This window comes from Streptomyces sp. NPDC012794 (assembly GCF_042901085.1).
Classification (GTDB): Bacteria; Actinomycetota; Actinomycetes; order Streptomycetales; family Streptomycetaceae; genus Streptomyces.
Genome location: NZ_JBIBCI010000009.1, coordinates 1 through 57,671, shown reverse-complemented (window position 1 = coordinate 57,671; position 57,671 = coordinate 1). Strand labels below are relative to the sequence as shown.

Genomic DNA, 57,671 nt, shown 5'->3' with positions numbered 1-57,671 from the left:
GGCGTGGACGAGACCGGCCGGCTGGCCCCGGAGGCGCTGGAGCGCACCTTCGCGGCCTGCCGCGAGTACGCCGCCGTGATCAAGGAGTTCGGCGCCGAGCGGGTCCGCTTCGTCGCCACCTCCGCGTCGCGCGACGCGGAGAACCGGGACGAGTTCGTCCAGGGGGTCATGGACATCCTCGGGGTCGAGCCCGAGGTGATCTCCGGCGACCAGGAGGCGGAGCTCTCCTTTACCGGCGCCACCGGGGAACTCGTCGCCCACGAGCACCTGGAGCGGCCGTTCCTGGTGGTGGACATCGGCGGCGGCTCGACCGAGTTCGTCGTCGGCGAGGAGCACGTGCGCGCCGCCCGGTCGGTGGACGTGGGCTGCGTACGGATGACCGAGCGCCACCTGGTGGTGGACGGCCGGGTCACCGACCCGCCGACGCGGGAGCAGATCACCGCGATGCGGGCCGACATCGAGGCGGCCCTGGACCTGGCCGCCGAGAAGGTCCCGCTGGCCGAGGCCCGCACCCTGGTGGGCCTGGCGGGTTCGGTGACCACGGTCGCCGCGATCGCCCTGGGCCTGGCCGAGTACGACTCGTCGGCCATCCACCACGCCCGGATCTCCTACGAGCAGGTCCGCGAGATCAGCGGGCGCATGCTGACCGCCACCCACGCGGAGCGCGCCGCCATCCCCGTGATGCACCCGGGCCGGGTCGACGTGATCGGTGCGGGTGCCCTGGTCCTGCTCGCGATCATGGAGCGGATCGGAGCCGCCGAGGTCGTGGTCTCCGAGCACGACATCCTCGACGGCATCGCCCTCAAGGCCGCCGAAGGGGCCGGGAACGACGAGCGGAGGGTCTGACCCGCCGGATCGCCGGATCGCCGGACGGCGGTTCCCCCGGTTGGCCGGGGAACCGCCGTCCGGCGCCGGACAGCGGTCTCGACGCGCACCGGGCGGGCCGCTGCTCCCGGCTGAACATCGTGTTCCGCCCGATGGGTGGCTGGTGGGCAGGGGGAGGGGGCCCGGTGCGGCGGCAGTGCGAGGGCGGTGAGGGGCCCCTGGGGCGGCCGAAAGTGCCCCTGTGGGAACGAGGTTCGTGAAGTTCTTCACAAGGAAAAAGGCTCTGCCGGGTCAACAACAGGGCCCTTCGGGACCTTCTTGGGGGTCGCGGGGTCGTTTCAGCACCTGTTTGTGCGATGCGCGGCCGCAACGGGTTTCGTATCAGAGGTAAGGACGAAACCCAGTGGTCCAGTCCGGTTGAGGCCTTGGAGGCCAGTTCAGGACGGGTGAACAACGACTCCCGTTACCTGTTGGTTCCCGTTGCGCGCCATGACCTGGGTCACGCGGGCCGCGCAGTGTAACAGAGGCCTCGGGACACCTTGTGAAGGGGCTCACGAGCGTCACTCCTTGGGGTGCTGGATACTCGTTCCATGAGCACCACGGAGCGTCCCAGGATCCTCGTAGTAGGAGGTGGGTACGTAGGCCTGTACGCGGCCAAGCGCATCATGAAGAAGATGCGCTACGGCGAGGCGACCGTCACGGTCGTCGACCCGCGGTCGTACATGACCTACCAGCCCTTCCTCCCCGAAGTGGCCGCAGGCAACATCTCGCCTCGGCACGTTGTCGTCCCGCTGCGACGCGTGCTGCCCAAGGCTGAGGTTCTCACCGGCCGGGTCACCACCATCGACCAGGACCGCAAGGTCGCCGTCGTCACGCCGCTGGTCGGCGAGGCGTACGAGCTGCCCTTCGACTACCTGGTGATCGCGCTCGGCGCCGTCTCCCGCACCTTCCCGATCCCCGGCCTGGCCGAACAGGGCATCGGCATGAAGGGCGTCGAGGAGGGCATCGGCCTGCGCAACCACGTCCTCGAGCAGCTCGACAAGGCCGAGTCCACGACGGACGAGAACGTCCGCCGCAAGGCCCTCACCTTCGTCTTCGTCGGCGGCGGGTTCGCCGGCGCCGAGACGATCGGCGAGGTCGAGGACATGGCCCGCGACGCCGTGAAGTACTACTCCACGATCAAGCGCGAGGACATGCGCTTCATCCTGGTCGACGCGGCCGACAAGATCCTTCCCGAGGTCGGGCCGAAGCTCGGCACCTGGGGCAAGGAGCACCTCGAGTCCCGCGGCATCGAGATCTACCTCAACACCTCCATGGACTCCTGCGTGGACGGCCACGTGGTGCTGAAGAACGGCCTCGAGGTCGACTCCAGCACCATCGTGTGGACCGCCGGCGTCAAGCCGAACCCGGCGCTGGCCCGCTACGGCCTGCCGCTGGGCCCGCGCGGCCACGTGGACACCGCCCCGACCCTCCAGGTCCAGGGCACGGACTACATCTGGGCCGCCGGCGACAACGCCCAGGTCCCGGACGTCGCCGCCCGCAAGGCCGGCGTCGAGAACGCCTGGTGCCCGCCGAACGCCCAGCACGCGCTGCGCCAGGCCAAGGTCCTCGGCGACAACGTGGTCTCCGGCATGCGGGGCTTCCCGCAGAAGGAGTACGCGCACTCCAACAAGGGTGCGGTGGCGGGCCTCGGCCTCCACAAGGGCGTCGCGATGATCGTCATGGGCAAGATGAAGATCAAGCTCAAGGGCCGGCTCGCCTGGTACATGCACCGTGGCTACCACGGCATGGCCATGCCGACCTGGAACCGCAAGATCCGCGTCTTCGCCGACTGGACCCTCGGCATGTTCCTCAAGCGCGAGGTCGTCTCCCTCGGAGCGCTGGAGACCCCGCGCGAGGAGTTCTACGAGGCCGCCAAGCCGGCGCCGGCCCCGGCCGCCGCCGCTGCCCCGGCCGAGAAGGCCAAGGCCTCCTGACCCCGGCCGCTCCGGCAGGTCACTGAGCACGACCCGAAGGGGCCGTCCGCCATCCGTGGTGCGGGCGGCCCCTTCGGCGTGCCCGCGGACCGGCCGGAGCGGCCGCTGCCGGGCCGGACGGGCCCTTGGCCCGGGTCCGGCACGGACGGCTGGAGGCCCGCTCGAAGGCCGCTCCAGCGGGCGGCCGGCCGTGATTGCCCCGGAAGGGAAGTGGGAAGTCGTTCCACGACCTTCTGGAGGTGCCTGAGATGAGCGACGCCGCGCCGCGGCTGGCAGCGATTGCCGAAACCCTGCTGGGCGCCCCCGTGCCCGTGCGGATACGGGCCTGGGACGGCAGTGAGGCCGGCCCCGCCGCCGGCCCCGTGCTGGTGATCAACCACCGCCGCGCCCTGCGCCGGATCCTGTGGAAGCCGGGCGAGCTCGGACTCGCCCGCGCCTGGGTCACCGGGGAGCTGACCGTCGAGGGCGACCTGTTCGAGCTGCTCGACCGGGTGGCCGGCCTGCTCTGGGAGCGCGCGCCCGCCGCGCCCGCCACCGTCCCCGCCCGTATCGGACCGGCGAGGCTCGCCGCCCTGCGACCGCACCTGCCCGGGCACGGCTCCGGCGCCGCCGCGCTCCTTCGCGACCCGGCCGCGCGGAGCGCCGTACGCGACCTCCTGGCCCTGGCGCGCCCCTGGACGGCGCCCGCGCCGCCGCCGGAGGAGGCCGTCCGCCGCGGCGGGCCGCGCCACTCCAAGAAGCGCGACAGCGAGGCGATCAGCCACCACTACGACGTGGGCAACGACTTCTACGAGCGCGTCCTCGGCCCCTCGATGGTCTACTCCTGCGCCTACTGGACCCCGGACGGCACCCTCGAGGACGCCCAGCGGGACAAGCTCGACCTGGTCTGCCGCAAGCTCGGCCTGAAGCCGGGGGAGCGGCTCCTGGACGTCGGCTGCGGCTGGGGCTCCATGGCCCTGCACGCGGCCCGCGAGTACGGGGTGCGGGTCACCGGCATCACGCTCTCGCGCGAGCAGGCCGCGTACGCCCGCAAGCGGATCGCGGAGGAGGGTCTGACCGACCGGATCGAGATCCGGGTGCAGGACTACCGGGACGTCAAGGACGGCCCGTACGACGCGATTTCCTCCATCGGCATGGCCGAGCACGTGGGCTCCGAGCGCTACCGCGAGTACGCGGGGATCCTGCACGCCCTGCTGGCCCCCGGCGGCCGGCTGCTGAACCACCAGATCGCCCGTCCCCCGGAGCCCGACGAGGAGGCGTACCGGGTGGACGAGTTCATCGACGCGTACGTCTTCCCGGACGGGGAGCTCTCCCCGATCGGCACCACCGTCGGCGAGCTGGAGAAGGCCGGCTTCGAGGTCCGCGACGTGGAGGCGCTGCGCGAGCACTACGCGCTGACCCTGCGTGCCTGGGTGGCGCGCCTGGAGCGGCACTGGGACGAGGCCGTACGGCTCACCTCGCCCGGGCGGGCCCGGGTGTGGCTGCTGTACATGGCGGCCTCCGCGCTCGGCTTCGAGCGGGGCCGCCTCGGGGTCAACCAGGTGCTGGCGGTACGGCCCGTGGACGGAGGGGCCTCGGGGATGCCGCTGCGGGCGCGCGTCTGGGGCGGGTAGCCGGGTCCGGTGGCGCACGCCAAGGGCCCCGGGGCGTGTGCCCCGGGGCCCTTGGCGTGCGCCGCGTACCGCCGTGGCGGCCGCGCGCGCTACTCGGTCTTGATGGCGGTCAGCATGTTCAGCCGGGCGGCGCTGCGGGCGGGCCACATGGCGGCCAGGACGCCGACGACGGCGGCCAGCAGGAGGAAGACGCCGATCCGGTCGTAGGGGAGGACCAGTTCGTAGCCCGGCACCGCCTTCTTGAGGGTCGAGCCGACGGCCCAGGCGAGGAAGACGCCGATGCCGATGCCGAGGACGGCGCCGAAGAGCGAGATGACCACGGACTCCAGGCGGATCATGTTCTTGACGCGGGCCCGGTCGAGGCCGATGGCGCGCAGCATGCCGATCTCCTGCGTCCGTTCGAAGACCGACATCGCCAGGGTGTTGACCACGCCCAGCACCGAGATGATCAGGGCCATGCCGAGCAGGCCGTACATGATGTTCAGCATCGTGTTGATCATGCCGCCCATCTCGTTGCGCATGTCCTGCCGGGTGGCGACGGTCATCGCCGGGTTCTTGCCGAGGGCGTCGATGACGGCCTGCTGGCTGGCCTTGGACTGGCCGCCGGTGGTGTTGACGTAGACCTCGCGGATGTACTGCTCGTCCGTGTGCTCGCCGAGGATCTTGTTGTCCAGGACGTACGGGGAGAGCAGGCCCTCCATGTCCTTGTAGACGGCGCCGACCTTGAGGGTGGCCTTCTGGCCGTCCTCGAACTGGGCGGGGAGGACGGAGCCGACGGTGAGCCGCTGCTTCTTCGCGGTGCTCTCGGCGACGGCGACCTCGCCCTTGCGGAGGCTGTCCAGCGAGCCGCTGACGACCTGGATGTTCAGCAGTTCGCCGATGGCGGCCGGGTTGACGCCGGAGGCCGCGCGGAAGTCGTCGCCCATCTTGAAGTGGCCCTCGGCCTGCGGGGAGACCGCCGTGATGCCGGGGGCCTTGGCCAGGGTCTCGGCCACCGACTTGTCCAGGCTGCCGTTGCCGCCGGACATGGTGACCTTGTAGTCGGCCTTGAGCTTGTCGGTGCTCATCCGGTCCACGGCCTTGCCCATGGTGACGCCGAGCACGGACATGGTGGTGACGAGGGTGAGGCCGATCGCCAGCGAGGCGGCGGTGACGGCGGTGCGGCGCGGGTTGCGCACGGCGTTCTGCGCGGCCAGCTTGCCGGGGACGCCGAAGACCTTCTGGAGCGCCGGGCGGACGGCCGCGATGGCCGGCCGGGAGAGCAGCGGGAGCAGCACGATCATGCCGATGAGCAGGAGGGCCGCGCCGCCGCCGATGACCTCGCGGCCGTCGCCGCCCATCGAGACGCCGAGGAGGACGACGCCGATGCCGAGGAGGCTGGTGACGGAGCCGATGACGTTGCGCAGCACGAGGGACTTGGCGGAGGCCGGCAGGTGGGCGCTGCCCATGGCGGCGACCGGGGCGATCCGGCCGGTGCGCCAGGCGGGCAGCAGGGCGGCGAGGGTGGTGACGAGGACGCCGATGACCAGCGCGGCGATGACCGTGCCCGGGGCGACGACCAGGTCCCCGGCGGGGATCTTGGCGCCGAGGGAGTCCATCAGGGAGCGCATGCCGACCGCCAGGCCGATGCCGCCGGCCAGCCCGATGGCGGCCGAGAGGACGCCGACGACCAGGGCTTCGGAGAGCACCGAGCGCATGACCTGGCCGCGGTTGGCGCCGACGGCGCGCAGCAGGGCCAGTTCCTTGGTGCGCTGGGCGACCAGCATCGTGAACGTGTTGTAGATCAGGAAGACGCCGACGAAGAGGGAGATGCCGGCGAAGGCGAGCAGCATGGTGCTCATGCTGCTCATCCCCTTCTCGATGTCCTTGGCCTGCTCGGCGGCGAGCGCGGCGCCGGTCTGGGCCTTGGTGGTCTTGCCGTCGACGAGCGGCTTGATGTCGGCGAGCAGCCGGTCGGCGGAGGCGCCGGGGGCGGCGGCGACGGAGAGCTCGTCGTAGAAGCCGGGCTGGAGGTAGAGCTCCTGGGCGACCTTGGTGTCGAAGAGGACGAGGCTGCCGCCGGCGTTGACGGCGCCGTCCTCGGTGGTGAAGACGCCGGAGAGGGTGAACTCGCGGACCGGGCCGTTGGTGGCGACGCGGACCTTGTCGCCGGTCTCGTACCCGCCCTTGGCGGCGGTTTCCCTGTCGAGGGCGACCTGGTCGTCCCGGACCGGGCCGGTGCCCTGGACGAAGGTGTAGCGGGGGTCCCGGCCGTCCTCGACGGGCGCGTGGTTGGAGCCCTTGTTGGCCCAGCCGGAGCCGATCAGCTTGCCGTTCTCGTCGCCGACGCCGGCGAAGCCCGAGACGCGGCCGGCGACCGAGCCGACGCCCTTGACGGCCTTGACCTTCTCCAGGGTCTGCTGGCTGATGCCGGGGTCGCCCTCCTTCCGGCCGTCCTCGGCGCGGGCCTGGCCGTAGGAGGTGACGGAGACGGCGACGCCGCTGTAGCTCTTGGCGGACTGGCCGGACAGGGACTTGCTGAGGGTGTCGGTGAAGACGAGGGTGCCGGAGACGAAGGCGACGCCGAGGGTGACGGCGAGGACCGTCATCAGCAGCCTCGCCTTGTGCGCGAGGACGTTGCGCAGGGCGGTACGGAACATGGGGATCTCGGTCCTGGGGCTGGAGGTCTGTGAGGAGGGCGCGTGAGCCCCGCGGGGCGGGGCGGTCCGGCTCCGGGTCAGCTGGTGCGGCCCTTGGCGTCGAAGGCCTTCATCCGGTCGAGCACGCCGTCGGCGGTGGGTGCGTACATCTCGTCGACGATGCGGCCGTCCGCGAGGAAGATGACGCGGTCCGCGTAGGAGGCGGCGACGGCGTCGTGGGTGACCATCACGACGGTCTGGCCGAGCTCGCGCACCGAGTTGCGCAGGAAGCCGAGCACCTCGGCGCCGGAGCGCGAGTCCAGGTTCCCGGTCGGCTCGTCGCCGAAGATGATCTCGGGGCGGGCGGCCAGGGCGCGGGCCACGGCGACGCGCTGCTGCTGGCCTCCGGAGAGCTGGGTGGGGCGGTGGGAGAGGCGGCCGGAGAGCCCGACCATGTCCACCACGGTGTCCAGCCACTGCTTGTCCGGCTTGCGGCCTGCGATGTCCATGGGGAGGGTGATGTTCTCCAGGGCGGTCAGGGTCGGGAGCAGGTTGAACGCCTGGAAGATAAAGCCGATCTTGTCCCGGCGCAGCTGGGTGAGCTGCTTGTCCTTGAGGGACCCCAGCTCGGTGTCGCCGATGCGGACCGAGCCGGCGGAGAAGGTGTCCAGGCCGGCCACGCAGTGCATCAGCGTGGACTTGCCGGAGCCGGAGGGGCCCATGATCGCGGTGAACTGGCCCTGGCCGAAGTCGACGGAGACGTTGTCCAGCGCGACCACCTGGGTCTCGCCCTGGCCGTACACCTTGGAGAGCTGCGTGGCGCGGGCGGCCACGGTCTGTGCCTGTGCGGTGTGCCGGGCGTAGTTCATGGCGGTCACGGGGGGACTCCTGTCGAACGGTTCTGCGATGTGCCGGGTCCCTTCCATCCTCACCGGGGGACCCCCCGTCGGGGATCAGCCGAGGTGCCCGTTCGACGGCCCACTGGAGTCTGACCGCGAGGGGCGGTGCCTCCTCCTCTGGTATGACAAGGAGGGCTGCTCGCCGGGGGCGGGGCAGGGGGTGGCCCGGGGTGGCGGACGGGGTGGCGGAGGGCAGCGGAATCAGGTCAATCCCGGGGCGGTGCACAGCGTCGTCCGGAAGGGTGCCGACCGCGACTTATCGGGCCTGACGCCCACTCAATCGCCAATAAAATCAGACAACATCGGATAGAGGGCCCTCGGCCGGGCATGGTCTTCCGGATAGGCTCATCACTGCGTACAAGGCATTTTCCACGGGGCCCCGCCGCGCCTTGCCCGGATGGTGGAAAGGCAGACACGGCGAGCTTAAACCTCGCTGGCCCTCGGGCCGTGCCGGTTCAAGTCCGGCTCCGGGCACTTCCGCGGCTCCACCGTTTATCTCCGGCGCTTCGCCGTGCCTTCTCCTAAGATCCTCCTCCAGCAGTAGGGTGCTTTCTTTGCGAGCGCATTACTCTTGAAGCAAGGCCACACACGGAGGCCATGGAGGAGTGAGATGAGGAGCAGTAACCCGGTCTTCTCGCGACGGGGGTTCAGCCGCGACAACGGCGGCTACGCGGGCTTCGAGGCGCAGCACGCGCAGGCCGGGACCGCGCCCAACCCGTACGCGACGAATCCTTACGCCACCGACCCGGCCACCGGCATGCCGACGGCCCCGGTCCGCGCCAACGCGATGACCATCGACGACGTCGTGACCCGTACGGCCATGACGCTCGGCACCCTGATCGTCACCGCGACCCTCGCGTGGATCGCCCTGCCCGTCGACCCGGCCAACGTGGGCAAGTCCTACGGCATCGCCGTGGGCTCGGCGCTCATCGCGTTCGTCCTCGCCATGGTCCAGAGCTTCAAGCGCAAGCCGACGCCGGCGCTGATCCTGGGCTACGCGGCGTTCGAGGGCGTCTTCCTCGGCGTCATCTCGATGGCGACCAGCACCTACATCAGCCCCGGCGTGGTCGTCCAGGCCGTGCTCGGCACGATGTGCGTCTTCGCCGCGGTGCTCGTGGCGTACAAGATGCGCTGGATCCGCGTCACCCGCCGGTTCACCGGCTTCGTGATGGCCGCGGCCCTCGGCTTCGTCCTGCTGATGGTGGCGAACTCGCTGTTCATGCTGTTCGGCGGCGGTGACGGCCTCGGCTTCCGCAGCGGCCCGCTCGGCATCGTCTTCGGCATCGTCGGCGTCATCCTGGGCGCCTGCTTCCTGGCCCTGGACTTCAAGCAGGTCGAGGACGGCGTCACGTACGGCGCTCCGCGCGAGGAGGCCTGGCTGGCGGCCTTCGGCCTGACGCTGACCCTGGTGTGGATCTACCTGGAGCTGCTGCGCCTGTTCCAGATCCTCTCGGGCGACGACTAGCCGTACCGGCGGCACAAGCCGGCAGGACCAGGGGAAGGCCCCGCGAGCGGACCGCTCGCGGGGCCTTCCCGCGTTCCGGGCTCGTGAGGGGGACGGGGGCCGCCGGGCGGCTCAGCCGAACCTTCGGGCCGCTCTGCGCAGGCCGTGCTCGTGGATGATCGCCTTGGCCTGGCCGTACGACAGGTCGTGCGCGCCGAGCAGCCAGCTGACCTTCTCCTCGAACCGGACGAGCGAGGGGCCCTCGTCGACGGTGCGGAGCCAGTCGGAGATCTCACGACCGGTGGTCTGGGGGATTCTGTCGATCATGTTGCGGTGGGTCCGCTCGGAGAACTCTACGGACATGGGCGCCTCCGGGGGTGTCGCCGTGCTGTTCCCTTCACGTCACCGTGCCGCAGAGTTCGCCCGTTGGCAATGGTGCCGGGACGGCGCGTAAGGTCGGCCGGGTGCTCGATACCTCACCCCTGGACGCCGCCGTGGAACGCTTCGCCGACCGGCTGCGGGCCGCGCCGCAGAGCCGCCTCCTGAGGGGCGCCGCCGCCGAGGCCCTGGAGCTGGCCCGGGAGCTCGCGCTGCGGGCCCAGCGGCTGGAAGAGCCGGAGGGGGCGGCTCCGGCGCGTGTGGTGCCGGACGCGGGCCTCTTCGTCGTGGGGGACCAGGTGGCCGTGGCCGGGCTCGACCTCGCCGAGGCGCTGCGCGCGGCGGAGGCCGGCGGCGGGGCGGACGGCGCGAAGGCCCCGTCCGAGATGCTGGACGAGGCCGTGGCGCTGGTGGAGCGGGCGGAGATCAGAGCGATGCGATGACCCGGTCCGCCAGGATGTAGACGTTGCTGTCGGGGTCCTCGGCGTCACCGCAGGAGAAGGTCAGCGCGTAGGCGCCGGAGATGCCCGAGCCGCCGAGCAGCACCGGGGCGGTGCCCGAGCGCAGGGCCTCGGCGAGCCGCTCCGCGGTCTCCCGGTGGCCCGGGGTCATGCACAGCGTGGTGCCGTCGGTGAAGACGTACACGTCGAGGGTGCCCAGCGGGCCCGGGCGGACGTCCGCGAGGGCCGTACGGGCCTCCGCGAGCTCCTCCAGGCGGCTGACGGTGCGCTCGTGGTCGGCGCCGGGATGCGGCTGGACCGGAACGAAGTCCGGGTGCGAGGGGTGGCGGCGGCGGGCCGCGGCCAGCTCGGCCGAATCCTCGGGGTACTCGTCGGCGAGGTCGTCGCCCAGGACCGGCTCCAGGCCGACCAGGTCCGCCTGCCGGGGCAGGAAGACCGGGCCGTCCTCACCGAGGCCGGAGAGGCCGCCCAGCAGGGACGGCGCGTCCGCGGCGTCGCGGGCCTCCTGCGCGGCCCAGAAGGCCCGCGCCTCGGCCAGCTCGCGCTCGCGCTCCTCGGCCAGGGCCTCGGCCACGGCGGCTCGTATCTCGGCGGCGGGGGACTGCACCGCGCCGCGGGCGTGCGGAACGGTCGCGGCGCGCGGGTGGGCCGACACCGCAAGCTCACCGCGCAGGGCGGTGACCTGCTTGCGCAGTCCGTGGACGGCGTGCAGCGCAGCAGCGCCCACGGCCGTGGCAGCGGCCGTGGTCAGCAACAGGGCAAGAGACATGGCGCTCACTGACTAACTCCTGGTTCATTCGATCCCCCGACTTCCTACATCAGCTTGTCCCGTGCTGTGAATGGCGTGCAGTGCATTACGTCATGAATTGGACAGGTCTTTCGTCCTCGCCGGCCCCGGGGGATGGCGTCTGACCTGGGCAAATGCCACTCCCCCAGGACAAAGGTCACATCCTGGGGGAGATTCGGTCACAGGTCGGCCGCGACGGGATTGGATCCGCCGTCAGTAGAGCGCACGGAGCTGGAGGATTCCTTGCGGGGCCTGGGGGTTCCGGTCGAGCGGGGACCCCGCGGGACTACGACAGGCGCTCGATCACCATGGCCATGCCCTGGCCGCCGCCGACGCACATCGTCTCCAGGCCGAACTGCTTGTCGTGGAACTGGAGGCTGTTGATCAGCGTGCCGGTGATACGGGCACCGGTCATCCCGAACGGGTGACCGACGGCGATGGCCCCGCCGTTGACGTTCAGCTTCTCCAGCGGGATCTCCAGATCGCGGTAGGACGGGATGACCTGGGCCGCGAAGGCCTCGTTGATCTCGAACAGGTCGATGTCGCCGACGGTCAGCCCGGCCCGCTTCAGGGCCTGCTTGGACGCCTCGACCGGGCCCAGGCCCATGATCTCGGGAGACAGGGCGGTGACGCCGGTGGAGACGATCCGCGCCAGCGGGGTCAGGCCCAGCTCCCGCGCCTTGGTGTCGCTCATGATGACGAGCGCGGCCGCGCCGTCGTTGAGCGGGCAGCAGTTGCCGGCCGTGACCAGGCCGTCGGGGCGGAAGACGGGCTTGAGGCCCTCCACGCCCTCCAGGGTGACGCCGGCGCGCGGGCCGTCGTCCTTGCTGACCACGGTGCCGTCCGGGGTGGTGACGGGGGTGATCTCGCGCGCCCAGAAGCCGTTCTTGACGGCTTCCTCGGCGAGGTTCTGCGAGCGCACGCCGAACTCGTCCATGTCCCGGCGGGTCACGCCCTTGAGGCGGGCCAGGTTCTCGGCGGTCTGACCCATGGAGATGTACGCGTCGGGGATCAGGCCGTCCTCGCGCGGGTCGTGCCAGTCACTGCCCTCGCTCTGCGCGACGGCGGCAGTGCGGGCCTCGGCGTCGGCGAAGAGCGGGTTGTGGGTGTCCGGGAGGCCGTCGGAGGAGCCCTTGGCGAACCGGGACACGGTCTCGACGCCGGCGGAGATGAAGACGTCGCCCTCGCCCGCCTTGATGGCGTGCAGCGCCATCCGGGAGGTCTGGAGGGAGGAGGAGCAGTAACGGGTGATCGTGGTGCCGGGCAGGTAGTCCATGCCCATCTGCACGGCGACGATACGGGCGAGGTTGTGGCCCTGCTCGCCGCCGGGGAGGCCGCAGCCGAGCATCAGGTCGTCGATCTGGCGCGGGTCCAGCTCGGGGACCTTGGCGAGGGCCGCCTGGATGATCGTGGCGGTCAGGTCGTCCGGGCGGACGTCCTTGAGCGAGCCCTTGCCGGCGCGCCCGATCGGGGAGCGGGCGGTGGAAACGATGACGGCTTCGGGCATCGGGACTCCAAGGGGGTGCGTCGTTGCGGGACCGCATGCGAAGTTACCGCCCCGTACCGTCGAGGTCACCGGGGTCGGGATGTGATGCCGGTCGCTCTCGCCATTGTGCCGCCGCCCGCGTCGGGACCGCGTGAACGGCCGGGGCCGCCCGCCGGGGCGCGCGGGCCCCGTCGAGGGCGGCCGCACCCCGGTACCGGCCGCGGCCGGCGTCGAGGCCGGGCGGGGGCGCTCCGGAGGCCCGGCGGAGGCAGCGCCCGCGGAGCAGCGGCTACGCGTGGTCCCCGGCCGGGCTCGGCTCCGGGTTCTGGGTCTCCGGGAGGCGCCGGCGGCGGCGGTGCTTGAGCAGGGCCCACGGGCCGCGGGCCGGCGTGACCTCCGTGCCCGCCTCGCCCGCCGCGGCGGAAGCCGCCTTCGCCACCGGCAGCATGTCCTCGTCCCGCGAGACGTCCAGCCGGTCGGAGCCCGGCCACAGCCCCAGCGCCGCGCACAGCGTCGGCAGCACCGCCATCGCCGCGGTGGCGTACCCCTCCGCCGAGGGGTGGTAGGAGTCCGGGCCGAACATCTCGCGCGGGTTCGCCGCGAACTCAGGGCCCAGCAGGTCCCCCATCGAGATCGTCCGCGCCCCCAGCGCCACCACGCCGATCGTCTGGGCCGCCGCCAGCTGCCGCGAGACCCGGCGGGCCATCCACCGCAGCGGCTGGTACACCGGCTCGATCGTGCCGAGGTCGGGGCAGGTCCCGACCACCACCTCGGAGCCCGCGATCCGCAGTCTGCGTACCGCCGCCGTCAGCAGCCGCACCGACTGGGTGAGCGGCATCCGCCTGGTCACGTCGTTCGCGCCGATGATGATCACGCAGACGTCCGGCGCGGGGCCGTTCCCGTCCAGCAGCAGGCTCACCTGCCGGTCCAGGTCGTCCGACATGGCCCCGGACAGGGCCACGTTGCGCAGCTCCACCGGCCGTTCGGCCACCGCCGCCAGCCCGGACGCCAGCAGCGCCGCCGGGGTCTGGCGGGCCCGGTGCACGCCCAGCCCGGCCGCGGTGGAGTCGCCCAGCATGCCCATCCGCAGCGGCCCCGGGCTCAGCTCCGGCCCGCTGAACTCGCTCCCGTACAGGCCGTCGGCGCGCGGCGGATCGCCGAGCCCGTTGCCCACCGTCCGCTTCGCGAACTGCACCTCCGCCAGGACCAGCCCGACCGCGGCGACCCCGACCAGCCCGAGTCCGCCTCCGCCGTACGCCGCCCCCGCCGCGATCCGGCGGGCCGTCCTCGCCCTGGACATCCTCCGAGCCACCTCCTCCGTCGTGTTGACCTTCCTGCCCCGTACTGCCGGTCGGCCAATCCCTTTCCGCTTACTCTGGCCGGACCTCCCGGAGAACCCGTGGAGTCCCCTTCTTGGAGAACATGGTGCAATTCCACGACTCGATGATCAGCCTCGTCGGCAACACCCCGCTGGTGAAGCTCAACCGCGTGACCGAAGGCCTGCAGGCCACCGTGCTTGCCAAGGTCGAGTACTTCAACCCCGGCGGTTCCGTGAAGGACCGGATCGCCGTACGGATGATCGAGGCCGCCGAGCAGAGCGGTGCCCTCAAGCCCGGTGGCACCATCGTGGAGCCCACCAGCGGCAATACGGGTGTCGGACTCGCCATCGTCGCCCAGCAGAAGGGCTACAAGTGCATCTTCGTCTGCCCTGACAAGGTCTCCCTCGACAAGATCAACGTGCTGCGCGCGTACGGCGCCGAGGTCGTGGTCTGCCCCACCGCGGTCGACCCGGAGCACCCGGACTCGTACTACAACGTCTCCGACCGCCTCGTGCGCGAGACCCCGGGCGCCTGGAAGCCGGACCAGTACAGCAACCCGAACAACCCCCGTTCGCACTACGAGACCACCGGTCCGGAGCTGTGGGAGCAGACGGACGGGAAGATCACGCACTTCGTGGCGGGCGTCGGCACCGGCGGCACCATCTCGGGCACCGGCAACTACCTCAAGGAGGTCAGCGGCGGGAAGGTCAAGGTCATCGGCGCGGACCCGGAGGGCTCCGTCTACTCCGGCGGCAGCGGCCGCCCGTACCTCGTCGAGGGTGTCGGCGAGGACTTCTGGCCGACCGCCTACGACCCGAACGTCACCGACGAGATCATCGCGGTGTCCGACAAGGACTCCTTCCAGATGACCCGCCGTCTGGCGAAGGAGGAGGGCCTCCTGGTCGGCGGCTCCTGCGGCATGGCGGTCGTCGCCGCGCTGCGCGCCGCCGAGGGCCTGGGCCCGGACGACGTGGTCGTCGTCCTGCTGCCGGACAGCGGCCGCGGCTACCTCAGCAAGATCTTCTCGGACGAGTGGATGGCCGGGCACGGCTTCCTGGAGGAGGCGGGCCCCGCCGCGCGCATCGGCGACGTCCTCGCCGACAAGGACGGCGGCATTCCGTCGCTCGTCCACATGCACCCGGAGGAGACCGTCGGCCAGGCCATCGAGGTGCTGCGCGAGTACGGCGTCTCGCAGATGCCGATCGTCAAGCCGGGCGCCGGCCACCCCGACGTGATGGCCGCCGAGGTCATCGGCTCGGTCGTGGAGAAGGAGCTGCTCGCGGCGCTGTTCGCGCAGCGGGCCTCGCTCGGCGACCCGCTGGAGAAGCACATGAGCGCGCCGCTGCCGCAGGTCGGCTCCGGTGAGCCGGTGTCCGAGCTGATGGCGGTGCTCGGCGAGGCCGACGCGGCGATCGTGCTGGTCGAGGGCAAGCCCACCGGTGTGGTGAGCCGGCAGGACCTGCTGGCGTTCCTGGCCAAGACGGCCTAGCGGAGCGCCGCGGCGCGGTGGGAGGCGGCGGGCCACGGGGCCGCCGCCTCGCCGCGTTGGCGCCTCGCGCGTCGGCGCGGTGTGCGGCACGCGGTGCGCCGGGGCGGTCGTGGGCGTGCTCGTCGCGCGGGCGCAAGGGGGCGTGGGCGGCGTGACGCGTTCGTCGCGCGGGTGGTTCCTGGGCGCGAAGTGAGGCGGGGACCGCCGCACCCCCGGCTGGCCGGGGGCGGGACGACGGCGGTCCCCGCCCGGGACACGGGCCGGGTCAGGGCCGTCCGCGTCCGTGGCGCCGGCGTGCTCCGGGAGCCGCTCCGGGGATGCGCAGGCGCCGTGCGAGGTGTCGGGGGGCCGTTCCGGCTTCCCGGGCTTCCCCGCCGACGACACCACTGTCGCGCAGCCGTGTTAAGCCGGTGCTGCCGTCACGTGTCGCCCCCGTACCGATTGCGCGACGGGCGCCCGCCGGCCGGGAGCGGCCGTCGGGCCGTCGGGCCGGAGCGCCGTCGGGCCGTCAGGCCAGCGGGTCGCGGGCGGGCCGGCGTGCGCGCCCGGCGTGGGCCAGGTTCACGCCCAGGATGCCCGCCCAGGCGACCACCAGCCCGCCGGTGCCCTGGGTGATGGCGATGGCCGACAGCGGGACGGCCAGCACGAGCGTGACGATCGCGAAGCCGAAGCGCTCCCCGAAGGCGCTCACCGGGGTCCCGCCGGAGCCCGGTCCGCCGCGCTCCCGGCGCAGCCGCTCCTCCGCGAGCCGGCGCCGGACCTGGGTGTCGACCTTGTCCACGAAGGATTCCACGAGCGCGGCCTCGTACTCGGGCCCGAGCTCCCGCCGGGCCTCCAGCGTGGCGGCGAGTTCCTTCTTGAGCTCTGTCATGGGGCCACGCTAGGAACCGCCGCCGGGCCCCGCACTGGGGATAGCCCCCGTATCCGGATCGCGGTCACGGCTTGCTCCGCTGCATAGATACATGCAGAGTGCAGGGTGACTGAATATCTCCCCGGGGACGGGACGGAGGGGGCGGCGATGAACGACAGCCCGGCCGCACGGCTGCAACGGCTGTTCGAGGGACACCGGCTGACGCCCACCCAGCGGCGGATCGCGCACTGCATGGTGCGCGGTGCGGCGGAGGTGCCCTTCCTGTCGAGCGTGGAACTCGCCGAGCTGGCCGGGGTGAGCCAGCCCTCGGTGACCCGGTTCGCCGTGGCCCTCGGTTTCGACGGGTACCCGGCGCTGCGCCGGCACCTGCGCGAGGTGGCTCCGGCCGGGCGTCCGGAGCCCGCGCGCGAGGACGCGCACAACGAGTACCAGCAGGCCGTCCAGGGCGAGATCGAGAACCTCCAGCGGCTCTCGGCGATGCTGGCGGACCCGTCGCCGGTCGAGGAGGCGGGCCGGCTGCTCGCGGCCTCGGCGCCGCTGCCGGTGCTGGGGCTGCGGGCGGCGTCCTCGCAGGCACGCGGGTTCGCGTACTTCGCCGCCAAGGTGCATCCGGACGTACGCCTCCTCGACGAGGGCGGCTCCATGCTCGCCGACCGGATCGACGCGGCGGCCGCCGCCGGGGCCTCGGCGCTGCTGTGCTTCGCGCTGCCCCGCCACCCCCGCGAGGTGGTGGAGGCCCTGGAGCACGCGCGGGCGGCCGGGCTGACGGCGGTGACGGTCGCAGACTCGGCCTTCGCACCCGTCGCCCGGCACTCGGACCTGCTGATCCCGGCGCCGGTCGGCACCGGGCTGGCCTTCGACACGGCGTGCGCCCCGATGCTGCTGGGCCGGGTGCTGCTGGAGGCGATGGCGGACGCCCTGCCGGACGCCCAGGCCCGCCTGGAGGCCTTCGACGCGCGGGCGGCGGCCCGCGGCCTCTTCGTGGAGTAGCCCCCAGCCGCGCGACTCCCGGCCGCCCCGCCGACTGCGACCCCCGCGGCCCGGCCCCGGCCCCTCCGGCCCGGCGGGGCAGCGGCCCCGGCCTCCGGCCGCCTGCCCCAGCCGGGCGCCCGCCCCTGCGCCTCCGCCCCGAGCCCGCGGTTCCGCCCAGGCGCCCGCCCCCGCGGCCCGGCCCCCGCCCGGCTCCGGGCCCCAGCCCCAGCCCCGGCCCTGCGGGCCGCTTCCGGCCCCGGCGCCGGCTCCTGCCCCTGAGGCCCTGCCTCGGCGCCTGCCCCCGGCCGCGCCGCCTGGCTCTGGCTCCGCCGCCTGGCCCCGCGGCCGCCCTGGGGCCCGCTCCTTCGGCGACGCGCCGGCGCCCGCCCTTGCCGGCCCGGCCCCGGCTTCGCCGCCTGCCCCTGCGTCTCCGGCGCCTGCCACTGCCCCCGGCCGCGCCGCCTGGCCCTGCCCCAGCGCCTGCCACCCCGCTCCTACAGCAGCGCGTCCCGGTAGGCGCCGCCCGCCTCGGCGACGATCTCCGCCACGGACTGCGCCGGGCGCGCGAGGGTGAAGCGGACGGGGTCCTGCGGGGCGGGGCCGGCCGTGAAGCCGTGGACCGCCGGGCGGGGGAGGCTGTTGTAGCCGTAGTGGGCGGTGAAGAAGTACGCGCCGGTGTCCGGGACGGCGATCACGTCGCCCGGGGAGAGTTCCGGCAGCTCCCGGGCGGTGGCCAGCAGGTCCCCCGCGAAGCAGGCCGGGCCCGCGATGTCCTGGGCCACCGGAGTGCCGTTCCTGGGGGCGCCCCCGGCGTCGTACGCCAGGATCCGCAGCGGCCAGGCCGCCGGCGCGTACACGGTGCGGGTGGCCAGCTGGACGCCCGCGTGGGTCAGGGCGATGCGGCGGCCGCCCGCCTCCTTCGTGTACTCGACCCGGGCCAGCACCAGCCCGTGCTTGGCCAGCAGCGACCGCCCGAACTCGGTGACCAGCCCGTACGAGCCGTCGAAGAGCCCCGGCACGCCCTCGCGCAGGGCCTCCGCGTACGCCTCCCAGCCCGGGGCGTGCTCGTCCGAGGCGAAGTTCACCGGCAGCCCGCCGCCGATGTCGAGGGTGTCGACCCGCCGCTCCCCGGCCGCCGCGTTGATCTCCTCGGCCAGCGCGTGCAGCTCCCGCACCCCCTGCGCGATCAGCGGCAGCGGCACGCCCTGCGAGCCCGAGTGGGTGTGCAGCCGGGTCAGCCACGGCCGTTCCGCGAAGGCCCGTACGAGCGCCTCGCGCGCCCCCGGATCGCGCAGCGGGAAGCCGAACTTGGAGGTGGCGGTGGCCGTGGACAGGGCGTCGATGGCCCCGGCGCCGGTCTGGGGGTTGATCCGCAGCCCGACGGGGGAGCGGGTGGGGGCCGCCGCCACGAGGGCGTCGAGGCGCTCCAGCTCCTGCCGGTTGTCGGCGTTGACGGCGACCCCCAGGGCCAGCGCCGCGCGCAGCTCCTCCACCGTCTTCGCGGGGGAGTCGAGCACCGTCCGCTCCGCCGGGACCCCGGCGGCCCGGGCCAGGGCGAGCTCGCCGGGGCTGGCCGCCTCGCAGCCGATCCCGGCCTCCGCGAGCAGCCGCAGGACGGGGACCAGCGGGGCGGCCTTCACCGCGAAGGTGTGCAGGACGGGCGTGCCCGGTGGCAGGGCGGCCCCGAACGCGCCGGCCAGGGCGGCGGCGGAGGCGCGGATACCGGCCACGTCCAGCAGGCAGACCACGGGCTCGCGCTCCAGCAGTCCCTGCTGCACGGCGGCCCGTACGGCCCGGTCGCGGCGCTCGGCGGTGCCCTGCGTGTGCGTCTCGGCGGCCATGTCCGCCATCCCATCATCAGGCCGACCCGCCCGCAGCTGTTGACTGGAACTATTCATGCCGCGAGGATGTGAATGGATTGACCAACACCGGAGGAGGCACCCAGCCATGTCAGGACCCCGCCCCGTACGGGCCGCGCGAGGCACCGAGCTCAGCACCCTGGGATGGCAGCAGGAGGCCGCCCTCCGGATGCTGCAGAACAACCTCGACCCCGAGGTCGCGGAGCACCCCGACAAGCTCGTCGTCTACGGCGGCACCGGCAAGGCCGCCCGCGACTGGCGCTCCTTCGACGCGATGGTCCGCACCCTGCGCACCCTCAAGCAGGACGAGACCATGCTGGTCCAGTCCGGCCGCCCGGTCGGCGTGATGCAGACCCACGAGTGGGCGCCGCGCGTCCTGCTCGCCAACTCCAACCTGGTCGGCGACTGGGCCAACTGGGAGGAGTTCCGCCGGCTGGAGCACCTGGGCCTGACCATGTACGGCCAGATGACGGCCGGCTCCTGGATCTACATCGGCACCCAGGGCATCCTCCAGGGCACGTACGAGACCTTCGCGGCCGTCGCCGCGAAGAAGTTCGGCGGCACCCTCGCCGGCACCATCACCCTCACCGCCGGCCTCGGCGGCATGGGCGGCGCCCAGCCGCTGGCCGTGACGATGAACGACGGCGTCGCCATCTGCGTCGACGTCGACCCGCGCGCCATCGAGCGCCGCATCGAGCACCGCTACCTCGACGTGAAGGCCGACGGCCTCGCCCACGCCCTCCAGCTCGCCACCGAGGCCCGCGACGCCCGCAGGCCGCTCTCCATCGGCCTCCTCGGCAACGCCGCCGAACTGCTCCCGCAGATGCTGGCCGAGGGCGCGCCGATCGACATCGTCACCGACCAGACGAGCGCCCACGACCCGCTCTCCTACCTGCCCGTCGGCGTCGACTTCGACGACATGGCCGACTACGCGGCCAAGGACCCGGCGGGCTTCACCACCCGCGCCCGCGAGTCCATGGCCAGGCACGTCGAGGCCATGGTCGGCTTCATGGACGCCGGCGCCGAGGTCTTCGACTACGGCAACTCGATCCGCGGCGAGGCCCAGCTGGCCGGCTACGACCGCGCCTTCGCCTTCCCCGGCTTCGTCCCCGCCTACATCCGCCCGCTGTTCTGCGAGGGCAAGGGCCCCTTCCGCTGGGCCGCCCTGTCCGGCGAGGCCTCGGACATCGCCAAGACCGACAAGGCGATGCTGGAGCTCTTCCCCGAGAACGAGTCCCTGCACCGCTGGATCAAGATGGCCGGCGAGCGCGTGCACTTCCAGGGCCTGCCGGCCCGCATCTGCTGGCTCGGCTACGGCGAGCGCGACCGGGCCGGCGAGCGCTTCAACGACATGGTCGCGAGCGGCGAGCTGGCCGCCCCGCTGGCCATCGGCCGCGACCACCTCGACTGCGGCTCCGTGGCCTCCCCCTACCGCGAGACCGAGGCCATGCTCGACGGCTCCGACGCGATCGCCGACTGGCCGCTGCTCAACGCCATGGTCAACGTGGCCTCCGGCGCCTCCTGGGTGTCCATCCACCACGGCGGCGGCGTCGGCATGGGCCGCTCCATCCACGCCGGCCAGGTCACCGTCGCCGACGGCACCCCGCTGGCCGGCGAGAAGATCCGCCGCGTCCTCACCAACGACCCCGGCATGGGCGTCATCCGCCACGTCGACGCCGGCTACGACATCGCCGAGACGGTCGCCGACGAGCGCGGCGTCCGCGTCCCGATGCGCGAGGGTGACCCCGCGTGACCTCGCCCCACGACCCGTCCCCGGCCGCCCGGCCGGGGGCGGCGTCCTCCTTCCACACCATGTGGGCCGACCTCGCCCCGATCGGCCGCGACAGCGGCAGCGGCGGCTACCGCCGCTACGCCTGGACCGGCGCCGACGCCGACTGCCGGGCCTGGTTCCGGGCGCAGGCGGAGGCCCGCGGGCTGACGTACGAGGTGGACCGCAACGGCAACCAGTGGGCCTGGCTCGGCGACCCCCTCGCCGGGGACGCCGTGGTCACCGGCTCCCACCTCGACTCCGTCCCCGACGGCGGGGCCTTCGACGGCCCCCTCGGAGTGGTGTCCTCCTTCGCCGCCCTCGACGAGCTCCGCGCCCGCGGCGCCGCCCCCACCCGGCCGCTGGCCATCACCAACTTCGGTGACGAGGAGGGCGCCCGCTTCGGGCTGGCCTGCGTCGGCTCCCGGCTCGCCGCCGGACAGCTGACCAGGGAGAAGGCGTACGAACTGCGCGACGCCGACGGCGTCAGCCTCCCGCGGGCCATGGAGGCCGCCGGGTACGACCCGCAGACCATCGGCCCGGACCCCGAACGCCTCGCCCGCATCGGTGCCTTCGTCGAGCTGCACGTCGAACAGGGCCGCGCCCTCGACCTGTCCGGCGACCGCGTCGGCATCGCCTCCGCGATCTGGCCGCACGGCCGCTGGCGGTTCGACTTCCACGGCGAGGCCAACCACGCGGGCACCACCCGCCTCGTGGACCGCCGCGACCCGATGCTCGCGTACGCGCAGACCGTGCTCGCCGCCCGTCAGGAAGCGGCCCTCGCCGGCGCCGTCGCCACCTTCGGCAAGATCTCCGTCGAGCCGAACGGCGTCAACGCCATCCCCTCCCTCGTCCGGGGCTGGCTGGACTCCCGCGCCGCCGACCAGGCCACCCTCGACACGGTCGTCACGGCCGTCGAGAAGGCGGCCCGCGAGCACGCCGACCGCGACGGCATCGACCTGAACGTCGTACGGGAGTCCTTCACCCCGGTCGTCGAGTTCGAGCACGCCCTGCGCGACGAGCTCAACCGGATCCTGGGCGGGTCCGTCCCCGTCCTCGGCACGGGCGCGGGACACGACGCCGGAATCCTCTCCGGATCGGCCCCGACCGCGATGCTGTTCGTACGCAACCCCACCGGCGTCTCCCACTCCCCGAGGGAGTTCGCGGCCGAGGACGACTGCGTGGCCGGTGTCCTCGCCCTCGCCGACGTACTGGAAGGCCTGGCATGCCGCTGAAGACGTACTGGCTGGAACACGCCTGGCTCGGCGACGCCGTCGAGCCGGGCGTGGCCCTCGACGTGTCGGCGGACGGGCGGATCGCCGCCCTGCGCACCGGGACCGCCACCCCGCCCCCCGGCGCGGAGGCGCTGCGCGGACTGACCCTGCCCGGCCTGGCCAACGCCCACAGCCACGCCTTCCACCGGGCCCTGCGCTCGGTCGTGCAGGTCGGCTCGGGCACCTTCTGGACCTGGCGCGACGTCATGTACAAGGTCGCCCAGAACCTCACCCCGGACAGTTACTTCGACCTCGCCCGCGCCGTGTACGCCGAGATGGCCCTGGCCGGCATCACCAACGTCGGCGAGTTCCACTACGTCCACCACGCGCCCGGCGGCACCCCCTACGCCGACCTGAACGCCATGGGCGAGGCCCTGATCGAGGCCGCGGCCGCGGCGGGCATCCGCATCACCCTCCTCGACACCGCGTACCTGTCCTCGGGCTTCGGGGAGGCGCCGAACGCGCACCAGCTGCGGTTCTCCGACGGCACCGCCGACGCCTGGGCGGAGCGCGTGTCCGCGCTCAAGCCCCGGGAGCACGCGCTGATCGGCGCGGCGATCCACTCCGTGCGCGCCGTACCCGCCGGCCGGCTCGCCACGGTCGCCGAATGGGCGCGGGAGCGGCGGGCACCCCTGCACGTCCACCTGTCCGAGCAGACCGCCGAGAACGACGCCTGCCAGGCCGCCCACGGCCGTACGCCCACGCAGCTGCTCGCCGACCACGGGGTGCTCGGCCCGCGCACCACCGGCGTCCACAACACGCACCTGACGGACGGGGACATCGCCCTGCTCGGCGGGACCTCCACCGGCACCTGCATGTGCCCCACCACCGAACGCGACCTCGCCGACGGCATCGGCCCGGCCGGCCGGCTCCAGCGGGCGGGCAGTCCGCTGTCGCTCGGCAGCGACAGCCACGCCGTGATCGACCTGCTGGAGGAGGCGCGGGCGATGGAGCTGAACGAGCGGCTGCGCAGCCGGACGCGGGGGCACTGGACCGCGAACGCCCTGCTGACGGCCGCCACCGCCGACGGGCACGCCGCGCTGGGCCTGCCGGACGCCGGCCGCCTGGAGGCGGGCGCCCTGGCGGACTTCACCACCGTCGCGCTGGACTCCGTACGCACCGCCGGCCCGCTGCCGCGCCTCGGCGCGGAGACGGCCGTCTTCGCCGCCTCGGCCGCCGATGTCCGCCACACGGTGGTCGGGGGCCGGCACGTGGTCCGCGACGGTGCCCACACGCTGGTCGGGGACGTCGCCGCCGCCCTCGCCGCATCGATCGCGGCCGTCCGCGGCTGACGCCGCCGGGACCGGAACCTCCCGAGAGGAACCCATGAGCACCACCGTCATCACCAACATCGGCAGCCTCGTCACCAACGACCCCGCCCAGGGCGACGGCGGCCCCCTCGGCCTGATCGAGAACGCCGCCCTCGTCATGGACGGCGACACCATCGCCTGGACCGGCCCCGCCACCGACGCCCCCGCCGCCGACGCGTCCTTCGACGCGAAGGGCCGCGCCGTCATCCCCGGCTTCGTCGACTCCCACAGCCACCTCGTCTTCGCGGGGGACCGCACCGCCGAGTTCAACGCCCGGATGTCCGGCCGCGCCTACTCCGCCGGCGGCATCCGCACCACCGTCGCCGCCACCCGCGCCGCCACCGACGCGGAGCTGGAGGCCAACCTGCTGCGCCACCTCCACGAAGCCCGCCGCCAGGGCACCACCACCTTCGAGACCAAGTCCGGCTACGGCCTCACCGTCGCCGACGAGGCCCGCGCCCTGCGCATCGCCTCCGCGCACACCGAGGAGGTCACCTACCTCGGCGCGCACATCGTCTCCCCCGACTACGCCGACGACCCGGCGGGCTACGTCGACCTCGTCACCGGCGAGATGCTGCAGGCCTGCGCCCCGCACGCCCGCTGGGTGGACGTCTTCTGCGAGAAGGGCGCCTTCGACGGCGAGCAGGCCCGCGCCGTCCTCACCGCAGGCGCCGCCGCCGGGCTGATCCCGCGCGTCCACGCCAACCAGCTCTCCCACGGCCCCGGCGTGCGGCTCGCCGTCGAGCTCGAAGCCGCCTCCGCCGACCACTGCACCCACCTCACCGACGCCGACGTGGACGCCCTCGCCCAGGCGGCCGGCGTCACCGTGGCGACCCTGCTGCCCGGCGCCGAGTTCTCCACCCGCGCCCAGTGGCCCGACGCCCGCCGGCTGCTCGACGCGGGCGCCACCGTGGCCCTGTCGACGGACTGCAACCCCGGGTCCTCGTACACGAGTTCCATGCCGTTCTGCATCGCCCTCGCCGTCCGGGACATGGGAATGACCCCCGACGAGGCGCTGTGGGCCGCCACCGCCGGCGGGGCCCGCGCCCTGCGCCGGGGCGACATCGGCCGTCTGGCGCCCGGCGCCCGCGCGGACCTGGCCCTGCTCGACGCCCCGAGCCACGTCCACCTCGCCTACCGGCCGGGCGTCCCGCTCGTCTCCGCCGTCTGGCAGCGGGGGGTGCGCGCCGCCTGACCGGCGGCGGCGCCCGCCCGCCCGCGCACCGCCCGAAGCGCCGACCGCCCTTTGTCTTCCCTCCGCGAGGTCCCGGGCGTACCTTGTGCCACCGATCTGATGTGCCGTCAGTAAGTTGTGGCCGAGGGGAAGACGAAGGTGTCCGACCGGAAACGTTCCACCGCACTCGCGCTGGCGTCCGCGCTCGCCGGATCCGCGGTCCTGCTCGCCGCCCCCGCGGCCCACGCCGACGTGGTCGACGTCCAGTACGACTGCCAGACCCCGATCGGCGACAAGTCGGCGGTCTCGCCCATCGACATCAAGGCCGTCAAGGAGGGCGACGGCTACAAGCTGACGATGTCCTTCCAGAAGGGCGTCTCCTCCAGCCCCATCGAGCTCGGCAAGGGCGCGATGAACCCCAGCGCCGTGATCATGGCCGACGGCGCGGAGAAGGCCTCCGTACCGGTCTCGGGACCGCCCAACCCCGAGGCCGCCCCCGCCAACACCCCCATTAAGATCACCGACCTCTCGGGAACCTACACCCCGAAGAAGAGCGGCAAGGTCACCTTCACCGCGGGCGTCCTCACCATCAAGGCCATGGGCACCACCACCACCTGCACCCCGGGCAACAGCCCCCGGCCGTCCCTGGAGCTGGACGTCACGGCGGCCGGCGGCGGCGCCCCCCAGACCGGCGGCCCGGGCGGCGAACCCACCCTGCCGCAGACCGGCCCCGCCGACTCCGCGCTCGCCCTCGGCACCCTCGGTGCCACCGTGCTGCTCTCCGGCGCCGCCGGGGTGCTCTGGCTGACCCGGCGCGGCCGCCAGCCCCAGCGGACCGGGTCCTGAACGGAGCGCCCGCCCGTGCTCCACGCTCTCAAGCGGCCCGGCGCCGCACTCCTCGCCGCCACCACCCTGTACGGGACCGCCACCCTGTACGGGGCCCCGGCCGCGGCCGCCGATGAGCCCGGCTGGAGCGCCGGACCGGCCACCGCCCGCCCCGGCCCCGCGCGCCCGGCCTTCTACCTCACGGGCCCCGCGGGGACCGTCCTGGAAGACCGCCTCGCCCTCGACAACCCCGGCGACCGCGAGCACACCGTCACCCTGCGCGGGGCCGACGCCCACCACACGCCCGACGGAGCCCTCGCCGTGCGCCCCGCCGCGCCCGGGGCCGGAGCCCGCCCGGCGGGTAGCGGGTCCGCAGCGGGCTCCTGGATCAGCTTCGGCGGCGCCACCACGGTGAAACTCCCGCCCCGCACCCGCGCGGTGGTCCCCTTCACCGTCACCGTGCCGCCCGCCGCCCCGCCCGGCGACCACCCCGCCGCCGTCGTCGCCTCGGAGGCCGGCCGCCGCGAGACCGGGGTACGGGTCCACCTGCGGGTCGGCGGCCCGGCGGTGGCCGCGCTCACCGTCGAGGACGTCTCCGTACGCGGTCACGGCGCGGCCACCGTCATCGACTACACCCTGGTCAACCGGGGCAACGTCGCCCTCGCCCCCGAGCTCGCCCTGAGCGCCGAGGGCACCCTCCGCGAGATCCCCGCCCGGCCCGCCCGCACCCTGCCCGTCGAGCTGCCGCCCGGCCGGCGGGCCCGGCTGAGCGAACCCTGGCCCGCCGCGCCCGCCCTCGACCGGGTCGCCCTCACCCTCACCGTCACCGCCCCGGGAGCGGCACCGGCCACCGCCACCGCCCCGGCGTGGCTGGCGCCCAGCGGCAGGGCCACCCTGGCCGCCGGAGCCCTGCTCACCGCCGGCGGGACCGTACTGGCCGCGCTGCTCCTCGTACGCGCCCGGCGCGCCCGGCGCTCGCGGCGCGCGGAACCGTACGGGCCGCCCGGGAGCCCGCAGGCCCGCGACCCGGAACACGCGCACGCGCACGCGCACGAGCACGAGCTGACGGGAGCCCCCAGGTGAGCCGCACGGCCGGCGCGAAGCCCGCGACCCCCCTCGGCGCGGCCCTGGCGGCCCTCGCCCTGGCCCTGCTCCCGCTGCTCCCGGCCGCCGCCCCCGTCGCCGCCGACGAGGCGAAGCCGACCGCGGCGCTCTCCCTCCAGGAGGCGGCCAAGGGGACCGAGATCACGGTCACCGGCACCGGCTGGCGGGCGAAGACCCTCGTCATGCTGCTGGTCTGCGGCCAGAACATGATCGGCGGCACCAACAGCTGCGCCAACGCCGAAGGAGCGGCCGTCTCCGTCACCGACGACGGTCGCTTCACCGCCCGGCTGCCCGTCGCGGAACCGCCCAAGCCCTGCCCCTGCGTGGTCCACGTGACCTCCGTCAACGGGGACCGGTCCACGGTGGCGGTGCCGATCAGGATCACCGGCCATCCGGTGGCGGACCTGCCCGCCGAGTCCGGCACCGCCCGGCTGGCGCTGCTGACGGGGGTCCGGCTCAAGGGCGGCGACGGGGTGCTGACCTGGTTCGGCGCCCCGCCCGGCCGCACGTTCACCGCCACCGTCGGCAACCTCGGCGCGGCCCCGGTCAGGGACCCCGTCTTCCAGCTCGGCACCGCGCACGGGGTCTTCGCCCCGGTGTGGGAGGAAGCCCGCTGGAAGGGGACGATCCCGCCGGGCGGCAAGGCGGAGGTCGCGCTGGACGTGGCCCTGCCGGCGGGCGCCCACGGCGACTACACCGTCTCCCTCAAGTACGGGGACACGGTCCTGGCCACCCAGCCCTGGGGCGTGGACCGCCCGTATGGGGTGCTGCTGTTCTGGGGCCTGCTCCTGGTGGTGATCCCGACGGCGCTCTTCCGCCTCGGCATGGCCGTCGTCGACCGGGTCCGCCCCCGCCCCGGGGCCCCCGGCCGCCACCGGGGCGCCCGGAAGGCCCCCGACGCGGCCTCCCCGGGCCCGGAGGCGACCGCGCGCCCGCCGGAGGTCCCCGCCGTACGGGCGCCCGACGCCCCGACGGCGGTCCTGCCGTGGTTCACCCCGGAGCCGCGGGACGCACGGCCCCCACACACGTCCGCACCGTCCGATCACAGTCCGACGACGAAGGGACCATCGTGAAGACCCAACGGAGGGCGAGCGCGGCCGTGGCCGCGCTGCTGCTCGGCGGCGCGGGTATCGCCGTGGCGGCTTCCCCCGCCCAGGCCGCCGAGGCCACGTTCAAGGTCAAGTGCGTACCGCCGGCCGGTGGCGGCGATCCGGTGGAGGGCGAGACCACCGCCAGGATCACCGCCCCGGCCACGGCCAAGGTCGGCGACGAGGTCGACGTGTCGTGGGAGACGGTGAAGCCCGCCTCGAACAACACCGACCTGATGGTGATCCCGAAGGACTCGGTGCAGCCCACCGGCTGGCTCACCGTCGGCGGCGGGGGAGGGGAGGTCAAGGTCGTCGGGGAGAAGAAGAACCCGGAGATCCCGAAGAAGGCCCCCATGGTGATGTCCACCATGAAGGGCAAGCTGAAGCTGACCAAGGCCGGGAAGATCACCGTCACCCCGGGCAAGTACGAGGTCGCGGTCACCTTCTCCTTCGGCACCTTCGTCACCAAGTGCTCCCCGGTGGGCGAGGTGAAGGGCGGGGCGACGATCGACGTGTCGGGCGGCGGCGGCAGCGGCGGCACGACGAGCGGTGGCACGACGACGGGCGGCACGACCGGCGGCTCGACCACCTCCGGCGGCTCGACCACCTCCGGCGGGTCCACCTCCGGCGGGTCCACCACCACGGGCGGCACCACCGGAGGGGGCGGCGGCCAGACCGACTTCCCCGGCAAGCCCGTGGAGGTGGCCTACGACTGCGGCGCGGTCGTCCCCGGCGGCATCAAGACCCCGGTCACCGTCAACGCCATGAAGAACGCGGGCGGCGCCTACGACCTCACGGTCAAGACCGCCAAGGGAGCCATGGCCGCGCCCATGGCCCTGCCCGCCGGGGCCCTCAAGCCCTCGATGGACATCAAGCTGGGCGGCGCCGACAGCGGCACGGTCAAGGTCACCGGCCCGGCGAACGCCGAGCCGATCCCCGACAAGGCCCCGGTCAGCCTCAGCGACATGACCGGCACCTACAAGCCCGGCAAGACGGGCAAGGTGACGCTGAGCCCCGACCAGCTGACGATCGACGTCACGATGGCCCCGGGCTCGACCCCGATCAACGTGCCCTGCAAGGCGGCCAGCAGCGGGGTCTCCCTGGAGCTGGACACCACCGCCCAGCCGGGCGGCTCCGGCTCCACCACCGGCGGCTCCACCACCGGCGGCTCCACCACCGGCGGCTCCACCACCGGCGGCTCCTCGGCCGCCTCGGGCGGCCTCGCCGAGACCGGCGCCGGTGACGAGGGCGGCGTCAAGGCGCTGGCCCTGGTCGCCGGCACCGTGATCCTCCTCGGCGGCGCGGTCTTCACCTTCACCCCGTGGCGCCGCCTGCGCGGGCCCCGTTGACCCGTACCCCGGACAACGGAACGGCCCGGCACACCGGAAGGTGTGCCGGGCCGTTCACCGCTCGCGCGGGGCGCGGGGGGCGTCAGTTCATGTCGCCCATCAGCGCGTTGACCTTCTGGCGGTACATGTAGATCGCGACACCGGCGAGCACGGCGGCGGCGGCCTGGAAGAGGATGATCCCCACGCCGTTCAGCTGCACCTCGGCCAGACCGAGCAGACCGGTGACGCAGTCACCGGCGGTGACGGCGAGGAACCAGACGCCCATCATCTGGGAGCCGTACTTCTGCGGAGCCATCTTCGTGGTGACCGACAGGCCGACCGGGGACAGGCACAGCTCGGCGAGCGTGTGCATCAGGAAGATGAGCACCAGCCACCACATGGTGACCTTGGTGTCGTTGCCGGCGGTCTGGCTCAGCGGCAGGGCGAAGACGAAGAACGAGGCGCCGACGATGATCAGGGCCGCCGAGAACTTCACGATGGTGCTGGGCTCGCGGTTGCGGCGGGCCAGGGCCACCCACGCGGCGGCGAAGACCGGGGCCAGGGCCACCACGAAGAGCGGGTTCAGCGACTGGAAGATGGTGGTCGGGACTTCCCAGCCGAGCAGGCTGCGCTCGGAGTTCTTGTCACCGAAGAGCGAGAGGGTCGAACCGCCCTGGTCGTAGATCATCCAGAAGACGGCGGCGGCCACGAAGAACCAGATGTAGGCGCTCATCCGGGTCTGCTCGACGGCGGACAGGTCCTTGTCCCGCTTGATGCGGACGAGGACGGCGACCGGAATGATCAGACCGGCGATCGTGATCGGGTACAGCGCCCACTTGATGGTGAACATGTCCGCCGCGACCACGGCGCCGTAGAAGACGACGACGACGGCCAGGGCGACGAGGGCCTTGACGATCACGGCCTTGCGCTCGGCCGAGGACAGCGGGTTCGGGACCAGGCTGCTCTGCGGGCTCAGGGTGCGGCCGGCGAGCAGGTAGATCACGAGGCCGATGCCCATGCCGACGGCGGCGAGCGCGAAGCCGAGGTGCCAGTTCACGAGCTCGCCGACCATGCCGATGCCGACCGGGGCGAGCAGGGCACCGACGTTGATGCCGATGTAGAAGATCGTGAAGCCGCTGTCACGGCGCGGGTCGTCCACGCTCTTGTAGAGGTGGCCGACCATCGTGGAGATGTTGGCCTTCAGCAGACCGGAGCCGACCGCGACCAGCAGCAGACCGACGAAGAACGCGATCTGACCGGGCAGCGCGAGCGACAAGTGGCCGGCCATGATCACGCCACCGGCGATGGCGACCGTCTTGCGGGCGCCCCAGACGCGGTCGCCGAACCAGCCGCCGGGCATGGCCATGAGGTAGACCATCGCCACGTACACGGAGTAGATCGCCGTGGCCGTCGCCGCGGTGAAGCCGAGGCCGCCACCCTGGCTGTCGGTCGCGGCGTCGACACCGCCGGAGACCAAGTACAGGACGAGAAGCGCACGCATGCCGTAGTAGGAGAAGCGCTCCCACATCTCGGTCATGAACAGCGTGGCCAGGCCAACGGGGTGGCCGAGGACGGTTTTCTCGTGAGCTGCGCTCGGCGAGTCCTTCGTCAGGCTGGAAGCCATGGTCGATCCTTGCTTGCTCGGGACGCTCGGCTTCGTGAGCTGTTCAGCGCCCGGTGGGGGGCGGCCGGCACCGGCGGCGGACGTCCCACCCCACGCCCAGGGGTCTCGTCCCCCGTGGTGGCGGGGGCGAAGGGGCAGCCGTAACCGGGATCCACGCCCTGCGCGCCTCCTCGCGCGCCGGGCCCGGCCCATAGGTCATTCACTGTCATCTGGGCCGGATCAACCGACCAGAGCAGAATTTGAGGTCTTCGGCACGGATTTCGGCACAAAGATCCCCTGGGTAGTGCATCAGGCGTCTCGCCACCATACGACAGGACACCGCCGCATATGGAAGGACTTGAGAGATGGATCACAGGCTTTCAGGGAACCGTTCCATCATGTTCGAAGGCAGGTAGTAGTCAATAGCCGCTGTTCGAGAGGGGTGTGCAGGGAGGGGCCTGCTTCCAGCCGCCGCGGACTACCATCACCCACATGACGCGTGTACTGCTCGCCGAGGACGACGCATCCATCTCGGAACCCCTCGCCCGCGCCCTGCGCCGGGAGGGGTACGAGGTCGAGGTCCGGGAGGACGGCCCCACCGCCCTGGACGCCGGACTGCAGGGCGGCGTCGACCTCGTCGTCCTGGACCTGGGCCTGCCCGGGATGGACGGCCTGGAAGTGGCCCGGCGACTGCGCGCCGAAGGCCACGGCTTCCCGATCCTGGTGCTCACCGCCCGGGCCGACGAGGTCGACACGGTCGTCGGCCTCGACGCGGGCGCCGACGACTACGTCACCAAGCCCTTCCGCCTCGCCGAGCTGCTGGCCCGCGTCCGGGCCCTGCTGCGGCGCGGCGCCACCGAGGCCAGCCAGGCCCCCGCCACCCACGGCGTGCGCATCGACGTCGAATCGCACCGCGCGTGGATAGGGGAGGAAGAGCTCCAGCTCACCGCCAAGGAGTTCGACCTGCTGCGCGTCCTGGTCCGAGACGCCGGCCGCGTCGTCACCCGCGACCAGCTGATGCGCGAGGTCTGGGACACCACCTGGTGGTCCTCCACCAAGACCCTCGACATGCACATCTCCTGGCTCCGCAAGAAGCTGGGCGACGACGCCGCCAACCCCCGCTACATCGCCACGGTCCGGGGCGTCGGCTTCCGCTTCGAGAGGAGCTGACCCCCCGCCCCGGGGGCATCGGGCATGCTCTAGGGCATGCGCCGCCGCCTCATCAACTCCACGCTCGCCGTGGTGCTCGTCGTGATCGCCGTGTTCGGGGTCTCCCTCGTCATCGTGGAGACCCGGACCATCACCAGCAGCGCCCAGGACCGCATCGGCTCCGAGGCGCTGCGGCTGCTCGGCATCGTCGAGGCGGACGTCCTGGAGCGCAAGCCGGTCGACGCCGGCGCGCTCGCCGAGCAGCTCGACCTCGGCACGTACGCCCGCATCACCATCCCCGGCCGGCCCGCCATCGAGGTCGGCCAGCGGATCGACGACAGCGTCATCCGGGGCACCGCGCGCGGGGAGCAGGGGGTGCTCGTGGTGGTCGAGGAGACCCGCGACACGGTCACCAGGGAGGTCGGGCGCACCCTGGCCGTGGTCGGCGCGGTGGCGCTGCTGGCCGTCGTGGCGGCCGTACTGCTCGCCGTACGCCAGGCCAACCGGCTGGCCTCCCCGCTCACCGACCTCGCCGAGACCGCCGAACGGCTGGGCTCCGGCGACCCGAGGCCCCGGCACAAGCGCTACGGGGTCCCCGAGCTGGACCGGGTCGCCGACGTACTGGACTCCAGCGCGGAGCGGATCGCCCGCATGCTGACCGCCGAGCGGCGCCTGGCCGCCGACGCCTCGCACCAGCTGCGCACCCCCCTCACCGCCCTGTCGATGCGGCTGGAGGAGATCACGGTCACCGACGACCTGGAGACCGTACGGGAGGAGGCGACCATCGCCCTCACCCAGGTGGAGCGGCTCACGGACGTGGTCCAGCGGCTCCTGACGAACTCCCGGGACCCCCGGACCGGCTCGGCGGTCCCCTTCGACCTGGACGAGGTCGTCAAGCAGCAGCTGGAGGAGTGGCGGCCGGCCTACCGCAGCGCCGGACGGGCCGTCGTCCGCTCCGGCAAGACCGGCATGAGGGCCGTCGGCACCCCGGGGGCGGTCTCCCAGGTGCTGGCGACCCTCGTGGAGAACGCGCTGATGCACGGCGGCGGCACGGTCGCCCTGCGCACCCGCGTGACCGGCAACCAGGCCGTCATCGAGGTCACGGACGAGGGCCCCGGAGTCCCGCCGGACCTCGGCAACCGGATCTTCGAGCGGGCCATCAGCGGCCGCAACTCCACCGGCATCGGCCTGGCCGTCGCCCGGGACCTCGCCGAAGCGGACGGCGGCCGCCTGGAGCTCCTCCAGGGCCGGCCGCCGGTGTTCGCGCTCTTCCTCAGCCGCACCGCCCCGGAACGCGCCGATCCGGAGCGGACGGTCAGGTAGCCGTCAGCCCTGGTTGCCCGCGGGCTCGGGGGTGCGGGGGGCGAGCGGCGCCTCGTGCCCGTCGCGCTGCTCGACGACCAGGGAGTGCGCGGCCGGCGTGGGCAGGGCCTTGAAGACCCAGGTCCGGTAGGACCAGAAGCGGAAGACGGTGGCCACACCCATGCCGAGGAACTTGAAGACGTTGTTCGCCAGCGAGCCGTCGAAACCGAAGCCGTACGTGGCCACGTAGAGCACACCGCTCTCGATGACCATGCCGATCATGCTGAACAGGACGAAGAGGGTCATCTCGCGGCGCCGGCTGCCCAGGTCCCGGTCACGGTAGGTGAAGTAACGGAAGCCGATGTAGTTCGTGACGATGGCGACCACGATGGCTATGACGTTCGCGCGCACCGTCTGCAGGTCGGTCGTGCTCCGCAGCAGGTTGAAGACCCCGAAGTTGACCAGGACGCCCGCTCCGCCGACCGCTCCGAACTTGACGACCTCCCGGGCCAGACCGCGGAAGCGCTCGGACAGCGGTATGGCCTTCGGCGTGCTGCTCATGGATGGTCCAGTCCTGTCGTCATCGCCGCCCGCGGCCGCGCGTCACCCGATCTCGTCAACCCCACCATGCTAAGTGTCCCCCGCAGCGGGAGTCCGCGCCCCGGCACCCCGTGCGACGCACGGCACACGGGCTCCGCGGCCTGGTGGCGGGTCCGCGCCAGGGTCACGTCCGATTGGCGGAATACCGCCGGATACCCTGGAGGCGTGACGTTTCCGGTAGTCGGCATGGTCGGCGGCGGTCAGCTCGCCCGCATGACCCACGAGGCGGGTATCCCCCTCGGCATCAAGTTCAAGATCCTCAGTGACACCCCACAGGACTCGGCGGCCCAGGTCGTGAGCGATGTCGTCATCGGCGACTATCGCGATCTGGAGACACTGCGCGCCTTCGCGCGCGGCTGCGACGTGGTCACCTTCGATCACGAGCACGTACCCACCGAGCACCTCCGGGCCCTGGAGTCGGACGGCATCCCCGTCCGGCCGGGGCCCGACGCGTTGGTGCACGCCCAGGACAAGGGGGTGATGCGCGCCAGGCTCGACGAGATCGGCGCCCCCAGCCCCCGCCACCGGATCGTGAGCGATCCGGCGGACGCGGCGGCCTTCGCGCAGGAGGTCGGCGGGTTCCCCGTCATCCTCAAGACGGTGCGCGGCGGGTACGACGGCAAGGGAGTGTGGTTCGTCCGCACCCCCGAGGACGCGGAGGCCCCCTTCAAGGCGGGCGTCCCGGTCCTCGCCGAGGAGAAGGTGGACTACGTCCGCGAGCTCGCGGCCAACATCGTCCGCTCCCCGCACGGCCAGGCGGTGGCCTACCCCGTCGTCGAGTCCATCCAGGTGAACGGGGTCTGCGACACGGTGATCGCCCCCGCACCGAACCTCTCGGAGGCCCTCGCCGGCGAGGCCCAGGCCCTGGCCCTGCGCATCGCGCGGGAACTCGACGTGACCGGCCACCTGGCCGTGGAGCTGTTCGAGACCACCGACGGCCGCATCCTCGTCAACGAACTGGCCATGCGCCCGCACAACAGCGGCCACTGGACCCAGGACGGCGCGGTCACCTCCCAGTTCGCCAACCACGTCCGCGCGGTCCTGGACCTCCCCCTGGGCGACCCGCGCCCCCGCGCCCGCTGGACGGTCATGGCGAACGTGCTCGGCGGTGACTACCCCGACATGTACGCGGCGTACCTGCACTGCATGGCACACGACCCGCAGGTGAAGATCCACATGTACGGCAAGGACGTGAAACACGGCCGCAAGGTCGGCCACGTCAACACCTACGGCGACGACCTGGACGATGTGCTGGAGCGCGCACGTCACGCAGCCGGCTACCTCAGAGGAACGATCACCGAATGAGCACCTCCCCCGTCGTGGGCATCGTCATGGGCTCGGACTCCGACTGGCCCGTCATGGAGGCCGCCGCCCAGGCGCTGGCCGAGTTCGAGATCCCCTACGAGGTCGACGTCGTCTCCGCCCACCGCATGCCGCGCGAGATGGTCGCGTACGGCGAGCAGGCCGCCGACCGCGGCCTGAAGGCGATCATCGCGGGCGCCGGCGGAGCCGCCCACCTGCCCGGGATGCTCGCCTCCGTCACCCCGCTGCCCGTCATCGGCGTGCCGGTCCCGCTGAAGTACCTCGACGGCATGGACTCCCTCCTGTCGATCGTCCAGATGCCCGCCGGGGTTCCCGTCGCCACCGTCTCCGTCGCCGGCGCGCGCAACGCGGGCCTGCTGGCCGTACGGATGCTGGCCGCGCACGACCCGGAGCTGCTGGGCCGCATGCGGGACTTCCAGCAGGAGCTGAACGACCAGGCCACCGAGAAGGGCAAGCGGCTGCGCACCAAGGTCGCGGGCGCGGACTCCTTCGGGTTCGGCAAGTGAGCGCGGCGGACCTGCTCGCGCGGGCCCGGGACCTGCTCGCCGAGTACCCCGTCGTCGACGGGCACAACGACCTGCCCTGGGCACTGCGCCAGCAGGTCCGCTACGACCTCGACCAGCGGGACATCGCCGGCGACCAGTCCGGCCACCTGCACACCGACCTCCCCCGGCTGCGCGCCGGCGGCGTCGGCGCGCAGTTCTGGTCCGTCTACGTCCGCTCCGACTACAGCGGCGACGAGGCGGTCAGCGCCACCCTGGAGCAGATCGACGCCGTCGACCAGCTGATCGCCCGTTACCCCGGCTCGCTGGTGCGCGCGCTGACGGCCGACGACATGGAGGCGGCCCGCGCCGACGGCCGGATCGCCTCGCTGATGGGCGCCGAGGGCGGCCACTCCATCAACAACTCGCTCGCCACCCTGCGCGCCCTGCACCGGCTGGGCGTGCGGTACATGACGCTCACCCACAACGACACCATCGACTGGGCGGACTCGGCGACCGACGAACCCCGCCACGGCGGCCTCACCGACTTCGGCCGCGAGGTCGTGCGCGAGATGAACCGCATCGGCATGCTCGTGGACCTCTCGCACGTCGCCGCCACGACGATGCGCGACGCCCTCGACACCGCCCGGGCGCCGGTGATCTTCTCGCACTCCTCGGCGCGCGCCGTCTGCGACCACCCGCGCAACGTCCCCGACGACGTGCTGGAGCGGCTGTCCGCCAACGGAGGGGTGGCGATGGCCACCTTCGTGCCGAAGTTCATCCTCCCCGAGGCCGTCGCGTGGACGCGGGCCGCGGACGAGAACCTGCGCGCGCACGGCTTCCACCACCTCGACACCACCCCCGAGGCGATGGCCCTGCACCGCGCGTTCGAAGCGGGGCGCCCGCGCCCGGTGGCCACCGCAGCCACCGTCGCCGACCACCTCGACCACATGCGCGAGGTGGCGGGCGTCGACCACATCGGCATCGGCGGGGACTACGACGGCACCGCCTTCACCCCGGCCGGGCTGGACGACGTGTCGGGCTACCCGAACCTGATCGCCGAACTGCTCGGGCGCGGCTGGTCCCGGACCGACCTGGCGAAGCTGACCTGGTCCAACGCGGTACGGGTCCTGCGCGACGCGGAATCGGCCGCCCGGGAGCTCTCGGCGACCCGGGGCCCGTCCAACGCCTGCCTCTGACGCCCCGACGCCCTGACGGCCGGGGCCGGGCCCGGGGCGGAACCCCGGTCCCGGCCCCCGGTCCCGGATCCCGGCCCCCGGTCCCGGATCCCGGATCCGGCCTGACCCGGCCCCGGCCGGGACCCCGTCGGAGCCCGCCTCCCGACCGGGTCACCACCCGAACGCCACACCCGCCGGGCGGCCCCGGCGCCCCACGTGTCACGGTGGCACCATCTTCTCTCCCTGCTGCCGCCGAGACCGGAGCCAACGCCATGGCCGACCTGCAGGATGAACCCCACTCCGTGGGCGTCGGAGCCGAAGACGTCCCCGCCCCCGCCGGCAGCGCCCTGGACCGGGCGGCGGCGCTGCTCGCGGACCACCCCGTCGCCGACGGGTGCAACACCCTCGTCTGGACCCTGCGCCAGAGCCCGTACCACGACATCGACACCCCGGACACCGGAGTCGACACCGACATCCCCCGGCTGCGCGCCGGAGGGGTCGGCGCCCAGTTCTGGACGCTGCTCGTGCCTCCGGGCCCGCCGCGCGAGGATGCCGCCGCCGACCAGGTCGTCTCCGACACCCTCGAACAGATCGACGTGGCACGGTCCGTGATGCGCCGCTACGGCGACAGCCTGTGCCTCGCGCTCAGCGCCGACGACATGGCCGACGCCCGCAACCGGGGCCTGATCGCCTCGTTCCTGGGCCCCGTCCCCGGCAGCACCCTCACCGACTCCCTCGGTGCGCTGCGGGCCTTCCACGCGCTGGGCGTGCGCATCCTCGCGCCCGCGGGCGCCCCCTGGGCCGAGGAGGGCCTGACGGCCTTCGGCCACGAGGTGGTCAAGGAGGTGAACCGGCTGGCGATGCTGCTCGACCTGACGGGCTGCCCGCCGGCCGCCGCCTGCCAGCTCGCCGCGGCCTCCAAGGCGCCGGTCATCATCTCGAACACGGGGGCGGCCGCCCTCAACCCGCACCCGGGGAACGTCACCGACGAGGTACTGCTCGCCCTGCGGGCGGCGAACGGCCTGGCGATGGTCACCTTCGACACCGCCCGGACCGGGGACTCCCTGCACGCCGTCGCCGACCACCTGGAGCACGTACGGGCGATCGCGGGCGCCGAGGGCGTCGGACTCGGCGCGTCCTTCGGCGCCGAACGGGGCGGCCCCCGCCCCACGGGCCTCACCGACCCCTCGGGCTACCCGCACCTGATCGCGGAACTGCTGGAGCGGGGCTGGCCCGAATCCGACATCGCCCTGCTCACCTGGGGCAACGCCCAGCGCGTCCTGCGCGACGCCGAGTTCACGGCACGCGCCGCACAGCACCGCAGGACGACTCCCTAGACGGAGCGGGCCGCCAGGGTCTGCTCCGGCAGGACGGTCGCCTTCCACAGCCGGACACCGGACCACACCGTGGCGCAGAGCAGCAGGCCGTTGCGCGCGCACAGCAGGACCGTGCCGAGCGTGGTGGTGGCGAGGATGTCCGAGCCGTACAGGACCGGGAAGACCAGCGTGGTCAGCGGGTTGGCGGCGACGAGCAGCCAGGCGACCGGACGCTGGGTGGTGTGCCGGGAGGTCAGGCAGACGGCGGCCAGACCGAGCAGCCAGATCATGTACTGCGGGCTGATGACACGGCTGGTGACGGTGAAGACCAAGATCGCGAAGAGCGCGGCGTCGAAGGGCGTCGCGCTCGACCAGTGGTTGGCCCGCACCCGCCACAGCAGGAGCAGCAGGAACCCGGCCACCGTCAGGGCGAGCGAGGCCCGCGCGATGCCCGGCACGTACGGGCCGACGTACTCGAAGGCGCCGTACTGGAAGTCGATCTCCCCGGGCCACAGGCCCAGCAGGCGGGCCGCCATCAGCACCGATCCGCCGAGGGACTCGATCTGCACCCCGCGGTCGCCCTGGTTGCCGAGGAAGCCGAGCGTGTCGCGGAACAGCGCCGCGAAGACGGCGAGCAGCGCCGCGCAGGACAGCGCCGCCGCGACGAGCGCCTCCCGCGTCGACCTGCCGCGCGGGGTGCCGAGCAGGGTCAGCAGCGGCCACACCTTGACCATCGCGCCGATGCCGGCGATGACCCCGCCGAGCACGGGGCGGCGGCCCAGGGCGAGCAGCGCGAAGACCGCGAGCAGGGTGACCTGGATGTCGTAGCGGGCGAACGGGGTCGCCATCATCATCGGCAGGGTCACCAGCCACACCAGGGCCCCGGCCATGCTGCCGTCGCTCCTGCGCGCCGCCCGGACGAGGCCGAGCAGGACCACGCCGTCGCACAGCACCGTCAGGGCGACGAAGGCCTGGAAGTAGGTGAGGAACGGCAGCAGGTCGGGCGAGAGGAAGATCGCCGCGGCCGCCGGCGGGTACTGCCACATGATGTCGTTCTGCGGCAGCGTCCACGTGACGAGGACGTCGTACCAGTTGTGGTAGGTCGCGGTGACCTCCACCCGTACGACGTTCGAGCTGAAGAAGTCGTTGACGAGCATCCAGAGCATCGCCGCCCGGCTGGCCAGCCAGAAACCGGCGATGCCGAGCAGAGCGGCGCGTCCGCGCAGGGCCGCTTCGAAGGATCCCCGCCGGTGGGGCGCGGCGGGCGCCGCCGTCGCGGATGCGGTGAGGCCGGCCGGGGGACTGCTGGTCGTGGACATCGGCCCGAAGTCTACCCAGCCCCCCTGTACGGCCTCCCTGCCTCAGGCCTGCGGGCGTCCCATCGCCCGGTACGTCCAGCCGGCCGCGCGCCAGCGCACGGGGTCGAGCGCGTTGCGCCCGTCGAGGACGAGGCGGTCGGTGACCACCGTGCCGAGCTCGGCGGGGTCCAGCTCGCGGAACTCCCGCCACTCGGTGAGGTGCAGGACGACCTCGGCGCCGCGGGCCGCCTCGAGCGCGGAGTCCGCGTAGCCCAGGGTGGGGAAGATGCGGCGGGCGTTGCCCATGCCCTTGGGGTCGTAGACGGTGACCTGGCCCCCCTGGAGGTGGATCTGCCCGGCGACGTTGAGCGCGGGGGAGTCGCGGACGTCGTCGGAGTCGGGCTTGAAGGTGGCGCCGAGGACGGCGACCCGCTTGCCGAGGAAGGAGCCGCCGACCGCCTCCCGCGCCAGCTCGACCATGTGGCCGCGGCGGCGCATGTTGATGGAGTCGACCTCCCGGAGGAAGGTCAGCGCCTGGTCGGCGCCCAGCTCGCCGGCGCGGGCCATGAAGGCGCGGATGTCCTTGGGCAGGCAGCCGCCGCCGAAGCCGATCCCGGCGCGCAGGAACTTCGGGCCGATCCGGTCGTCGTAGCCGATGGCCTCCGCCAGCTTCACCACGTCACCGCCGGAGGCCTCGCAGACCTCCGCCATGGCGTTGATGAAAGAGATCTTGGTCGCCAGGAACGAGTTGGCGGCGGTCTTCACCAGCTCCGCGGTCGGGAAGTCGGTGACCACCAGCGGGGTGCCCTCGGACATCGGGGTCTCGTACACCTCGCGCAGCAGCTTCTCGCCGCGCTCGCCCTGGACGCCGATGACGATCCGGTCCGGGTGCAGGGTGTCCTGCACGGCGAAGCCCTCGCGCAGGAACTCCGGGTTCCACGCCAGCTCCACGTCCGCACCCGCCGGGGCCAGCGCCAGCAGCTTCGCGGCGAGCCGGTCCGCGGAGCCCACCGGCACCGTCGACTTGCCGACCACCAGCGCGGAGCGGGTCAGGTGCGGAGCCAGCGACTCCAGCGCGGAGTCCACGTACGACATGTCGCAGGCGTACTCACCGTGCTTCTGCGGGGTGTTCACGCAGACGAAGTGGACGTCGCCGAACTCCCCGACCTCCTCCCACGACTGCGTGAACCGCAGCCGCCCGGTGGACCCCGGCAGCCCCGCCACGTGCCGCGCGAGCAGTTCCTCCAGCCCCGGCTCGTACATGGGGACGCGGCCGGCCGCCAGCATCTCGATCTTCTCCGTGACCACGTCCAGCCCCAGCACCTCGAAGCCGAGCTCCGCCATGGCCGCGGCGTGGGTGGCGCCGAGGTAGCCGGTGCCGATCACGGTGATCTTGAGGGGGGCCATGAATGCTCCAGAGGTGCGGGGCCGTTCGGGCCACCGAGCATAGTCGGGCGGGTCCGGGGGGACGTTCCCCCTGACCCGGCTGTCACGCAGCTCACGTACGCGCCGCGTATCGCTGCGTGGGCGCCGGGAACTAGAATTTGGGTTACTTAACGGTAGTTAGCATCCCGCGCCAAGGGCACGACAGCGACACACCGCTGCCGGCGTCCCACGGCGCGTCACCCTGGGGAGTGAGAGATCTTGGCGGGTTCTGCCGACTTCGACCTGTACCGCCCGGCCGAGGAGCACGACATGCTCCGCGAGTCGGTCCGCGCGCTCTGCGAGGCGAAGATCCTCCCGTTCGCGGCCGCGGTCGACGAGGAGGCCCGATTCCCGCAGGAGGCCCTCGACGCCCTGGTCGCCAACGACCTGCACGCCGTCCACGTCCCCGAGACCTACGGCGGCGCCGGCGCCGACGCCCTGGCCACCGTCATCGTGATCGAGGAAGTGGCCCGCGTCTGCGCCTCCTCCTCCCTCATCCCGGCCGTGAACAAGCTCGGCTCGCTCCCGGTGATCCTCTCCGGTTCCGAGGAGCTCAAGGCCAAGTACCTCGGCCCGCTCGCCAAGGGCGACGCGATGTTCTCGTACTGCCTCTCCGAGCCCGACGCGGGCTCCGACGCGGCCGGCATGAAGACCCGCGCGGTGCGCGACGGCGACTTCTGGGTCCTCAACGGCGTCAAGCGCTGGATCACCAACGCCGGTGTCTCCGACTACTACACGGTCATGGCCGTCACCGACCCGGAGAAGCGCTCCAAGGGCATCTCGGCCTTCGTGGTCGAGAAGTCCGACGAGGGCGTCTCCTTCGGCGCCCCGGAGAAGAAGCTCGGCATCAAGGGCTCCCCGACGCGCGAGGTCTACCTCGACAACGTCCGCATCCCGGCCGACCGCATGATCGGCGCCGAGGGCACCGGCTTCGCCACCGCGATGAAGACCCTCGACCACACCCGCATCACCATCGCCGCCCAGGCCCTCGGCATCGCCCAGGGCGCCCTGGACTACGCCAAGGGCTACGTCCAGGAGCGCAAGCAGTTCGGCAAGCCGATCGGCGACTTCCAGGGCGTCCAGTTCATGCTCGCGGACATGGCCATGAAGATCGAGGCCGCCCGCCAGCTGACCTACGCGGCCGCCGCCAAGTCGGAGCGCGTCGACGGCGACCTGACCTTCTTCGGCGCCGCGGCCAAGTGCTTCGCCTCCGACGTCGCGATGGAGGTCACCACGGACGCCGTGCAGCTCCTCGGCGGCTACGGCTACACCCGCGACTACCCGGTCGAGCGCATGATGCGCGACGCGAAGATCACGCAGATCTACGAAGGCACGAACCAGGTCCAGCGGATCGTGATGGCCAGGAACCTGCCGTAACGGCGCCCGGCCCGCAGGGCATGTGAAAGGCCCCCGTGTCCGCCGGGGGCCTTTCCGCGTGTCCCCTCCTTTGTAACGATTCCGATCCAGCGGGCCGCCCCCGCCGGTGCGCGCGCCCCCGGCGGCGCCTTCCGCGCCACGCGCCGGGGTCGCCGGCCGGGCGGGCGCCGGGCCCGCGGATGTCCCGGGCGGGGTTCCGGTGGTGAGCAGCGGCTCTGCCGCGCCCGGCTCCGCTCGCCGCTCGTACAGAGGGGACGGCGGGACACCGCGCATGCGCAGAGTGAGGAACCCGCCGTAACCGGAACGTTGCCGGAGGCGGCCCGCACGGCCCGCCTCCGGGCTTCGCACCGCCCGGGATGGGCTAACTTTGAAGCTTCGTACGCCCGAACCGGTTGGGGAGAGAACAAAATGACGGAAGCGATCCTGCTGGTCGGCGGGCAGGGGACGCGACTGCGCCCCGTGACGGTGAACACCCCCAAGCCGATGGTTCCGGCAGCGGGCGTCCCGTTCCTCGCCCACCAGATAGCCAGGGCCGCAGCCGCCGGTGTCACGCACATCGTGATGGCCACCTGCTACCTCGCCGAGGTCTTCGAGCCGTACTTCGGGGACGGTTCCGACTTCGGCATCACCCTCGAGTACGTCGTCGAGGACGAGCCGCTGGGTACGGGCGGCGCCATCCGCAACGCCGCCGAGCGCCTGACGGGCGGTCCGGACTCCCCGGTCCTCGTGTTCAACGGCGACATCCTCACCGGTCTCGACATCGCCGGCCTGGTCGAGTCCCACCGGGCGGCCGACGCCGACGTCTCCCTGCACCTCGTACGCGTCGAGGACCCGCGCGCCTTCGGCCTGGTCCCCACCGACGCCGACGGGCGGGTGCTGGCCTTCACCGAGAAGCCGGAGACGCCCGAGGAGATCATCACCGACCAGATCAACGCCGGCTGCTACGTCTTCCGCCGCAGCGTGATCGACTCCATCCCGGCCGGCCGGCCGGTATCCGTCGAGCGCGAGACCTTCCCCGGTCTGCTCGCCTCCGGTGCCAAGCTCCACGGCGTCACCGAGGACACCTACTGGCTGGACCTCGGCAAGCCCGAGTCCTTCGTCCAGGCCTCCGCCGACCTCGTGCGCGGCATCGTGGCCTCCCCGGCCGTCCCCGGGCCGCGCGGCGAGGCCCTCGTGCTCCCCGGTGCCGAGGTGGCGGAAGGCGCGAAGCTCTCGGGCGGTACCGTTGTGGGTGCCGGCGCCCGGATCGAATCGGGTGCTGTCGTCCAGGGCTCCATCGTGCTGGACGGCGCGATCCTCGGCGCGGACACGGTGGTGAGCGCCAGCCTCATCGGCGCGGGCGCTTCGGTGGGTACGCGCACGGTCGTGACGGGCGCGGTCATCGGCGACGGTGCCGTCGTGGGGGCTGACAACGAACTTCGCGCAGGGGTGCGGGTGTGGTGCGAGGCTGAACTGCCCGACGCCGCCGTCCGTTTCTCCTCCGACCGGTGACCAACTTCAGTGAGGCACAACCTGTGATAGGCGAGCAGCAGACTCCCCGCGCGACGGACGTCGCAACCACGAAGCTCCCCGACGCCTGGGCGGACACGCCGCTCACCGTGGTCATGCCCACCTACAACGAGGCGGGCAACCTGCCGGGCATGGTGGAGCTGCTCATGGGTCTCGAGCAGCCGGGCCTGCGGCTGCTGGTCGTCGACGACTCCTCGCCCGACGGCACCGGCAAGATCGCCGACGAGCTCGCCGAGGGCTTCGTCACCGAGGACGGCAAGCCCCGCATGTCGGTCCTGCACCGCACCGCCAAGGACGGCCTCGGCCGTGCCTACGCGGCCGGTATGGCCAAGGCCGTCGAGGACGGCGCCGAGTACGTGCTCCAGATGGACGCGGACGGCTCCCACCCCGCCGGCAAGATCGCCGAGATGCTGGGCGTCGCCCGCTCCACCGGCGCCGGTCTCGTCGTCGGCTCCCGCTACGTGCCGGGCGGCACCCTCTCCGACGCCTGGGGCGCGCACCGCAAGCTGCTCTCCCGCTGGGCCAACGCGTACGCGAGCACCATCCTCGGCACCCGCGTCCGCGACATCACCGGCGGCTTCAACCTGTGGAGCGCCCCCGCGCTGAAGGCGATCGACCTGGCGTCGATCGGCAGCGCCGGCTACAGCTTCCAGGTGGAGATGAAGTACAAGGCCCTGCGCCGCGGCTTCCGCGTGATGGAGGTCCCGATCCACTTCGAGGACCGCACCGTCGGCGAGTCCAAGATGAACCTGGCCGTCCAGCTGGAGTCCATCGCCATGCCGTGGAAGCTCCGCGCCCGCGCCGGCAAGTAGCGGCACACGAGGAAGGAGGGGCGCCCCGACGGGGCGCCCCTCCTTTTCTTCTCCGTTCGTCCGCAGGCCCCCGGGGGCCGCACCTCACGGCCGGGTCACTGGCCCCTGACGGTCACCTTCTGGTCGTTCTGGATCTCCTTGACCAGCTGCTGTACCTTCGCCTTGTCCCAGACGAGGTTGCCGCCCCGCTGGCCGGAGATCGGCATGTTCATCGACACGCCGTCACCGCCGCTGATGCCCTTCATCGCGAAGAACATCTGCCCCATGTCCCACAGCCCCATGTCCTTGTCCACGATCAGCGTGTCCAGGCCGGCGCCCAGCACGGGGTAGAGGGAGAAGGGGTTGAGGACCGTGCCCGGGGTGGCGGCCTGGCTCGCGAGCGCGGAGAGGAACTTCTGCTGGTTCTTCGTCCGCTGGAGGTCCGACTCGGCGAAGGCGTACCGGGTGCGCACGAAGGCCAGGGACTGCTCGCCGTTCAGGGTCTGGCGGCCCGCCTTGAAGTCGGCGCCCGACTTGTCGTCCTTGAAGGCCTGTTCGATGTCCAGCTCGACCCCGCCGAGCGCGTCCACGATGTTCGCGAAACCGGCGAAGCCGATCTCGGCGTAGTGGTCGATGCGCAGGCCGGTGTTGAATTCCACCGTCCGCACCAGCAGCTCGGGCCCGTCCTCCGCGTACGCGGCGTTCAGCTTGACCCGGCGCCCCTGCGAGGGGAACTTCTTGCCCGACTGCGAGCCGACGAAGGAGGGGATCTCCACGTCCGAGTCACGGGGCAGGGAGATCATCGTGTTCCCGCTGGAGCACTTCGCCAGGATCATCATCGAGTCGGTCCGCTTGCCGTCGGCGGAGCCCGTGTGGAGCTTCTTCTTCTCCTCGTCCGACATCCCCTCGCGGCTGTCGGAGCCCACGATCAGGTATGTGGTGCAGTCGCCCTCCTTGGGGCGCTCGATGACCTTCGACAGGTCGACCTCGCGGCGGACCTGGGAGTCCGCCCAGAAGTAGGTGCCGATCCCGGTCACGAGCAGGACGGACACCACCGCGATCGAACCGATCTTGATCCGCTTGCGCCAGTCCGGGGCGGGTCCCTGCGGACGGCCCGGCCCGCCCGGCGGGCGCTGTCCCGGACCGCCGGGGCCGGCGGGGCGGCCGTAGACCTGCCCCGTGTTGTACCCGCTGTCGTACGCGGCGTCGGGACCCTGCGTCTGCGGCGGCACCCCGCGCCCCGGACGTCCGCCCGGCGGCGGGGCCTGCGGCGGGACCGGCGGGCGCGCCGGGCGCTGCGGCGGCTGGGCCGGCCGCTGCGGCTGCCGCTGCTGGGGCTGCCGCTGGACGTGGCGCATCCGCTGCGCCCCCTCCGGCTGCGGCTGTCCGCTGCCGCGCCCGTACCCGTCATCGCGGCGGCCTCGCGCATCGCGCTCGCCGTTCCACCCGTCCCAGTCACTCATGCGGACAAGGATGCCTGGCCCGGAGTGCCGCACGACACCCCGGCCCGGTCTTCGTACCGGGGCTGTTGCACAGCTGATGCCTCCGGGACGCACTTAAGGTGGCTGTATGACACAGATACCGGAGGCACCCGAGGGCAAGCCGATCTCGGCGTCCCGGACCACCCTCAGCCACATCATGACCGCCAACGACACCAACCTCCTGGGCACCGTGCACGGCGGCGTGATCATGAAGCTGGTCGACGACGCGGCGGGCGCCGTAGCCGGACGCCACTCCGGCGGGCCCGCCGTCACCGCGTCCATGGACGAGATGGCCTTCCTGGCCCCTGTCCGCGTCGGCGACCTGGTGCACGTCCGGGCGCAGGTCAACTGGACGGGCCGCTCCTCGATGGAGATCGGCGTACGGGTCCTCGCGGAGCGGTGGAACGAGTCCACCCCCGCCACCCAGGTCGGCAGCGCCTACCTCGTCTTCACGGCGGTGGATTCGGACGGCAAGCCCCGCCAGGTCCCGCCCGTGATCCCGGAGACCGAGCAGGACGAACGCCGCTACCAGGAGGCCCAGATCCGCCGCACCCACCGGCTCGCCCGCCGCCAGGCGATCACCGAGCTGCGCGAACGCCGGGCGGCCGAGGGGCTCGACGACTGACGCCCGTGGGGCGCCTGCGCTGAACGGCCGTCAGGGGATTGGGTGGGGCCCCGGGCCGCCACGTACCCTGTGACGTCGAGCGAGGCCCGCACAGCCCCTTCGCCGACGTCACCCCCCCCTCAGCCGATCCGATGGATCCGGAAGGTACGAGCATGACCAGCAGCAGTACGGCGACCGAGGCCGAGGCAGGCTCCGGCCGTCCCGTGCCGGACGGGGGCACGAGCGGCCGGGAGGCCCCGCGCGCCGCCCGCACGGCCCGCTACGACTGGCTGTGGGCCGCCCTGCTGACCCTTGCCGTCGGTGCCTTCGGGAGCGGGAGTGCGCAGCCCTGGCGGGACGAGCTGGCCAGCTGGAACGCCGCCTCGCGCGGCACCGGCGAGCTGGTCGACATGCTGGGCCACGTGGACGCCGTCTCGGGCCTCTACTACCTGCTGCTGCACGGCTGGATATCCGTCTTCGGGGATTCGGCCGAGATGCTCAGGCTGCCGTCGGCGCTGGCCATGGCCGGTGCCGCCGCCTTCGCCGTGCTGACGGCCCGTACGCTCTTCGACCGCCGGACGGCCGTGTTCGCCGGTCTGCTCTTCGCGTTCGTGCCGGCCGTCGCCCGGTACGGCCAGGAGGCGCGGTCGTACGCCTTCGTCGTGCTGGCGGTCAGCGCCGCGACCTGGCTGCTGCTGCGGGCGCTGGAGCGGCCGGTCCCGCGGCGCTGGGCGCCGTACGCCGTCGCGGTGTCGGCGGCCGGGCTGTTCCACGTGGTGTCGCTGCTCTTCCTGCTGCCGCACGCCCTGATCGTGCTGCTGCGCTGGTGGCAGGACCGGCGGGGGCGCACCCTCGTCGCGTTCGCGGTGACGGCGGCCGTCGCCCTGGTCCCGGTGGTCCCGCTGGTGCTGCTGGGGCAGCGCCAGGTGGGCCGCCAGATCAGCTGGATCAAGACCCCGCACCTGCGGAGCGTCGCCGACCTGTGGAACAACCTCTTCGGCTCCCCGATGATCGGCCTCGCCATCGCCGCGCTGGCGCTGCTCCCGCTCGCGTGGAGCCGGGGCCGGCGGCCCGCGGTGGAGCTCCTCCTGACCGGGGCGGCCCCGATCGGGGCGGCCTGGGTGGTCTCGCAGGGCAGCACCTCGTACTTCATGGACCGCTACCTGCTCTTCACCCTGCCCGCCTGGGTGGTGCTCGCGGCCGCCGGGCTGGCCGCGCTGCGGCCGTCGCGGGCCGGGTCGCTCGCCCTGGCCGCGCTGATCCTGCTCGGCCTTCCCGACCAGCGCCAGATGCGGACCGAGTGGGCCAGGGTCGGCCTGGACGGCGAGGCGGCGGCGCAGATCATCGCCAAGGGCTACCGGCCGGGGGACGGGTTCGTGCCGGTGCGCGGCGCGGACCGCGTATACATGATCGACTTCCAGGTGGAGTACTTCCTGCCGCAGCGCGTCCAGCTGCGGGACGTCTTCGCGGAGCGCTCGGCGCTGGCGAGCGACGACCTGTTCCCGCAGGAGTGCGCCCAGCCCGTGCGCTGCCTCGGCCCCACCCAGCGGGTATGGGTGGTGACCTGGAGCGGCACGAAGAACCCGTACCACAAGCTCCCCGAGGACCAGGCCGAGGCGCTGGAGCGGCACTACCGGGTGGCCGAGAGCCAGACGGTGCGCGGCCTGAGCGTCTCCCTGCTGGAACGCGTCCGCTGACGGCGGCGGGGCCTCAGGGTCCGCACACCACCTGGTCGCCGGTGACCGCCTGCGCCTCCCCGTCCTGGTAGGGGTCCTCGCCGCGCACCGGCACCACCTTGCGGTACTCCGAGCCGGCCGTCACCAGCACCGTGCGGCCCTGCCCGGCGACGGCACGCAGCTCGCTGCCCGGCAGTGCCGCAGCCACGGTGCGGGCGGAGCGGTCCCAGCGCGGGTCGTAGGCGATCACCGTGCGCCGGACGTCACGGCTGGCGGCGTTGCCGGGGGCGCGGGTGGTGTCGAAGCCGGTGGCGCGCAGGGCTTCGTCCACCCGGCCGCCGAGCCCGTCGATCCGCGTGCCGTTCTCCACCTGGACCCTGATCTGCTGCGGGGGCACGTCCACCGGCACGGCGGCGGGCCGCTGCCGTCCGCCGCCGGGACCGGGCCTGGCCGGGGCGAGCGGCCGGTCCTGGCGCAGCGACTCGAAGAGCCGGGCGGCCTTCGGCCCGTCCCACTTGACCGTCGAGCCGATGCCCTTGACCCGGTACGAGGGGTTCCCGACCGGTACGGAGGCGAACTCGGACGAGGCGGGCGTGAAGTCCCGCATGGCCTGCCCCAGCGCCAGCATCTGCTCCGAGCCGAAGCCCCGGTCGGCCCGGACCGAGCCCAGCAGGGTGGAGCTGACCTCCTTGAACTTCACCGGGTTCAGCAGCACCCCGCCCCCGGTGGCCTGTTTGATCAGGGCGGCGACGAAGCGCTGCTGGCGCTGCATGCGGCCCAGGTCGGAGGCTCCGTCGACATGGCGGGAGCGTACGTACCGCAGGGCCTGGCCGCCGGTGAGCCGGTGACTGCCGGGCCGCAGGTCCAGGCCGGTGTTCTGGTCGCGCAGGGCCCTGGCGGTGCAGATCTCCACTCCGCCCATCGCGTCGACGGTCTTCATGAAGCTGGTGAAGTCGACCTCCAGATAGTGGTCGATCTTGACCCGGGTCATGTTCTCCACGGTGCGCACGGTCAGGTTCGGCCCGCCCTCCGCGTAGGCCGCGTTGAGTTTGACGGGGTGGGGCCGGTGCGGTCTGCCGGTCACCGGGTCGCGGTGCGCGGGCAGCTCGGCGTAGCTGTCGCGGGGCAGGCTCACCACGCTGGCCCGCTCCCGGTCCGCGGACAGGTGCACCAGCATGATCGTGTCCGTGCAGTGGCAGGGCGCGCCGCCGAGCCGGTACTCGTGCTTCTCCTGCGGGTCGAGCTTGTCCCGGCCGTCGGTGCCGACGAGCAGGAAGTTCAGCCCGTGTCCGGCCTGCGGGCGGTTCTTCATGTCCTTGAAGGGGTCGACCCGTTCGATCCCGGTGTCCAGGCCCGTCATCACGGCGTGCCCCACCGCCCCCGATCCCAGGACCAGCAGTGACATCCCGGCCGCGATCCGCACTCCCCACCGGGGCCGGCCGTCCCGGTGCCGGCCCCGACGGCCGCCGCTCCGCGCACGCTGCGGCTGCGAGGGCCTGGCGGTTGGGGTGGGACGGTGCGGCTGGGGCACGGTGGACACCTCCGCGGGGACAGCACGGGGACGGAGCCGGCGGTTCGCTCACTCACGGGCGGACCGGCCGGCACATCGGGCAGATTCGTCAGAACAGTAGGCCCATACGATCAGCCGCTGTCCGTACCGCTCGTCCGCCGCGCACCCGTTTCCCCCGTACGCGGTAACGGGACATGGGTACCCGACCGTGAAGGACGACATGCCCGGCCGGCAGCCCGCAGTCCCGGTGACCATGCCGGTGCCCGACGAGGAGTGCCATCCGTGTGACTCCGTCCGGCCCCTGTCCGCTGACGGGGCCGGACACGGCGCGAAGGGGTGACCCGGTCCGTACGGGACCGGGTCACCCCTTCGCGTTCAGCCGGAACCGCTCACCAGCGGTACGGCTTGTAGACCTCCATGCAGGCCCCGGTGTCGGAACCGTTGAGGGCGTCGGCCGTGTCCGGCACGGAACCGGCCTCGGGCGGCGCCTGCTGCGGGTAGACGGTGCCGTCGCGCCAGTCGGCGCCCACCACGAGGGTGATCCGGGCTACGTCGGCCGACTGCTGCACGGCGGTGCCCGGGACGCCCATGGCCGCCGCCACGGTCTGCGCCTCGTCGGCCAGGTCGGGGGTCGGGTAGCGCACGACGGTGGTCTTCTCCGGGGTCAGCGCGCTGTCCGCCCGGGCCCCGGTGAAGCCCTTGGAGACCAGGGCCTCCGCCACCACGTTCGCCCGCCGGGGCGCCAGCGGCATCTTCTCGACGGCGGTGCCGTTGACGACGTTGACCTGGATCCTGTCGGGGGCGGTCGCCGGAGCCGTGGACGGCTCCTGGCCCGGCTGCGCGGGCTGCGAGGCGCCCGGTGCGGGCGCGGACGTGGAGGGCGGGGCCGCGGCGGAGGGGCTCTGCGGGGCGGTCGGAGCGCCGTTCTTGTCGAAGGCCACGTCCTTGCGGAGCATCGTCCACAGCTTGTCGGCGTCCGTCGCGTTCACGATGAGCCGGTCCCGGTCCGCCGGGTCCGGGAAGGTCGGCATCGTCGTCATCGTGATGCGGTTGGTCGGCACGTCCTTGAGCTGCATGGCCAGGTTGTAGAGCTTCTTGACCGAGCCGATCTCCTCGGAGACCTCCAGGGCCTTGGTGCCCGCCTCGGCCAGCGCCGTGATCCGGCCGACGTCGGTGAAGGCGTTCTGGCCCTTGAGCTCGCGCATCATCGAGTTCATGTACATGTGCTGGGCCTGCGCCCGGCCCAGGTCGCTGCTGAACGCGTGCCGGGTGCGCAGCCACTGGAGGGCCTGCTCGCCCTTGATCCGGGTCGTGCCCTTCTGGAGCTTGAGGCCGGAGCCGCCGCCGGAGGTGGCTATCGGCCGGTCCCAGACGTTGTCCTTGACGCAGACCGGGACGCCGCCGACCGCGTCGGCCATCTGCACCACACCGGAGAAGTCGATCATCATCCAGTGGTCGATGTAGACGTTGGTCAGCTTCTCCCACGTGGCCAGCGTGCAGCCGGGGCCGCCGCGGCCGAGCGACTCGTTGATCATCGCCCTGGTCTTCTTGAACTTCTCGCCGCTCTTCGGGTCCGTGCACTCGGGTATCTCGACCCGGGTGTCGCGCGGGATGCTCACCACCGAGGCGTTCTCCCGGTCGGCCGATACGTGCAGCAGCATCTGCACGTCCGCGAGCGGGGGGTTCCCCACGGTGTCGCGGCTGCCGCCGAGTTCGACGTTCTCCGGCTTGTTGCGGCTGTCCGAGCCGATCAGCAGGATGTTCAGCGGGCGCTGGCCCTTGGCGTTGGCGTGGGTCTTCTCCACGCCGCTCTCTCCGCTCAGGCGCTGCCCGCTGCGGATGTTGCCGTCGAGATGACGGTAGTAGAGGTACCCGGCCGCCGAGGTTCCCAGGATCAGGAACGCCATGACGGACGCCACCCAGAACAGCACCCGCCGGCGCCGCCGCCGGACCGGAAGCCCACCCTCCGGAGGCCGGGCCGTACCCGAGCCCTTCCGGGGCGGCGGAACCGAAGCGGCCGCTCTCCCGTCGCCGTCGGATATACCGTCCGCGGCCTGGTCGGGCGCCCCCTCCCCCCGCACGCTGCTGTGCTTCACGCGTACCCCCCTCAAGATCACTGCTGGTCGGTAAGGTGCCGGTCCTGCCGGCTACCGCCCGTCATACGCCGGCCGGTCAATGAGATGCCTGGTGCTGGTGCTGGTGCTGGGTGGTGCCGTGCCGTAATAGCCGCCCGCCCCCGGGGAGCGGGCCGCTCACTTCGCGCAGACCGCCTTGTCCGCCTCGACCCGCTGGACACCCTCGGGTGCCTGCTGCGGGGTCGCCGGCGCGCCGAGCGGCGCCCCGGGTTCCTTGAAGTCGGAGCCCAGCGTCAGCTTCATCGGCGTCCGCGGACCCGCGTCCACGGAACCCACCTTCAGGGCGGCACCGGACAGCCCCAACATGTCCGCCAGCGCCCGGGCCTGATCGGCCTGGTTGGGGGCGAACTCGAGCTGGGTGGCGCCCAGCCGGGTGGAGGCGTTGCCGTGGTTGCTGGCCTTGTGGACACCCTTGCTGTTCTGCAGCCAGGTCAGGGTAGTGGAGGCCGATCCCGGCGGGCCGCCGCCGTTGTACACGTCCACGCGGACGTCCCCGGCGGCCGCGCGGTTGCCCTGGAGCAGCGCGTCCTGCCGGTTCTTGGCGTCGGCGTCGGCCGCTTCCTTCGCCGCCGTCTCCTTCTTCTCGACCTCGGTGAGCGAGACGTCCCCGCGGATCATCTGGAGCAGCGGTTCGGCCTGCGCCGAGTTGAGGACGACGGTCGCCTTGCGGTTCGGCGGCTCGTTCGGATTGTCGAGGACCGGGAGCGTGGTGAAGGTGATGTTCTTGAGGTCCATGTCCTTCAGCTCGCCGGCGAGAGCGGTGAGCTTGCCGATGGACCCCAGTCCCTGGTCCACCGTCAGCGACTTGGTGGCCGCCTCCGCCAGCGAGAAGAACTTCTTCGGACTGGTCAGCGTCTCCTTGGACTTCATCTCCCGCATCATCGAACCCAGGAACTGCTGCTGGGTCTTGATCCGGTCCAGGTCGCTCTCGTTGCCGAAGGCGTGCCGCGTCCGCACGAAGGCCAGTGCCTGCTCGCCCTGGAGGCGGTGCTGGCCCGCCTTCAGGTCCAGTTTGGAATCGCGGTCGGTGACGTCCTTCTCCACGCAGACCGGCACCCCGCCCACGGCCGTGCTGAGGTTCTTCACGGCGTTGAAGTCGACCATCATGAAGTTGTCGACCTCGATGCCGGTCAGCTGCTTGACCGTGCGCATCGTGCAGCCCGGGTCGCGCCCTTCCTGGCCCAGACTGTTGTTGAAGCGGGTGCCCTTGCTGCCGGCGATCTCCTTCACCGAACCGTTCGGCTGCTTCGTCGGGCAGGCCGGGATGTCGGTGATCAGGTCGCGCGGGATGGACAGCGCCGTCGCATTGGTGCGGTCCTTGGACACGTGGAAGAGGATCGTGGTGTCGGCGTGGCCGACGCTCTCCGCGTCCCCGTAGCCCTCGTTGCCCTTGCCGCTGCGCTTGTCGGTGCCGATGACCAGGATGTTGATCGGCTGGTCCTTCTTGAAACTGCCGCCCGCGCCGCCGGTGTCGATGACGTTCAGGTTGCCGTTCAGGTGCTCGTAGTAGAGGTACGAGCCCAGCCCGCCGGCGATCAGCAGCAGCGCCAGCGTCCCGCCCGTCGCCACCAGGACCTTGCGGCGCCGCGGCGGGCCCCCGCCCCGGCGGGGGCGTCCGCCGCGCCGTCCGCCGGGCGGGCCCTCGCCGCGGCGGGGCTTGGGTACGGCGGGGGAGGGGACGGCCGGTGCGGAGGGTGCGGCGGTGGCCCGGCGGGATCTGCGGGGAGCGGCGACGGTGTGCTGCTGCGCAGCGGAATGGCCCAGTCGCAGTTCGTAGTTGCCAGTGCGGGGATTGAGGACCCACTGGTCTGCGGGGTCGATCTCGTCCGCCCGCCCACGGCTTTGCGCATCCACGGTTGCTCGAATCCTCCGTCGGTGCTTCGCGACGCGCCTCCCCCCAGGCACGCGGTCAACGATCCGGCTGCTGGTGCACGGCCTCTTGACGGCCGGTGCACCGGATCGCTCACCTTATCCGGCCTGGTCAGCCGCAAACCATGCGCGTGACAAAATCCACTCCCCCTATAACGGCCCAAACCGCCCATCCGGCTCGGTCGGACCCCCGGCTTTTGGATTGCTTTACCGGCAACGGGCCTCCGCTGCCGTGGTTCCCGTGAACGTCGGCACCGGAACGGGCGGGACGGCGCTTCCGGTTCCGGTCGGCTCGGCCCCCTCCGAAGCGGCCGTCCGGCCCGGTGCCGTGGCAGGTCCGGTGTCCTTCGGGGAGGGATCCAAGGGCCGCGTACGGGGCTCTGGATCGGGCTCCGGATCCGTCCGCGGAGGGGGCTGCGGAGAGGTGACCGTCAGCGGCCGGTCCATCCGCAGCTGCCGGAAGAGCCGGGTCGCGTCGGGCTCCATCAGCTCGTCCCGGTTGGGGTCGGCCGCGTACGGGCGACGCGGTACCGTCAGGAACTTGACCTGGTCGGTCGGTATGTCCCGTACGCCCCGTACGAGTTCGTACAGTCCGCGCAGCGACGCCAGCCCCGGGTCGGTGGTCACCGAGGAGGTGGCCGCGTCCAGCACCGGATACAGCCGCGTCGGGTTCAGCAGCACCCCGTTGCTCTGCACCTTCTTCACGAGCGAGCCGAGGAACTGCTGCTGGCGTTCCATCCGTTCGGTGTCGCTGCCGTCCCCCAGGCCGTACCGGGCCCGGACGAAACCGAGCGCCTGCTCGCCCCGGAGCAACTGCCGGCCCGCCGGGAGCTTGAGGCGGGCCTCCTCGTCCACCACCGGCCGCTCCAGGCACACCTCCACCCCGCCGACCGCGTCGACCATCTCCTTGAACCCGCCGAAGTCCACCACCATGTGGTGGTCGATCCGGATCCCGGTCAGCCGTTCGACCGTACGGATCGTGCAGGCGGCCCCGCCCCACTGGAAGGCCCAGTTGAACTGCGCGAACCGCTCGCCGGTGCGGGAGCCGTCCTCCTTCAGGCAGCTCGGGATCCTCGTCATCAGGTCCCGCGGTATCGAGACGGCCGTGGCGCTGCGTCGGTCCGCCGGCAGGTGCAGCAGGATCGCGGTGTCCGAGCGCTGGGTGCCCGCGTCCTGCCCGTAGCGCGAGTTCGCCCTGCCCGAGCGCGAGTCCGAGCCGATCAGCAGGATGTTCTGGACGCCCGTCCCGAAGTGCGCCGGGCGCTCGCGCTCGTAGCGGCGCAGCTCGGCCTCGGCGGAGGTGTCCTCGGTGATGTTCCCGTCGAGCTTGGCGTACACCCACCAGCCCGCCGCCGCCCCCGCCATGACCAGCAGCACCAGCCCCAGCCCGATCCAGCGCAGCAGCCGGCGCCGGCGGCCGCGCGGAGGCGTCCCACTGCCTCCGGCCGCTCCGGCCCCGTCCCGTATGCCCGCGCTGTCCGTCACTCGCGTTCCGTCCCCTCACCCCAGGCGACCAGCCGTACGGGTGAGTACGGCCTTCAGCCGATCCTGCCCCCGGCGGACGTCGCGGGCTCGGGGGCAGGGGTGGGGCAAGGGCCATGCGGGTGACAATTCGCGGCGGAACCGCCGCTCGAACCGGGGGCGGCGGTCAGACCCTGAGGGTGACGCGCTCGCTCTCGACGCGCTGCTCCAGCGCGGCCGGCGACAGCGCGTCGAGATTGCGGCACAGCACCACGGAGCCGCCCGTGGCCAGCGGCCCGTACAGCCCCGCCGACAGCCCCTCCCAGGTGTCGTAGCCCAGGCCCGACAGCACCCGGGCGCCCTCGCCGGCGCCCCTCGCGGCCGCGTCCGCCCGCGCCCGCGCGATCACGTCCGCGTACGAGAGCTCCTCGCCGCCGACCAGCAGGCCGGGGCCGTCGGCGCCGACGGGGACGAAGGGCACGAACCGGTCCCCCTGCCCGGGCACCTCCACGGCGTAGTCCGCGAACCCGGCCGGCGGCTGCGGGAACCGCCCGCCGAGCGGGCGCAGCGCGAGCGCCACCCGCTCCCCGGAGCAGGCCCGGGCCTCGTCCAGGGTGTCGGGGCCGCTCACCACCAGATCGGCACCGGCGGGATCGCCGCCCACCTCGGCCACCACCCCGACGGAGGCGCAGGCGAGCAGCCACACGGCGCTCTGCCAGTGCGCGGGGAGCAGCAGCGCGAGCCGGTCGCCCGGTCCGGCGCCCAGGTCGCCCTGGAGCAGATTGGCGGTCTTGGCCACCCAATTGGCGAAGGTGGCGACGGACAATTCGACGCGCTCGCCCGTGGCGTCGTCGTAGAAGGTGACGAGGGGGCGGCCCGGATCGGCGGCGAGCGCGGATCGCAGCAGGTCGGCAGGGGTGCGGTCAGTGGCGTTCACCCGGCCCAGCGTACGCGGGCCCGTCGCCCGGACGAAGGCGGCGGCTCGCCCGTACGGCGGAGGCGGTCGTACGGATTGTCGGACGGATCGTCAGTTCTCCGATGGCGCTTCGTGGTGGCTGTGCTCAGCATCGCTTCCATGCGCGGATTCCTTACTTCCTCCATCGGCGTCGCGACGGCTGCCGCACTGGCACTGCCGCTCACGCTGACCACTCCTGCCCAGGCCGAGTCGATCCCGGCGGTCCCCGCCGGCTCCACCCAGTCGCTGCCGCTCGTCCCCCTGGCCCCCTCGGGCGCCCGCATCCCCGGCGTGCCCGGCATGAGCACCGCACCGGACCCGGGTGAGACCCGGGGACTGGCGGCGCGTGAAGTCAAGACGTTCTCGCTGGTCGGTGTCGTCTGGGACGACGTGAGCACACCGCTCGTCGGCCGGGTCCAGGTCCGCACCCGTGCGGTCGGCACGGGGCAGTGGTCGGACTGGCAGGACGTCGAGACCCACAACGGCGAACACGCCGCCGACCCCGACGCGCCCGAACGCGGCAACGGCCGCGTCCGCGGCAGCACCGCCCCGCTGTGGGTCGGGGCCTCCGACGGGGTGGAGGTCCGCGTCCAGGCGGAGAACGCCGGCACGCGGGCCGCGTCCCGGCTGCCGTCGGGCATGCGGATCGAGCTCGTCGACCCGGGGGCGGAACAGCCGGTGGCGGTCCTGGACGGCAAGAACGGCGGCGCGGGAGGCCTGACCCGCCCGGCGCGCCGCCCCTCGGGCGACGACAAGGGCGACGCGGTGGCGCTGCCCGGGATGACCATGGAGACGGCGGAGTCCTCCTCCGTCAACCTTCCGCACGCCTCGCTCGGCGCGCTGGAGATCTCGGAGCTGAACAAGGCGGACTCCACGGCCGACGCCGCCTTCGCGAGCGAGGGCGAGTTCCAGGCGGCCGCCGCCGCCCGGCCGTACATCGGGCCCCGCCCGAAGATCGTGACGCGGCGCGGCTGGGGCGCGGACGAGTCCCTGCGCGAGACGGGCTTCGTCTACACCAGCACCGTCAAGGCGGCCTTCGTCCACCACACGGCCTCCGGCAACAAGTACGCCTGCAAGGACGCTCCGGCGGTGCTGCGGAGCCTGTACCGCTACCACGTGGTGAGCAGCGGCTGGCGGGACATCGGCTACAACTTCGCCGTCGACCGGTGCGGGACGGTCTACGAGGGCCGGGCGGGCGGAGTCGCCAAGCCGGTGCTCGGCGCGCACACCATGGGGTTCAACACGGACAGCATGGGCGTCGCGGTGATCGGCACCTACTCCTCGACCGCGCCGCCGGCGGCGGCGGTGAACGCGGTGGCGCGTCTCACGGCCTGGAAGCTGGGCCTCTTCGGGGCGGACCCGCGGGCGAAGACCACCCTGAAGTCGGGCGGCGGCAACCGCTACCCGAAGGGCAGGAACGTGAAGCTGCACGTCATCTCGGGCCACCGGGACGGCTTCGCGACGGAATGCCCGGGCCGCCTCCTGTACAAGCAACTCCCCCCGACCCGGACGTCCTCGGCGAAGCTCCAGGGCCGCTGACCTCTGCCCGGGCCGGGCGGTTCGGGGGTGGGGGGGTGCCCGACCGGGCGGTTGCCCTGGCCGGGCGGTGTGCGGGTGGGGCGTTGCCCTGTCGGGTGGTTGCCTTGTGGGGCGGGGGTCGGGGCGGGGTGGCTTCGGGGCGGGGGGGGGGGGGGGGGGGGGGGGGGGGGGGGGGGGGGGGGGGGGGGGGGGGGGGGGGGGGGGGGGGGGGGGGGGGGGG

General features: G+C 72.8%; 45 protein-coding genes and 1 tRNA gene (1 of these 46 running past the window's edge). 28 read left to right on the top strand and 18 right to left on the bottom strand.

Translation table 11 applies throughout. The features are described from left to right. From ACFY7H_RS18425 to ACFY7H_RS18415, 3 genes are all read left to right on the top strand, one after another. Window positions 1-846 carry the 3' portion of an exopolyphosphatase gene (locus ACFY7H_RS18425; protein WP_388939187.1) on the top strand. Its footprint begins 150 nt before the window's first position, so only the last 846 of its 996 coding nucleotides appear in the window; the start codon falls outside the window, past its left edge; it ends in the stop codon at window positions 844-846. Window positions 847-1,415: 569 nt separating this feature from the next. Further along, window positions 1,416-2,801, top strand: coding sequence for an NAD(P)/FAD-dependent oxidoreductase (locus tag ACFY7H_RS18420; protein ID WP_388939185.1), 1,386 nt, complete (start codon window positions 1,416-1,418; stop codon window positions 2,799-2,801). A 248-nt stretch (window positions 2,802-3,049) separates the two neighbouring features. After that, on the top strand, window positions 3,050-4,414 hold the full coding sequence (locus ACFY7H_RS18415) for a class I SAM-dependent methyltransferase (protein WP_388939183.1): 1,365 nt from the start codon (window positions 3,050-3,052) through the stop codon (window positions 4,412-4,414). An 89-nt stretch (window positions 4,415-4,503) separates the two neighbouring features. Here ACFY7H_RS18415 and ACFY7H_RS18410 read toward each other — a convergent pair whose 3' ends face one another. Both ACFY7H_RS18410 and ACFY7H_RS18405 read right to left on the bottom strand, forming a co-directional pair. After that, window positions 4,504-7,053, bottom strand: a complete 2,550-nt coding sequence (locus ACFY7H_RS18410; RefSeq protein ID WP_388939182.1) for an ABC transporter permease — start codon at window positions 7,051-7,053, stop codon at window positions 4,504-4,506. Between the two features lie 77 nt (window positions 7,054-7,130). Then, the gene (locus ACFY7H_RS18405; RefSeq protein ID WP_388939559.1) at window positions 7,131-7,901 is read right to left on the bottom strand and encodes an ABC transporter ATP-binding protein; all 771 of its coding nucleotides are present in this window, start codon (window positions 7,899-7,901) and stop codon (window positions 7,131-7,133) included. A gap of 421 nt (window positions 7,902-8,322) precedes the next feature. Between ACFY7H_RS18405 and ACFY7H_RS18400 the strand changes: the two genes are divergently transcribed. Both ACFY7H_RS18400 and ACFY7H_RS18395 read left to right on the top strand, forming a co-directional pair. Further along, window positions 8,323-8,405: transfer RNA gene (locus ACFY7H_RS18400), tRNA-Leu, on the top strand. Window positions 8,406-8,541: 136 nt separating this feature from the next. Further along, window positions 8,542-9,396, top strand: coding sequence for a Bax inhibitor-1/YccA family protein (locus ACFY7H_RS18395; protein ID WP_388939180.1), 855 nt, complete (start codon window positions 8,542-8,544; stop codon window positions 9,394-9,396). Between the two features lie 111 nt (window positions 9,397-9,507). Here ACFY7H_RS18395 and ACFY7H_RS18390 read toward each other — a convergent pair whose 3' ends face one another. Beyond that, entirely contained in the window at window positions 9,508-9,738 is a 231-nt protein-coding gene (locus tag ACFY7H_RS18390) for a DUF4287 domain-containing protein (RefSeq protein WP_388939178.1), read from the bottom strand. A 101-nt stretch (window positions 9,739-9,839) separates the two neighbouring features. Between ACFY7H_RS18390 and ACFY7H_RS18385 the strand changes: the two genes are divergently transcribed. Then, window positions 9,840-10,196: a hypothetical protein gene (locus ACFY7H_RS18385; RefSeq protein ID WP_388939176.1), complete on the top strand. Its 357-nt coding sequence runs from the start codon at window positions 9,840-9,842 to the stop codon at window positions 10,194-10,196. Here the strand turns inward: ACFY7H_RS18385 and ACFY7H_RS18380 are convergent. The 3 genes from ACFY7H_RS18380 to ACFY7H_RS18370 form a co-directional block, all read right to left on the bottom strand. After that, on the bottom strand, window positions 10,180-10,983 hold the full coding sequence (locus ACFY7H_RS18380) for a hypothetical protein (RefSeq protein WP_388939557.1): 804 nt from the start codon (window positions 10,981-10,983) through the stop codon (window positions 10,180-10,182). The two genes, ACFY7H_RS18385 and ACFY7H_RS18380, sit on opposite strands and share 17 nt — an antisense overlap. Before the next feature lie 304 nt (window positions 10,984-11,287). Next, entirely contained in the window at window positions 11,288-12,508 is a 1,221-nt protein-coding gene (locus ACFY7H_RS18375; RefSeq protein WP_388939175.1) for an acetyl-CoA C-acetyltransferase, read from the bottom strand. A gap of 268 nt (window positions 12,509-12,776) precedes the next feature. Beyond that, entirely contained in the window at window positions 12,777-13,787 is a 1,011-nt protein-coding gene (locus ACFY7H_RS18370) for an SGNH/GDSL hydrolase family protein (RefSeq protein WP_388939173.1), read from the bottom strand. 125 nt (window positions 13,788-13,912) lie between these two features. Here ACFY7H_RS18370 and ACFY7H_RS18365 point away from each other — a divergent pair, with 125 nt between their 5' ends. Next, window positions 13,913-15,295: a cystathionine beta-synthase gene (locus ACFY7H_RS18365; RefSeq protein WP_388939555.1), complete on the top strand. Its 1,383-nt coding sequence runs from the start codon at window positions 13,913-13,915 to the stop codon at window positions 15,293-15,295. 508 nt (window positions 15,296-15,803) lie between these two features. On the opposite strand, the gene ACFY7H_RS18360 is transcribed toward ACFY7H_RS18365, so the two are convergent. After that, complete coding sequence (locus ACFY7H_RS18360) at window positions 15,804-16,166, bottom strand: hypothetical protein (RefSeq protein ID WP_388939171.1); 363 nt, start codon at window positions 16,164-16,166, stop codon at window positions 15,804-15,806. A gap of 147 nt (window positions 16,167-16,313) precedes the next feature. On the opposite strand from ACFY7H_RS18360, the gene ACFY7H_RS18355 reads away from it, so the two are divergent. Then, a complete protein-coding gene (locus tag ACFY7H_RS18355; protein WP_388939169.1) occupies window positions 16,314-17,156 on the top strand; it encodes a MurR/RpiR family transcriptional regulator in 843 nt (280 codons plus the stop codon). 476 nt (window positions 17,157-17,632) lie between these two features. Here ACFY7H_RS18355 and ACFY7H_RS18350 read toward each other — a convergent pair whose 3' ends face one another. Beyond that, complete coding sequence (locus ACFY7H_RS18350) at window positions 17,633-18,979, bottom strand: diaminopimelate decarboxylase (protein WP_388939167.1); 1,347 nt, start codon at window positions 18,977-18,979, stop codon at window positions 17,633-17,635. Window positions 18,980-19,085: 106 nt separating this feature from the next. Here ACFY7H_RS18350 and hutU point away from each other — a divergent pair, with 106 nt between their 5' ends. From hutU to ACFY7H_RS18310, 8 genes are all read left to right on the top strand, one after another. Next, window positions 19,086-20,750: a urocanate hydratase gene (gene hutU, locus ACFY7H_RS18345; RefSeq protein WP_388939165.1), complete on the top strand. Its 1,665-nt coding sequence runs from the start codon at window positions 19,086-19,088 to the stop codon at window positions 20,748-20,750. 59 nt (window positions 20,751-20,809) lie between these two features. Then, window positions 20,810-22,000 (top strand): allantoate amidohydrolase, encoded by a 1,191-nt coding sequence (locus ACFY7H_RS18340; protein ID WP_388939553.1) that lies wholly within the window; start codon window positions 20,810-20,812, stop codon window positions 21,998-22,000. Then, the gene (locus ACFY7H_RS18335) at window positions 21,991-23,331 is read left to right on the top strand and encodes a formimidoylglutamate deiminase (RefSeq protein ID WP_388939164.1); all 1,341 of its coding nucleotides are present in this window, start codon (window positions 21,991-21,993) and stop codon (window positions 23,329-23,331) included. Before ACFY7H_RS18340 ends, ACFY7H_RS18335 begins: the two co-directional genes overlap by 10 nt. A gap of 34 nt (window positions 23,332-23,365) precedes the next feature. Continuing rightward, window positions 23,366-24,544, top strand: a complete 1,179-nt coding sequence (gene hutI, locus ACFY7H_RS18330; protein WP_388939163.1) for an imidazolonepropionase — start codon at window positions 23,366-23,368, stop codon at window positions 24,542-24,544. Window positions 24,545-24,682: 138 nt separating this feature from the next. Further along, window positions 24,683-25,369 carry an LPXTG cell wall anchor domain-containing protein gene (locus tag ACFY7H_RS18325; RefSeq protein ID WP_388939162.1) on the top strand — a complete coding sequence of 229 codons (687 nt, stop codon included), beginning with the start codon at window positions 24,683-24,685 and terminating at the stop codon, window positions 25,367-25,369. A 15-nt stretch (window positions 25,370-25,384) separates the two neighbouring features. Then, window positions 25,385-26,431: a hypothetical protein gene (locus ACFY7H_RS18320; protein WP_388939161.1), complete on the top strand. Its 1,047-nt coding sequence runs from the start codon at window positions 25,385-25,387 to the stop codon at window positions 26,429-26,431. Continuing rightward, window positions 26,428-27,525: a neocarzinostatin apoprotein domain-containing protein gene (locus ACFY7H_RS18315; protein WP_388939160.1), complete on the top strand. Its 1,098-nt coding sequence runs from the start codon at window positions 26,428-26,430 to the stop codon at window positions 27,523-27,525. Before ACFY7H_RS18320 ends, ACFY7H_RS18315 begins: the two co-directional genes overlap by 4 nt. Further along, window positions 27,522-28,889, top strand: a complete 1,368-nt coding sequence (locus tag ACFY7H_RS18310; protein WP_388939159.1) for a hypothetical protein — start codon at window positions 27,522-27,524, stop codon at window positions 28,887-28,889. Before ACFY7H_RS18315 ends, ACFY7H_RS18310 begins: the two co-directional genes overlap by 4 nt. A gap of 82 nt (window positions 28,890-28,971) precedes the next feature. On the opposite strand, the gene ACFY7H_RS18305 is transcribed toward ACFY7H_RS18310, so the two are convergent. Next, window positions 28,972-30,492: a peptide MFS transporter gene (locus tag ACFY7H_RS18305; RefSeq protein WP_388939158.1), complete on the bottom strand. Its 1,521-nt coding sequence runs from the start codon at window positions 30,490-30,492 to the stop codon at window positions 28,972-28,974. A gap of 471 nt (window positions 30,493-30,963) precedes the next feature. Here ACFY7H_RS18305 and ACFY7H_RS18300 point away from each other — a divergent pair, with 471 nt between their 5' ends. Then, window positions 30,964-31,641, top strand: coding sequence for a response regulator transcription factor (locus tag ACFY7H_RS18300; RefSeq protein ID WP_388939157.1), 678 nt, complete (start codon window positions 30,964-30,966; stop codon window positions 31,639-31,641). 36 nt (window positions 31,642-31,677) lie between these two features. Continuing rightward, window positions 31,678-32,943, top strand: coding sequence for an ATP-binding protein (locus ACFY7H_RS18295; RefSeq protein ID WP_388939156.1), 1,266 nt, complete (start codon window positions 31,678-31,680; stop codon window positions 32,941-32,943). A gap of 3 nt (window positions 32,944-32,946) precedes the next feature. Here ACFY7H_RS18295 and ACFY7H_RS18290 read toward each other — a convergent pair whose 3' ends face one another. After that, window positions 32,947-33,483, bottom strand: coding sequence for a GtrA family protein (locus ACFY7H_RS18290; RefSeq protein ID WP_388939155.1), 537 nt, complete (start codon window positions 33,481-33,483; stop codon window positions 32,947-32,949). 204 nt (window positions 33,484-33,687) lie between these two features. On the opposite strand from ACFY7H_RS18290, the gene ACFY7H_RS18285 reads away from it, so the two are divergent. From ACFY7H_RS18285 to ACFY7H_RS18270, 4 genes are all read left to right on the top strand, one after another. Next, window positions 33,688-34,827: a 5-(carboxyamino)imidazole ribonucleotide synthase gene (locus tag ACFY7H_RS18285; protein ID WP_388939154.1), complete on the top strand. Its 1,140-nt coding sequence runs from the start codon at window positions 33,688-33,690 to the stop codon at window positions 34,825-34,827. Beyond that, a complete protein-coding gene (gene purE / locus ACFY7H_RS18280) occupies window positions 34,824-35,351 on the top strand; it encodes a 5-(carboxyamino)imidazole ribonucleotide mutase (protein WP_388939153.1) in 528 nt (175 codons plus the stop codon). The genes ACFY7H_RS18285 and purE overlap by 4 nt, the downstream gene beginning before the upstream one ends. Then, window positions 35,348-36,526 carry a dipeptidase gene (locus ACFY7H_RS18275; protein ID WP_388939152.1) on the top strand — a complete coding sequence of 393 codons (1,179 nt, stop codon included), beginning with the start codon at window positions 35,348-35,350 and terminating at the stop codon, window positions 36,524-36,526. Before purE ends, ACFY7H_RS18275 begins: the two co-directional genes overlap by 4 nt. Before the next feature lie 251 nt (window positions 36,527-36,777). Beyond that, window positions 36,778-37,842: a membrane dipeptidase gene (locus ACFY7H_RS18270; RefSeq protein ID WP_388939151.1), complete on the top strand. Its 1,065-nt coding sequence runs from the start codon at window positions 36,778-36,780 to the stop codon at window positions 37,840-37,842. On the opposite strand, the gene ACFY7H_RS18265 is transcribed toward ACFY7H_RS18270, so the two are convergent. Both ACFY7H_RS18265 and ACFY7H_RS18260 read right to left on the bottom strand, forming a co-directional pair. Then, window positions 37,839-39,140, bottom strand: a complete 1,302-nt coding sequence (locus ACFY7H_RS18265; protein WP_388939150.1) for a glycosyltransferase 87 family protein — start codon at window positions 39,138-39,140, stop codon at window positions 37,839-37,841. The two genes, ACFY7H_RS18270 and ACFY7H_RS18265, sit on opposite strands and share 4 nt — an antisense overlap. 42 nt (window positions 39,141-39,182) lie before the next feature. Beyond that, window positions 39,183-40,526, bottom strand: coding sequence for a UDP-glucose dehydrogenase family protein (locus tag ACFY7H_RS18260; RefSeq protein ID WP_388939149.1), 1,344 nt, complete (start codon window positions 40,524-40,526; stop codon window positions 39,183-39,185). A 237-nt stretch (window positions 40,527-40,763) separates the two neighbouring features. On the opposite strand from ACFY7H_RS18260, the gene ACFY7H_RS18255 reads away from it, so the two are divergent. From ACFY7H_RS18255 to ACFY7H_RS18245, 3 genes are all read left to right on the top strand, one after another. Next, a complete protein-coding gene (locus ACFY7H_RS18255; RefSeq protein WP_385764354.1) occupies window positions 40,764-41,921 on the top strand; it encodes an acyl-CoA dehydrogenase family protein in 1,158 nt (385 codons plus the stop codon). A gap of 408 nt (window positions 41,922-42,329) precedes the next feature. After that, window positions 42,330-43,412 (top strand): sugar phosphate nucleotidyltransferase, encoded by a 1,083-nt coding sequence (locus ACFY7H_RS18250; RefSeq protein WP_388939148.1) that lies wholly within the window; start codon window positions 42,330-42,332, stop codon window positions 43,410-43,412. Between the two features lie 23 nt (window positions 43,413-43,435). Beyond that, window positions 43,436-44,242, top strand: a complete 807-nt coding sequence (locus ACFY7H_RS18245) for a polyprenol monophosphomannose synthase (protein ID WP_388939551.1) — start codon at window positions 43,436-43,438, stop codon at window positions 44,240-44,242. A gap of 95 nt (window positions 44,243-44,337) precedes the next feature. Here the strand turns inward: ACFY7H_RS18245 and ACFY7H_RS18240 are convergent, their stop codons facing one another. Beyond that, window positions 44,338-45,684, bottom strand: coding sequence for an LCP family protein (locus ACFY7H_RS18240; protein ID WP_388939147.1), 1,347 nt, complete (start codon window positions 45,682-45,684; stop codon window positions 44,338-44,340). Between the two features lie 106 nt (window positions 45,685-45,790). Between ACFY7H_RS18240 and ACFY7H_RS18235 the strand changes: the two genes are divergently transcribed. Together ACFY7H_RS18235 and ACFY7H_RS18230 are read left to right on the top strand one after the other, a co-directional pair. Then, window positions 45,791-46,327, top strand: a complete 537-nt coding sequence (locus ACFY7H_RS18235) for an acyl-CoA thioesterase (RefSeq protein WP_388939146.1) — start codon at window positions 45,791-45,793, stop codon at window positions 46,325-46,327. Window positions 46,328-46,479: 152 nt separating this feature from the next. After that, a complete protein-coding gene (locus tag ACFY7H_RS18230; RefSeq protein ID WP_388939145.1) occupies window positions 46,480-48,003 on the top strand; it encodes a glycosyltransferase family 39 protein in 1,524 nt (507 codons plus the stop codon). 13 nt (window positions 48,004-48,016) lie between these two features. Here ACFY7H_RS18230 and ACFY7H_RS18225 read toward each other — a convergent pair whose 3' ends face one another. The 5 genes from ACFY7H_RS18225 to ACFY7H_RS18205 form a co-directional block, all read right to left on the bottom strand. Beyond that, the gene (locus ACFY7H_RS18225) at window positions 48,017-49,405 is read right to left on the bottom strand and encodes an LCP family protein (RefSeq protein WP_388939144.1); all 1,389 of its coding nucleotides are present in this window, start codon (window positions 49,403-49,405) and stop codon (window positions 48,017-48,019) included. A gap of 476 nt (window positions 49,406-49,881) precedes the next feature. Then, window positions 49,882-51,399 (bottom strand): LCP family protein, encoded by a 1,518-nt coding sequence (locus ACFY7H_RS18220; protein ID WP_388939143.1) that lies wholly within the window; start codon window positions 51,397-51,399, stop codon window positions 49,882-49,884. A 345-nt stretch (window positions 51,400-51,744) separates the two neighbouring features. Continuing rightward, window positions 51,745-53,481, bottom strand: coding sequence for an LCP family protein (locus ACFY7H_RS18215; protein ID WP_388939142.1), 1,737 nt, complete (start codon window positions 53,479-53,481; stop codon window positions 51,745-51,747). Window positions 53,482-53,703: 222 nt separating this feature from the next. Continuing rightward, window positions 53,704-54,981, bottom strand: coding sequence for an LCP family protein (locus ACFY7H_RS18210; RefSeq protein WP_388939141.1), 1,278 nt, complete (start codon window positions 54,979-54,981; stop codon window positions 53,704-53,706). 163 nt (window positions 54,982-55,144) lie between these two features. Beyond that, a complete protein-coding gene (locus ACFY7H_RS18205; protein ID WP_388939140.1) occupies window positions 55,145-55,894 on the bottom strand; it encodes a TIGR03089 family protein in 750 nt (249 codons plus the stop codon). Window positions 55,895-56,032: 138 nt separating this feature from the next. Here ACFY7H_RS18205 and ACFY7H_RS18200 point away from each other — a divergent pair, with 138 nt between their 5' ends. Further along, a complete protein-coding gene (locus tag ACFY7H_RS18200; RefSeq protein ID WP_388939139.1) occupies window positions 56,033-57,451 on the top strand; it encodes a peptidoglycan recognition protein in 1,419 nt (472 codons plus the stop codon). Window positions 57,452-57,671 lie beyond the last annotated feature (220 nt).

Bases quoted from the DNA above. Each gene is read 5' to 3' on its own strand.
- ACFY7H_RS18290 (WP_388939155.1), bottom strand. From the start codon at position 33,483: ATGAGCAGCACGCCGAAGGCCATACCGCTGTCCGAGCGCTTCCGCGGT.
- ACFY7H_RS18395 (WP_388939180.1), top strand. From the start codon at position 8,542: ATGAGGAGCAGTAACCCGGTCTTCTCGCGACGGGGGTTCAGCCGCGAC.
- ACFY7H_RS18250 (WP_388939148.1), top strand. From the start codon at position 42,330: ATGACGGAAGCGATCCTGCTGGTCGGCGGGCAGGGGACGCGACTGCGC.
- ACFY7H_RS18370 (WP_388939173.1), bottom strand. From the start codon at position 13,787: ATGTCCAGGGCGAGGACGGCCCGCCGGATCGCGGCGGGGGCGGCGTAC.
- ACFY7H_RS18340 (WP_388939553.1), top strand. From the start codon at position 20,810: ATGTGGGCCGACCTCGCCCCGATCGGCCGCGACAGCGGCAGCGGCGGC.
- ACFY7H_RS18390 (WP_388939178.1), bottom strand. From the start codon at position 9,738: ATGTCCGTAGAGTTCTCCGAGCGGACCCACCGCAACATGATCGACAGA.
- ACFY7H_RS18410 (WP_388939182.1), bottom strand. From the start codon at position 7,053: ATGTTCCGTACCGCCCTGCGCAACGTCCTCGCGCACAAGGCGAGGCTG.
- ACFY7H_RS18300 (WP_388939157.1), top strand. From the start codon at position 30,964: ATGACGCGTGTACTGCTCGCCGAGGACGACGCATCCATCTCGGAACCC.
- ACFY7H_RS18380 (WP_388939557.1), bottom strand. From the start codon at position 10,983: ATGTCTCTTGCCCTGTTGCTGACCACGGCCGCTGCCACGGCCGTGGGC.
- ACFY7H_RS18305 (WP_388939158.1), bottom strand. From the start codon at position 30,492: ATGGCTTCCAGCCTGACGAAGGACTCGCCGAGCGCAGCTCACGAGAAA.
- ACFY7H_RS18335 (WP_388939164.1), top strand. From the start codon at position 21,991: ATGCCGCTGAAGACGTACTGGCTGGAACACGCCTGGCTCGGCGACGCC.
- ACFY7H_RS18355 (WP_388939169.1), top strand. From the start codon at position 16,314: ATGAACGACAGCCCGGCCGCACGGCTGCAACGGCTGTTCGAGGGACAC.
- ACFY7H_RS18220 (WP_388939143.1), bottom strand. From the start codon at position 51,399: ATGGCGTTCCTGATCCTGGGAACCTCGGCGGCCGGGTACCTCTACTAC.
- ACFY7H_RS18270 (WP_388939151.1), top strand. From the start codon at position 36,778: ATGGCCGACCTGCAGGATGAACCCCACTCCGTGGGCGTCGGAGCCGAA.
- ACFY7H_RS18260 (WP_388939149.1), bottom strand. From the start codon at position 40,526: ATGGCCCCCCTCAAGATCACCGTGATCGGCACCGGCTACCTCGGCGCC.
- ACFY7H_RS18405 (WP_388939559.1), bottom strand. From the start codon at position 7,901: ATGAACTACGCCCGGCACACCGCACAGGCACAGACCGTGGCCGCCCGC.
- ACFY7H_RS18295 (WP_388939156.1), top strand. From the start codon at position 31,678: ATGCGCCGCCGCCTCATCAACTCCACGCTCGCCGTGGTGCTCGTCGTG.
- ACFY7H_RS18360 (WP_388939171.1), bottom strand. From the start codon at position 16,166: ATGACAGAGCTCAAGAAGGAACTCGCCGCCACGCTGGAGGCCCGGCGG.
- ACFY7H_RS18350 (WP_388939167.1), bottom strand. From the start codon at position 18,979: ATGGCCGCCGAGACGCACACGCAGGGCACCGCCGAGCGCCGCGACCGG.
- ACFY7H_RS18235 (WP_388939146.1), top strand. From the start codon at position 45,791: ATGACACAGATACCGGAGGCACCCGAGGGCAAGCCGATCTCGGCGTCC.
- ACFY7H_RS18230 (WP_388939145.1), top strand. From the start codon at position 46,480: ATGACCAGCAGCAGTACGGCGACCGAGGCCGAGGCAGGCTCCGGCCGT.
- hutI (WP_388939163.1), top strand. From the start codon at position 23,366: ATGAGCACCACCGTCATCACCAACATCGGCAGCCTCGTCACCAACGAC.
- purE (WP_388939153.1), top strand. From the start codon at position 34,824: ATGAGCACCTCCCCCGTCGTGGGCATCGTCATGGGCTCGGACTCCGAC.
- ACFY7H_RS18375 (WP_388939175.1), bottom strand. From the start codon at position 12,508: ATGCCCGAAGCCGTCATCGTTTCCACCGCCCGCTCCCCGATCGGGCGC.
- ACFY7H_RS18240 (WP_388939147.1), bottom strand. From the start codon at position 45,684: ATGAGTGACTGGGACGGGTGGAACGGCGAGCGCGATGCGCGAGGCCGC.
- hutU (WP_388939165.1), top strand. From the start codon at position 19,086: ATGTCAGGACCCCGCCCCGTACGGGCCGCGCGAGGCACCGAGCTCAGC.
- ACFY7H_RS18415 (WP_388939183.1), top strand. From the start codon at position 3,050: ATGAGCGACGCCGCGCCGCGGCTGGCAGCGATTGCCGAAACCCTGCTG.
- ACFY7H_RS18420 (WP_388939185.1), top strand. From the start codon at position 1,416: ATGAGCACCACGGAGCGTCCCAGGATCCTCGTAGTAGGAGGTGGGTAC.
- ACFY7H_RS18200 (WP_388939139.1), top strand. From the start codon at position 56,033: ATGCGCGGATTCCTTACTTCCTCCATCGGCGTCGCGACGGCTGCCGCA.
- ACFY7H_RS18265 (WP_388939150.1), bottom strand. From the start codon at position 39,140: ATGTCCACGACCAGCAGTCCCCCGGCCGGCCTCACCGCATCCGCGACG.